Below are 51,795 nucleotides of genomic sequence, written 5' to 3'. Positions count from 1 at the left end.
CCGGTTCTGTCTCGTCCGTCACCGTCGCACCTGGCTCCATACCATTGGAGATGCCATCCGGTTCTGTCTCGTCCGTCACCGTCGCACCTGGCTCCATACCATTGGAGATGCCTTCCGATTCTGTCGTCGGAACTTCAGAAAGCTATTTCAAGTTATCCTGCCTTCAGGAAAAGGGAAGTGTCGTTTCCAATTTTTCAATCGCTCAATATGGTGATAGCAGTACTAAGTCGCTATACAGTTACATTATTGATGACAGGGGCGCTCTATATCAATTTCCACCTCCAGAACTATTCGCTTTGAGCGCCACCCCACAAGCGGACCTCGATGTAAAACGAATCCCGCAAATAGCCAGAATGGCGTTTCTCGCTGGGCAAACAGTGACTATGTGTGTCGACACCACCACCAAACCACACACAGCTAAGAAACTGTACATCGATAGCAGTAATTAAATCTAACAAATGCCAACATCGAAGCTGGCATAAACAACGAGGTCAGAGGACTTTCGGTCGAAAGTACAATGAGGGAATAAGCGATTGTGCAGGGGGCATGGAAATTTAGCCCCCTGCCGATCCTGATTTCTGCTGAAAATTGTTAGGGACAACTCAGGCGTATAATGGCGAGTTAGTAAAATTCGCCATTTTTACCATTCTTTCCTCCTGAGCTACTACCCAAATGCACTTGCTAGCCGTCGGACTCAACCACACCACCGCGCCCGTTTCACTGCGCGAACAGGTGGCCTTTCCTGCTGACCAGATTGGTCAGGCGGTAACCGCAGCCCGCACATGGTTTAGTAACAATGGCACATCCGGCCTCACGGATGAAGCTGCAATTCTGTCAACTTGCAATCGTACTGAGCTTTATGCCGCCAGCAACCTGTCTGGTACTGTCAATGCGTTGAATGGCTCAAGCGGGCCCAGCGATATTGACGCTGCGATTGATTCAAGCGCCCACTTTCTGGCACACTATCACCACCTTTCTTACGCCGATCTGCGCCCGCATTTGTATACGTTGCCGCATGGCGATGCGGTACGGCACGCGTTTCGGGTCGCCTCAGGATTGGATTCGATGGTGTTGGGTGAGGCGCAAATTCTGGGCCAGATGAAAGACGCTGTGCGTCACGCAGAGGCAGTCGGCGGACTTGGCACCTATTTACATCAATTGTTTCAGCGTACTTTTGCCGTTGCCAAAGAGGTGCGAACAACGACGCAAATCGGTGCCCATAGCGTATCAATGGCTGCTGCTGCGGTACGGATGTCAGAACGGATTTTTGATGCTGTCTCAGGTCAAAATGTGCTGTTTATCGGCGCTGGCGAAATGATCGAATTATGCGCTACGCACTTTGCCGCACAAAACCCCAAAAGTCTGACCGTTGCCAACCGTACCCTTGAGCGTGCGGAAACACTGGCGCATCGGTTCAGCGGACAAGCGCTGCGCTTAGCCGACTTGCCCACAGAACTCGGTAACTACGACATTATTATTTCGTGCACCGCATCGTCGCTACCGATTATCGGCCTGGGTATGGTCGAGCGGGCGGTCAAGGCGCGTCGCCATAAGCCGATGTTTATGCTTGATCTGGCCGTGCCGCGTGATATTGAAACCGAAGTCGGTCGCCTCGATGACGTTTTCCTCTATACCGTCGATGACCTCGGTTCAGTGGTTCAGGCCGGGATGGAATATCGCCAGGCAGCAGTTTTGCAAGCCGAAGCCATTATTGAAACCCGGGTGCAATCTTTTATGCATTGGATGGACGCACGCGCAGTCGTGCCTATCATTCAGAATCTGCATGAAAGCAGCGAAGCCATGCGCATGTTGGAGCTGGAACGGGCCCGCAAAATGCTTGCCAAAGGCGAGAATATCGATGCGGTTCTGGAGGCCCTCTCCAAAGGTCTCACCGCCAAATTTCTGCACGGTCCGCAACAAGCGCTGCACACTGCCCAAGGCGATGAACGCGCCCGTCTCGCGATCTTGTTGCCGCAACTATTCCGCAGTAAGCGTTAGCGTAGCTCTACACTGCCCTCCGCCTCCTCTGGGGCGAATTTCCTGTTTTAATTCCTGCTTCTTTACACCAATGCGCCACGATACTCGCGTCGCACGACACCAAAATATTCCATGAAACCATCCATGCTTGCCAAGCTTGACCAATTGTCGAATCGATTAGTCGAGGTCAATGATCTGCTCAATCAGGAAGAAGCGACGTCCAATATGGACAGCTATCGCAAACTATCGCGTGAACATGCCGAGCTCGGCCCCCTCGTCGCCTTGTATCTGAGCTATACCCAAGCCGATACGGATGTCCAGACCGCGCTGGAAATGCTGTCAGACCCGGACATGAAAGAGTTTGCGCAAGAAGAAATCGGCAACGCCAAAGCCCGTATGGAGCAGCTCGAAGCCGATTTGCAAAAAATGTTGTTGCCGAAAGATTTGAACGACGAACGGAATATTTTTCTGGAAATCCGCGCCGGCACCGGCGGCGACGAATCAGCCTTATTTGCCGGCGATTTGTTGCGGATGTACACCCGCTTCGCCGAGCGTAATCGCTGGCAAATCGAGATGGTGTCAGAGTCAGCCTCAGAAGTCGGCGGCTACAAGGAAGTCATCGTGCGGCTAGTGGGTTTTGGGGCCTATTCCAAACTCAAATTTGAGTCCGGCGGCCATCGCGTCCAGCGCGTGCCGACGACCGAGACGCAGGGGCGGATTCATACCTCGGCCTGTACGGTTGCGATCATGCCGGAGGCCGATGAAGTCAGCGAGGTCGCCATTAATCCCGCCGATATTCGCATCGATACGTATCGTGCATCCGGCGCGGGCGGACAGCACATTAACAAGACCGATTCGGCGGTGCGAATTACCCATATTCCGACCGGGATCGTAGTCGAATGCCAGGATGATCGCAGCCAGCATAAAAACAAGGCTTCGGCACTGAAGGTGCTGGCGGCACGGATTAAGGACGGTCAATTGCGCGAGCAGCAATCAAAAGAAGCTGCCACCCGCAAATCGCTGATCGGCTCCGGTGACCGTAGCGAACGCATCCGCACTTATAATTTTCCGCAAGGCCGCATGACGGACCACCGCATCAATCTGACGTTATACAAACTGGATCAGATTATGGATGGCGATCTGGAAGAGTTAAGCAATGCGCTGGCGGCCGAACATCAGGCGGAATTATTGGCGGCTTTGGGCGATGAGAGGTAAGCTCTCGGTACTCCCGCAACCAAACGCGGTCATCTGAATCTGATGACCACCCATTGGAAGCCTTCCCCACAATCAACACACCATTTTTCGCTCACTACATTTAACAAATGAAATCATCCAAACACATTTTGTTCGCCGTTGCCTTCATCGCCCTCGCTTTGCTGGCTGCCGCCTTGTATTTGCAGCACGTCAAGGACATGCAGCCATGCCCGTTGTGCGTGCTTCAACGTTATGCCTTTGCCATCATCGCGCTCATTTGTCTGGTTTCCGCCAGCATGCCTGACAGCATTCGTAAGCCTAGCGCGGCGATCGGCATCCTTGCCGGTCTTGGCGGAGCGGTGACGGCTGGCTGGCATATCTGGGTCATCGCGCATCCATCCACAACTTGCGGGCGCGATGCACTGGAAGCGCCCTTAAACGCGTTGCCGACGGCGACCTTATTACCCTCCGTTTTCAAAGTCGATGCATGGGCGATCTGCTCGACAGCTTACGAGCCAATACTCGGCCTGTCGATTCCACAATGGTCGCTGCTCTGGTTTGTGGTGTTAATTGTGATTCTGGCTAAAGTCCTCTTCAAACGCACTAATCACGGCGATTTTGAATGACCCGAACGGATCAACAGCTATGCGTGATTGAAGCCGGTGTCAGCGTGGCAACGATACTCAACAATGCCCCGCTGGAACCGCTAGAAAATCGCCTGCTGGTCATGCACGCTTTACAACTGACCCGCACCCAACTGATTACACAAGACCAGCGCCTCATTGACACCACGCAAGCGCAACAGTTAAGTCAGTTATTCCAACGCCGCCTGCAAGGTGAGCCGATTGCCTACATTCTTGGCCAGCGCGAGTTCTTTGGTTTGATGCTGGAAGTAACGCCCGACGTTCTGATCCCGCGTCCAGAGACCGAATTACTAGTTGAACTGGCGCTAGAACGCCTACCTGGCAATCAAACCCATCCGGCGGTATTGGATCTGGGTACCGGATCCGGTGCCATCGCCATCGCCATCGCTTATACGCGCCCCGATACCCGGGTAACGGCGGTCGATGTCAGCACAACAGCGCTCGCCGTCGCACAGCACAATGCGCAACGCCATCTGACGGTGAATTACGCCACCTTTGAGCTGCTGCAAAGCGACTGGTACACAGCGTTGGGCAATCAACGTTTCGATCTGATCGTTGCCAATCCGCCCTATATCGTCAAGGATGACCAGCATTTATCGCAAGGCGATCTGCGCTTTGAGCCGATCAGTGCGTTGACCGATCATGCCGATGGACTGAGCGCGTTACGCACCATCATCAACGGCGCGCCGCTGCACTTAAACGCAGATGGTTGGCTGCTGATGGAGCATGGTTACGATCAGGCGGCTGCGGTGCGTGCGTTGTTGCAAGCACACCCGTTTGAAGCGATACAAAGTTGGCAGGATTTGGCGGGGATAGAGCGTGTTAGCGGTGGTCGTTTAATGCAGCAGGCAGATTGACAGTATCCCGCTGTCCATTGAGGCCTATAACTGGCGTTCTCCCCGGGAGGACTTCAAAAGCCTGATGCATTGCATCGGGCTTTTATCTTTTCAACATCCGTTTCCAGCCAAAAATGTATCTTCCTGGCCTTGCTTTGATGTCTTGCAACGCTCCGACCCACTTTTTTAGCTTGTCAAGACTGGCGCAATTATCTGAACTGCGTATGATCGCTGGCTTGTCCAACGCCAGAACCTGATTCTCCAGACTCCCATGCTGCCATCGATCGAACAACGTCTCGCCCTTGAACTCGCCGCAAAACCGGCCCAGGTTGCCGCTGCGGTCGCCCTGCTTGATGAAGGCGCGACCGTGCCCTTTATTGCCCGTTATCGCAAGGAAGCCACCGGCGGCCTCGACGACATTCAGTTACGCTTGTTAGAGGAACGTCTGCGCTATCTGCGTGAACTCGAAGCGCGCCGCACGGCGATCCTGAGCTCGATTGAAGATCAGGGAAAAATGACACCGGCGTTGCTAAACGCCATTTCGCTGGCAGAAGACAAAACCCGTCTCGAAGATCTGTATTTACCGTACAAATTAAAACGCCGTACCAAAGCCCAGATCGCTGCCGAAGCGGGGCTAACCGAGTTGGCCGATACGCTGCTGGCGAACCCGGCGTTGCAGCCGGAAGAAGAAGCGGCGAAATATCTCAAGCCAGCATTCAGCACCGACAATGGCGACAATCCCGGCGTAATCGACGCCAAAGCGGCCCTCGATGGTGCGCGTCAAATCCTCATGGAACGCTTTGCCGAAGATGCGACCCTGCTGCAAGCCTTGCGCGCATATTTGATTGAGCATGGCGTGGTGGAGTCAAAAGTCGTGGAAGGCAAGCAAGATGCTGGCGAGAAATTTGCCGATTATTTTGATTACTCAGAAACGCTTGGCACCATTCCCTCGCACCGTGCGCTGGCACTCTTCCGCGGTCGTCGTGAAGAAATGCTCAACGTGGTGTTGCGGCTCGATACCGAAGAAGAAAAACCGAAATGGGACGCCCCGCATAATCCCTGCGAAGGTCGCATCGCTGCCCGCTTCGACATCAGCAACAAAGATCGCCCTGCCGATAAATGGCTGAGCGACACCGTGCGCTGGGCCTGGCGCGTGAAGGTCTTTATGCATTTGGAGACCGAGCTGATGACCAACCTGCGCGAAAAAGCGGAAGTCGAAGCGATCCATGTTTTTGCGCTCAATCTCAAGGCACTATTGTTAGCGGCACCCGCCGGACCACGGGCGACGATGGGGCTGGACCCGGGCCTGCGTACCGGCGTAAAAGTGGCGATCGTGGATGCTACCGGCAAAGTGGTGGCTACCAGCACGATTTATCCGCATCAACCACGTAATGACTGGGAAGGCTCGCTGCATACCTTGTCGCAATTAGCAGAGAAGCATCAGGTCTCACTGATTTCCATCGGTAACGGCACGGCGTCAAGGGAGACCGACAAACTCGCGCAAGACTTGATTAAGCTGCGCCCTGAACTAAAACTGACCAAAATCGTGGTCTCAGAAGCAGGCGCATCGGTCTATTCGGCCTCTGAATTTGCCTCCCGCGAATTGCCGGATATGGATGTCTCGATACGGGGCGCGGTCTCGATTGCACGGCGCTTGCAAGATCCGCTGGCCGAACTGGTCAAAATCGATCCGAAGTCGATCGGCGTGGGCCAATATCAGCATGACGTAGGCCAAACCCAATTGGCGCGCTCGCTCGATGCGGTGGTTGAGGATTGTGTGAATGCGGTCGGGGTGGATGTGAATACTGCCTCGGCCCCGTTATTGGCGCGCGTGTCTGGTCTGAACTCCAGCGTGGCGCAAAGTATCGTGACCTATCGCGATATGAAAGGGATGTTCACCTCCCGTGCAGGCCTGCGAGAAGTGCCGCGTCTGGGCGATAAAACCTTTGAGCAGGCCGCCGGTTTCTTACGCGTCATGAACGGCAGCAATCCGCTCGATACATCGGCGGTGCATCCGGAATCGTATCCGTTGGTTGAGAAAATTCTGGCCGATATCAAAAAGGACGTAAAAGGCATCATCGGCGATGAAAAACTGCTGAAGTCACTCAATCCGGCTAAATATGCGGACGAAAAATTCGGCGTGCCGACGATTACCGATATTTTGAAAGAACTGGAAAAACCGGGCCGTGACCCGCGCCCTGAGTTCACTACCGCGACCTTCAAAGACGGCGTGGAAGAGATGCGCGATCTGCGCCCGGACATGATTTTGGAAGGCGTCGTCACCAACGTCGCCGCCTTCGGCGCATTTGTTGACATCGGCGTGCATCAGGATGGCCTGGTGCACATTTCTGCGCTATCGAACACCTTTGTCAAAGACCCGCATAGCGTCGTCAAGGCTGGTCAGGTAGTGAAGGTGAAAGTGCTGGAAATCGATGAGAAACGCAAACGGATTGCGTTGACGATGCGCTTAGAAGACAGCGCCCCGATCGCTGGCAGTAAGCCAGAACAGCGCGGGGATCGTAACGATGCGAAGCGTTTGTCGCAACATCAACAGCAACGATCGGCACCGGCTGTCGTCTCGGCCAATAGCGCGATGGCGGCAGCGTTTGCCAAACTGAAGAGCTGATTCCAAACCTGTGGCAGAGCAATGAAATCGGTATGCTCTGCCCGCTCTGAAGTCTGTTGCTGTAATGCATTTGCATCTAAATTGCGCCAAAACATGGCAAATACACACAAACGCGGCTGGTATACCGGGCTAGCATCGTATAATAATCCGCACTTACGATTAACGATTTTGAACAGGTCTTATCTTGTCCGCCGCTCTTAATATCCCATCTCAGCAGTCCATCATGCATCCCATCGTGACCGATATGGAAGCGGTCAATACAGTCATCCGTGACAAATTGCATTCAGAAGTCGCTCTGGTCAACCAGATTGCCGAATACATCATCAGCGCTGGCGGCAAACGCCTGCGTCCGGTGTTGGTCTTATTGATAGCGCAGGCCTGCGGTTATCGGGGTAGCAGGCATCACGAACTGGCCGCTGTCATCGAATTTATTCACACCGCAACCTTGCTGCATGACGACGTCGTCGATGAATCCTCGCTGCGACGTGGTCGCAAAACGGCAAACGCCTTATTCGGTAACGCCGCATCGGTATTGGTTGGCGATTTCTTGTACTCACGCGCGTTTCAGATGATGGTCGATGTCAACAATCCGCGCGTGATGCAAATCGTCGCCGACGCGACCAATGTGATTGCCGAAGGTGAAGTGCTGCAACTGCTCAATATGCACAATCCCGATGTCAGCGAAGAGCACTATCTGCGCGTTATCCGCTCCAAAACCGCCAAGTTGTTCGAGGCAGCGGCCCAATGCGGCGCCTTAATAGCCGGTGTTGATGAGGCCGCCATGGAAGCCGCTGGCGAATATGGCCGTTCCATCGGAACCGCTTTCCAACTGATCGATGACGTGCTGGACTATTCCGGTAATGCGGCTGACATTGGGAAAAATGTCGGTGACGATCTGCGTGAGGGCAAACCGACGTTACCGCTGATATATCTGATGCAGCACGGCACTCCGGAGCAGCGTGAACTAGTCCGCAGCTGCATCGAAAATGGCGACGAACAACATTTCGATGCTATTTTGACCGCCATCACCAACTCAGGCGCATTGGACTACACACGCCAAGAAGCGCAAAAATCGGCAGAACGTGCCGCCGCTGCGATCGCCCGGCTACCAGATAGCGAATATAAACGCGCCTTACTAGAATTAACCGTCTTTGCAGTAGACCGTAACCATTAACCCCACCACCGCCATCATTTCCACCATCCCCTCTCTTCTACGGTGACCCGTTGGATACCGTTCCCTTATGGGTGCAATTTCTTGCACTTGCGCTACTAATCCTGCTGTCGGCTTTTTTTGCGATGTCCGAAACCGCCTTAATGGCGGCCAACAAACATCGCCTGCGACACCTGGCCAAACGCGGCAGTAAAGCCGCAACCACCACCATGTGGTTGCTCGATCGTACCGATAAGCTGCTCTCGCTGATCCTGATCATCAACACTTTAGTCAACGCGCTGGCCACGGCGTTGGTCACCGCAATTGCCATTAATACCTTTGGCAGTCATCAGAGGGTTATTACGATTGCCACTGCCGGGGTGGCATTTTTGCTCATTGTATTTGGCGAAATCACCCCGAAAGTGATCGGCGCAACCTTTCCAGAGCGCATTGCACTGACTGCCAGTTTTGTCCTCAAACCCTTAATGGCATTGATTAAACCGATCATCTGGTTTGTCAATTTATTTGTCTCGGGGATATTAAAAATACTCTGTATCAAGACCGGTAAAAGCGCGCAAGACCTGCGCGTGTCACCGGAAGAGTTGCGCTCGATTGTGCTGGAAGGCGGCAATTTTATGCCGCAAAAACACAAAAGCATTTTATTGAATTTGTTTGATCTGGAAAAAATTTCGGTCGAAGACGTGATGACGCCGCGGGCGCAAGTTGAAGCCTTGAATCTGTCGGTTTCCGTCGAAGAAATCCAGCGCCAGCTAACCACTTGTTATCACAACAAGTTGCCCGTCTATGAAGGCGAAATCAACCAAATCGTCGGCATCCTGCATGTGCGCAAAGCAATGGCGCTACTCAATCAAGAAGACGAACTGACGACAGATCATTTTCGCGCCCTGCTGACGGCGCCCTATTTCGTGCCGGAAGGTACCGATGTCTTCACCCAATTGCAATACTTTCAGGAAAACCACGAACGCCTCGGCATCGTCGTCGATGAGTACGGCGAAGTGCATGGCTTAGTCACACTCGAAGATATTATTGAAGAAATGATCGGCGAGTTCACCACTTCCAAGCCGGGTGCTGCACGTGCCGATAGCTTTAACTGGGACGAAAAAGGAGAATGTCGTCTGGAAGGCGTCACGTCCTTACGCGATATCAACAAACGTCTGGGATTGAGTTTTCCCATCGACGGTCCGAAAACGCTCAACGGTTTGCTGCTGGAGTGGTTGCAGGATATTCCCGAAAACAACGTCAGCTTAAAAATTTCTGGCTGTGTGATCGAGATCACTCAGGTACAAAATCAGGCCATCAAAATCGTTAAGTTATATCGTCCAGCCAACCATCAAGCGGCGAGCTGATAACGGCAAATAAAATCCAGTAATACGCGACAAAAAAATCTGAAACCTGTTAAAGGGTTTCAGATTTTTTTTGTCTGGTACGCACTTAAGCCAATTAGCACATACCTTTATTCCAGAATTTCCTCCGGTCGTTTACAGACTTTTCTCGATGTGTGTTCCAAATCCAAAAAATATAATTCGGTTCCCTAATACTTTTTACAACCGATTGGACTAATAGTGAAACATAACTCTTCAAATTTTAAAATGCTTACGCTGGCGGCTTTGATTGCCGCTAGTGCTTCTTCTGGTGCGTTTGCATCCCCAGGTGTTCCATCGTTGAGCGGCTGGGAAATTACTGGCAAATCGTTCGGCTTCGTTGAATTCAACAAAGACGCAACGTCCTACAAAGATGCCGTTAAGCGCAACGCAACAGTAGCAGTACCGCTCCCATTTAACATTTACTACGCCGCGAAGGCAACCAAAGCCTATGCAGTGATCGATGGTGTGCGCGACGAATCATCGTTGGTAACCATGTCACCAGGACAAGCGGCGGCGGCGCCAGTAGCACGCCCACGGACTGCTGGCAAAAAGAAAATGCAGGTCGAAGTTTGCGATGCTGCCAATATCTGTGTAAAAAGTGCTCCAGTAGACGTTGTCATTTTTGACACCATCCCAGAATTTGCAGGCGATCTGCCAAACAATGCACACAAGGCAAATAAGCCACGCGCGAATACGACGGACTCCATCGTCGGTACCTATTTCCCTACATGGGCAGTGTATGACCGTAAATTCGATGTCAGCATGATGCCTCTCGACAATCTGACACATGTTCTGTATGGCTTTGTCCCTATTTGTGGCAACAATACCAACGATGATTTGCAACCTACACAGAAAGCAAATCTAAAAAAAGCATGTGAAGGTACGCCTAACCATAGCGTAGTTATCTTCGATCTTTGGGGCGAAATTTTCAAACCAGATTTGCCGGGCGTGACGCCGCAATTAAACGGTGTTCTGGGCCAAATGATGGCTGCCAAGAAACGTAATCCTGACCTGAAAATTTTACCTTCCATCGGCGGCTGGACATTGTCCGATCCGTTCTACGAATTTGACAAGCCTGAGAATCGTAAGATATTTGTTGATTCAACGAGAGAACTCTTGCTGACCTGGAAATTCTTCGATGGTCTCGATATCGATTGGGAGTTCCCGGGCGGTAAAGGTGCGAATAAAACATTGGGCAACTCTGAAACAGACGGCGCTACTTATGTCGCGCTGATGAAAGAATTGCGCGAAATGTTGACGCAATTAAGCCAAGAAACCGGTCGCTCTTATGAATTGACCTCGGCCATTGGTGCAGGTCAGGACAAGTTGGCAATTGTTGACTACAAGGCCGCGTCTGAGTACATGGACTATATCTTCGACATGACCTATGACTTCAGCGGCGCATTCGACACGACAAATCTGTCGCATCAGGCTAACTTGTTTGCCCCATCATGGGATAAAGACCGTCTGTACTCAACAGATAACTCGATCAAAGCATTGATCGCTCAAGGTGTCGATCCGAAAAAACTCATCGTTGGTGTAGCGAAATATGGTCGCGGTTGGACAGGCATTAGCAACATGACCGATCCTAACAATCCATTTACTGGCACACCTAAAGGTACGTGGGACGCAAAACAAAGTGAGTTCCGCTGGGAACCGGGCAACGTCGATTACAGAGGTATCAAACAGTTCATGCTTGGTGCCGATGGACAAGGCATTAACGGCTTTACCGCCGGTTATGACAGCCATGCGGAAGCCGCGTACGCCTTCAATCAAAATACCGGCATGCTGGTGACTTTTGATGACGCACGTTCGACCATCGCCAAAGGGCAATATGTTATTGACCAACAACTGGGCGGCGTATTCTCATGGGAAATCTCTGGCGACAACGAAGGCGATATCATGAATGCGATGCATGAAGGTCTTGGTCATCCGTTAGCCGATGGTATGACTAAACCGGTTAAGCCAGTTACGCCAAATGATGACAAAGCAATTGCAGACAAACTAGTCGCTGATGCTAAAGCAGCTAAGGACGCAGCAGACAAAGTAGCTAAGGACGCAGCAGACAAAGTAGCTAAAGATGCAGCCGACAAAGCAGCTAAAGACGCAGCAGATAAAGCAGCTAAAGATACAGCAGACAAAGTAGCTAAAGACGCAGCAGATAAAGCAGCTAAAGATGCAGCAGACAAAGTAGCTAAAGATGCAGCCGACAAAGCAGCTAAAGATGCAGCAGACAAAGTAGCTAAAGACGCAGCAGATAAAGCAGCTAAAGATGCAGCCGACAAAGCAGCTAAAGATGCAGCAGATAAAGCAGCTAAAGATGCAGCAGATAAAGCAGCTAAAGATAAAGCAATCGCAGACGCTAAAACCCACCCGATCTACCCTGCCGGCATGCCTTACAAAGCTGGTCAGATCGTACAAAACAACGGCGCGCTGTATCAATGCAATAACGATCAGTCAGCCGGATGGTGCAACATTTCCCCAGCGCACTATGCGCCAGGTACAGGTTCGAACTGGGCAGATGCATGGAGCAAGTATGGTGACGTTGCCGTCGTTGTAGTTAAAGACGAAGACAAAACGCCTGTCGTAGTTGTTAAAGACGAAGACAAGACTCCTGTCGTCGTTGTCAAAGACGAAGCTGTGGCATACAAAGCAGGCACAACCTACAAAGGTGGCGATATTGTCAGCAACAATGGCGGTACTTTCGAGTGCAAACCGTTCCCATTCAGCGGCTGGTGTGGTATCGCTCCTGCAGCCTATGCTCCAGGTACTGGTTCGGCTTGGGAAGCTGCATGGATCAAACTTAACTAAGTTGATTGAAACCACATTAAAAGTTGTAAAAGTAGTGACTCACCTTTGATACAAAAAGGGGTACGACGGCAAGTCCTTTCTGGACTTGCCGTTTTTTTTGCTGTTTTTTTATGCGCCCTGCATGGCGACAGTTTTACAACAACCCAGCGCCAAGTAATTAAGTAATCGCCCGAAGTCAGCGTTAAAATGTTGTGTGATCCTTTACAGCTAAGTTGCCAATAGGCATCATCCATCTCCTTGGTTTCCCGATACTTTCCTCATCCGTCTCCTCTATGGCTGCAGTCTTCCCACACATTCACTTGAACAGTCCGATGTCGGGGCTGGCACGCGCATTAGTACAGGCCGGGCATCTGAGCGCAGAACAAGTTGATGGCATACATCAGATCACAAACAGCGAACAAACCGGTTTTATTGACGCCTTGCTGAGCAGCAAATATCTCGATGCTGCCAGCCTCGCTCTGTTTTGCGCAGAAACGTTTGGTTATCCATTAGTCGACATCAAAGCTTTCAATCCCGATTTATTCCCCGATAAAGCCATCGACGCCAGGTTGATGAGCAGTCAATCGGTCATCGCGTTGGCAAAGCGCGGCAATAAGATTTACGTTGCGATCTCGGACCCCACCAATACGCAGGCACTAGACCAGATCAAGTTTCATACCGAACTGATAGTCGAGCCGGTGATCGTCGAACATCCGGCATTGCTCAAGCTGATTTTGCAGCACACCAAAAGTACCGAGCAAAGTCTCACCGAGATGATCGGCGACGACTCTGAAATCAACGTCATAGACGAAGACGCGCCAGCCACCGCGGATGCGCCGACCAATGAGATTGACGACGCGCCGGTCGTACGGTTTTTGCAAAAAATCCTCACCGACGCCATCAATCAAGGCGCGTCCGACCTGCACTTTGAGCCGTTTGAAAAGTTTTACCGCATCCGCTTCCGTGTCGATGGCGTATTGCGCGACATGGCCCAACCGCCGCTATCAATCAAAGAAAAACTCGCCTCCCGTATCAAAGTCCTGTCCAGGCTCGACATTTCCGAAAAACGCGTACCCCAAGATGGCCGCATGCGATTGACCGTCTCCAAGACCCGCGCCATCGATTTTCGTGTCAGCACCTTACCGACCTTATTCGGTGAAAAAATCGTCATGCGGATTCTGGATGCCTCTCAAGCGGAGATGGGGATAGATGCGCTCGGCTATGACCCGGAGCAAAAAGCGATGTTGATAGAAGCAATTGCCCGCCCGTACGGTATGGTACTGGTCACCGGCCCGACCGGTTCCGGCAAAACCGTCTCGCTCTATACCTGCCTCAACATCCTCAATCAACCTGGCATCAATATCTCGACCGCTGAAGACCCGGTCGAAATCAATTTACCCGGCGTCAATCAGGTCAACATCAATGACCGCACCGGGCTGACATTTCCGGTCGCGCTCAAAGCCTTCCTGCGACAAGATCCCGACATTATTATGGTCGGTGAAATTCGTGATCTGGAGACGGCCGATATCGCCATCAAGGCGGCACAAACCGGACACATGGTTTTTTCGACGCTGCACACCAACGATGCACCATCGACTCTGACGCGCCTGATGAACATGGGTGTCGCCCCCTTCAATATCGCCTCATCCATTATTCTGATCACGGCGCAACGCCTGGCGCGCCGTCTATGCAGTTGCAAGCAAGCGGTTTCCATCCCGGATGAAACACTGCTTGAGGCCGGCTTCACCGACGATGATCTCGATGGCGTCTGGACCACATACAAACCCCTCGGCTGCGAACGCTGCAATGGCACCGGCTACAAAGGGCGCGTGGGCATCTATCAAATCATGCCCATGACAGAATCCATTGAGCGCATCATTCTGGCACATGGAACCGCGCTGGAAATCGAAGCGCAGGCAAAACGCGAGGGCGTGCGGACTCTGCGCGAATCGGGATTAATTAAGGTTAAACAAGGGCTGACCAGCCTGGAAGAGATACTCGGCTGTACTAATACATAAAATAAAAAGGGAAAAGGACCATGGCAACTGCCACACCAAATACACGCAACACAATCAGCGCACGCCAGGTCAAAGAATTTATCTACGCCTGGGAAGGCAAAGACAAAAAAGGACGGCTGGTCAGGGGAGAAATGCGCGCCAGCGGTGAATCACTGGTCAACGTCACCCTGCGCCGACAAGGCATTTTGGTGATCAAGCTCAAGAAAAAGAGCTTTCGCAGCGGCAAAAAAATCTCTGAAAAAGATGTTGCGCTATTTACGCGCCAACTGGCCACCATGATGAAGGCAGGCGTTCCGTTGCTGCAATCATTCGACATCGTCGCCAAAGGTCATGCCAATCCATCGGTGTCAAAATTGATTAACGACATCCGCGCCGACGTTGAAACCGGAACCAGTCTGAGTCAGGCTTTTCGCAAATTTCCGCTATATTTCGATCCTTTATTTTGCAATCTGGTCGGCGCTGGCGAGCAGGCCGGGATTCTTGAAGAATTGCTGGACCGGCTGGCAACCTACAAGGAAAAAACACTTGCCATCAAAACCAGGGTCAAGTCCGCCATGTTTTATCCGGTCTCAATTTTAGCCGTCGCCTTTATTGTCACGGCGATCATCATGATTTGGGTAGTCCCCGCCTTTAAAACCGTCTTCTCCAGCTTTGGCGCCGACCTGCCAGCGCCGACACTGGTGGTGATGGCGATCTCCGACTTCTTTGTGGCCAATTGGTACATCATCTTTGGCGGCCTGTTCGGCGGCTTGTATTTATTTTTCCAATCCTGGCGACGTTCGCTCAAAATCCAGCGCTTTATGGATACAGCCTTGCTGAAAGCCCCCATCTTCGGCCCCGTCATACGCAAGGCTACGATTGCGCGCTGGACCCGTACGCTGTCAACCATGTTTTCTGCCGGTGTACCATTGGTAGAATCGCTCGACTCCGTCGGCGGCGCATCAGGCAACGCGGTCTATCTCGACGCCACAAAAAAAATTCAAAGTGAAGTCAGCACAGGAACCAGTTTGACGGTCGCCATGCAAAACGCCGAGGTTTTCCCCAATATGGTCACGCAAATGGTATCGATCGGTGAAGAGTCAGGTTCGTTAGATCAGATGCTGGGTAAAGTCGCTGACTTCTACGAAGCAGAGGTCGATGAAGCGGTCGCCGCGCTGTCGAGTTTGATGGAACCTTTGATCATGGTCATTCTGGGCGTCATCATCGGCGGTCTTGTCGTTGCGATGTATTTGCCGATCTTTAAACTGGGTTCCGTGGTGTGAAATGATCGTTGTATGAAATGGTTGTGGTTGCAGGGACTCATTCTACTTTTCAGTAAATCACCCACCTTATATCGTTGAATACTCAAAAATCCTCTGCCTTTAGCAGGGGATTTTTTATTGTCAATCGCGCGAAAAAATCAACTCGACTACGACGCAAATAGCACTTTCAAAATTCCCCTCCTAGCTAGAAATATCAAGGATTACTCAAATTAATTATCGGTATCTGACAGTTCATCTTGAGTCCGAACTGTTCTGGCATGATGCGCGCAATTTTCAACTAATCAGACCCTTAGTCAGATGGTCAGATGGTCAGATGGTCAGAATAATTCCGGGCAGCGTTTATAAACAGATTAGGACTTAGGAAAAAATAAATATGGGCGTAGTCAGACATCACTCTAATATGAATACTAGCCATCCAGTCCCAGCGCAGCGGCACAGTATTGCTAGTAATAATGTCAATTTCGTACGCAGCAGTAATACGCCTGACAATCTGAGTAAGCAACTACGCAACTCAATTAAGATGACCGAAAAATTCGTTACTTCTTTCGTACTGGCACAGGTGGTCAGAGGTGGAAAGGAATCGACGACGAATACCACGTCCAACAGTACGGTTCCTACACCCAAAAAGAATCATCATGCCAGGGCGGCTCATCAATATCCAAGACCCAGTCCGGCAAAGAAACAATCTCATCATGGCCGCGAACTTGTTGATAAGGGAGTGCGCCATCACCAGAAATCATCACGCAAATTCGATACCCCGGCTCTATCGTATAACGCGACAAATGGTAAACAGTCACCCAAGCCCGTATTCAATGCCGCGCAGACAACGACTAACCCCGTAACTACCGCTATCTGCAAACAAGACAATCAATATAGTCGCAAGCGGCAATCGCATCCTCTTTCCCGTTCCCGAGCCGATGGGTCAACCAAGCATCCCTCACCAGGCGTTCCGGGCAAAAGCAATGGTCGATCATCGCAACCGAAAAAAACGGTACGCCGCAATACTGCGCAATACCTGAAATATGAATTTTCTGCCACCTGGGAAAAGTCAGTTCACCCGCCGTGTGCGCGCATGTTTCCACTTAGGACCTCTCGTCGACAAGACAAGCATATCGTGCCGCCGGCTCCGACTCCGGGCAGTGTTGATGTTGCGCGCTTCAAACGTTCAACAGACGATCATGATTGGGATGCGCTGGATGCAGACGAAAAGAATAGCCTGACGCTCGCCCATGTTTTGGCACAGAACCAGGACATCACGCTCGATGCTGCGGCGGCTCAATACGAAAAGGTAGCAAAAGTCTTTAATCAACCCTCTGATCCGGAGAAAAGCTGGCACGCATTAAACGATATCTCGCAGCGCTTGTTTTCCGCCGAAATGAGCCTTAAAGATGCCGGTGGCGATCTCACACGTAGCGCTGCATTCGCGCTCGCTAATGCGCGTTTTCAGGAGACCTCTGTTTTGAACTTTAACCGTGTGTACGCTGATGCGCTAAAGAGTGATCTCATCAACGATCCTATGTTTAAGCAAAACCTGCGCACCAATCCAGCGGCCGCGTTGACCGCCGCATTACGGTTTGAGAATTTTCCGAGTGGATCCATTTACTTTGATGGTTACAAAGATCATTTTTTTACTCATAGCGTGTCAGATCGGCCCTTAGCTTTCGATCGTTTAGCGCTAGCCCGCGCATACCCTTTTAGTCAACAACCAGAAGAGGACTGGCTACGCGATGGCGAAACTTCCCTCGCCACGTTACGAGAAACACTTAAACGGGACATTGGACTTCAGCGGGCCTGTGAATACGAGTTGCTAACCATATTGAAGGCACTTCAATACGATGGCGTGCAATTTCTGAATACGAATCAAACGGATATTGCAGCATTGCTCGCACACCCAGCACTCCTCCGGATACCATTTTTCTCTGCGCTTAACAAAGCGCAAAAAATGATTGTGATGGACAACATCCGGATGCAGACCGGCGAATCTATACTGCGGTTTGACTCGCTGGCGCATGCAGTTCAGACACTACTGACCCGTTTCCCTAATGGAAAATATGTAGACCTCGCAGAGCATCCGCAAAATATTGATGCGTTCTTCAATCTGATGGTCGGAGCTCACTTCGCAGCATCGAGTAAACAACGATATATCGATGCCCCATGGGCCGAAGCTTTTTGGACAGAGCTGTACGCACAGCGCAAGAAAAACTCGGCCCTCAATGCGTGGCTCGATACAAATATTGCAAGCTTACAAGGCAATTCCATCAGTCTTCAATTCGTTACCCGTATCGTTAACGAATTGCGTGTTATTGCCTACGCCGGGCCAGAGGATATACAGGATGCTCAGCCGGAAGATATACCGGACGCACAGCCGGAAACAAAGAAAGAAACTTTCGCCACCATCGCACAAACAATACTCAATAAATACAACTGCAAAAACAGTGTATTTAGCGGCGAAGACCCGGAGGAGATTGCCGCCTCGCTGATGGCAAATGTAAAGTCAGAATTGGGTCGCGATATACCAACATCAATCTCTGCGTGGCAGGACTGGTTGCAGACTCAGCCGGGGGTAGATCCCGACGACCCGATCTTGCGCGTAACCCCGCATGAAAAATACAGTAGAGATAGTCTTGTCTACATGAGCAAAATTATCCCGTGGGAAAACTGCACAGATACGTTGGCTAAGTTGCCGCCAATCGTAGATGAAAACTTATCCTGGTCATCGCGTCCGCTACATCTGCACAATATTCCCGATCAATTTTCTTCCTTGGTTCTGATGGCTGAGAGCGGGCACGAAAATCTTGAAGTGGACCAAGGCGGCCAAAAATTTCAGATAACAATGATTGATAACAGTCGGTGCAGTACCGCTTGGAAATCACCAAATGGGTATTGGTGGGACACGCAGTTTAGTGACGAAAAAAATGCACATTTTGGCCCATTGCTAGCAAAAAAAACCGACAAAAACAGTTTTTATTCACTCTTCCCGAGTGACGGCAGTCTGACCATACATAACACCGAGGTCGGACAGCGTCTGTTGAAAAATATTGATGGAGTAGGGCAACTATCGGACATCTTGCGTCAAATCAAAAACTTTTCCAAGATCAATGCCAGGGCAGAATTTGACAACACTTTTGTGGTCAAAAATCACTACCTTGATGGCCCGACTTTCGATGTGTCTTCGGGTTTTATCTCATTAACTAATTCTTGGTTTTTTCTAGGCACATTTAATTTAATTAAGCCATTTTTAGGTTCGTGGGAGATTAACTTTGGTCCGGCAGCCGAGACAGATATCACCAACAGAATCATCACCATGATTCAAAATAATGCGTATGCCAATAGTCCACTCAGTTACGATCTGACAGATGCAGAAGTTAAATTTCATCTCATCCGCATTTTTGGGCATGAACTAATGCATGCATTCTTTAATCATGTTGCTGATCCCGGCCATGAAAATAAGATGGATCAAGGTTTGATTGTTTGGTTGACGGCTCTCATCCTCCAACAATCTGGTGCAAGAAGTGGGCAAACGAATGCGTGGATACCTGAGCGGCTTGCTTATTACTCACCAGAAGATGCACCGTTACTGATTGAACCGAAGATGGAACAATTTGCTACCGGACAGTTTCTGAACCGATATATGGAGGCGCAAATTGAGGCGATTGCTCCCCCTGATACTGAGGGAGCAATCTTTTCTCACGGTGCCGGTGAGAGTCCGATGGTCAGGCAAGTGAACGATTATCTGGCATCACTCAATCAGACAAAATCGGTGGATCCTTACCCTCGTCTTCTACGCAATATGCTTAAGAATGTGCGTATTGACGGCGGCGATTACAGCGACGCTAACAACGAAGCTAACAACCTCGACAGACTGTCGCATCTAAAGGCAATTTTGCGTGCGCATGCTGTTCCCGGAAGGCTCTTCGCTCAGATGCTGGCAGTCAATAAGGACAAACTCATCAAGGGTGGACCGTGGCGTATTGTTTATCTTCACGACAGACTTCCAGCCAATAGCGCGAGTCACTACGTTAATCATCAGCAGAGAAAGATACTGGCGCGTGATCCTGACAAGGATGCATTGCGCTTTCTGGGCGAGGCTGGCCTGATGCGGCTAACCCATGAACGTCAAGTACTGCTCATGTTGACCGAGGTATTGATTGCCACGGAAGATATGTCTGAAGAAGATGCGCACAGTAATCGAGAATTAGCGTTCAATTTGGTGAATTTATGCTTCGGTGAAGCCACGCATATCTCCCCGGATCAGCTTACGGCCGACGTCATTAACGCGTCTGATGAAAAGGAATCTTTAAGGCTACTCAATTCGCAGACGTCTACGCGACGAGACTACAAGGATCAAACATGGTTTCATAAGAAAGCACTGGAGAAAGCGCAGAAAACCTGGGGATAAGTTTTATCGGTCTTGGTGTCTGCGCACAAACCGCAACACGAAGACCCGCTACCGCCTCCATTAGCCAGCGAATAGATATCCCTTCGACAACGCCGCTGGGGCGGTTTTGCGTAAGCCCAACAGGCCTGACTACGTCTGAACGGCGGCTAACTACCGATGCACGGCCGTGAGTTGCCAGTGAGTCTGGAGAGGACGCTGAGGATGGAACTAATACCTTACACCCGTCCCCTCTGAGCCGTTAGTCCAACAAGGCTTCGTTCCAGGTATGCACCGTTTGCTGTTGCTCACCCAGCTTCTCGATACCCAGTTTGATGACATCGCCGTTTTTCAGGAACACCGGCGGTTTCTGTCCCATGCCAACGCCCGGTGGCGTGCCGGTTGAAATAATGTCGCCGGGATACAGGGTGGTGAACTGGCTGATGTAGTGCACCAGAAAAGCGACGTTAAACACCATCGTGCTGGTGCTACCGTTTTGATAGCGTTTGCCGTTGACGTCTAGCCACATGGACAGTTTTTGCGGGTCGCCCACTTCGTCGGCTGTGACTAACCAAGGACCGACCGGACCAAAGGTGTCGCAGCCTTTGCCCTTATCCCAGGTACCGCTGCGCTCAATTTGGTATTCGCGCTCGGAGACGTCGTTGATGACGGCATAACCGGCAACGTGACTCAATGCGTCTTCCACTGTGACGTAACGCGCTTTGCTGCCGATGATCACGCCCAGTTCAACTTCCCAGTCGGTCTTGACCGAATTTTTCGGCATGACGATCGGATCGTTGGGGCCACCAAAACAGCTAGACCATTTATTGAACAGCACCGGCTCAGGCGGTACTGGCAAACCGGATTCGGCCGCATGATCGCTGTAATTGAGTCCTACGCAGATGAACTTACCGAGGCCCGTGAAGGGCGCACCGAAGCGCTCCGGTGTTGGCACTTCTGGCAAAGTCGACAGATCGATGGCCTGCAATTTTTTCAGGCCAGCCGGGGATAAGACTTCCGGGCTGATATCGCTAATGATGGCTGACAAATCGCGGATTTTTCCGCTGGCGTCAATCGCTGCTGGCTTTTCCTGACCTTTGGGGCCGTGACGTAATAATTTCAAAATTTGCTCCGGTTATTGCTGCGGTTATTGCTACGTTTATTGCTGCGTTTATAGAAATTAGTTGGACCAGCCGCCGTCAATAATTTGACTGGTTCCAGTGGTGAACGACGATTCATCCGACGCCAGATACAAGGCCAGCGCGGCAATTTCTTCTGCTTTGCCGAGTCGGCCCATAGGCTGGCGGGCGACAAAACCTTGCCGCACCTGCTCATCGCTCTGACCGCTGTTGTGCGACTGCTCGGCGATGCGTCCACGCAGAGATGGGGATTCAATCGTGCCCGGGCAGATGGCGTTGCACCGGATGCCTTGCCCGACAAAATCGGCAGCCACCGACTTGGTCAGGCCGATCACGGCGGCCTTGGTCGCGCCGTAAGCAAAGCGTACCGGCACGCCCTTGATGCTGGAGGCGGCCGACGACATGTTGACAATCGAGCCGCCGCCATTGGCTAACATCGCTGGCAAAAAGGCGCGAATCATGCGGTACATGGAGCCCACGTTGAGGTCGTAAGAGAAGTTCCAGCTTTTCTCATCGCACTCCAGAATCGTGCCGTGATGAACGTATCCGGCGCAATTGAACAACACGTCAATGGCACCGAATTCAGCGGCAATCGCGATGATTTCTGCATTGTTGGTGACATCGAGTTTGCGCACGATGCAATTGGGCAAACCAGCCAGTTCGGCTAGCAGAGTTTCGTTAATGTCGGTGGCGATCACACGCGCACCTTCACGCAGGAAAGCTTCGGCGGTGGCGCGTCCGATACCTTGGGCGGCGGCGGTAATGAGAGCGGTTTTACCCGCCAGACGATTGGTCATGCATGACTCCTTTAGAACAAAATGAAAGAATGAGGCGGATCAAATTTCAGGAACGGCAACGATGTCCGTAGCGTCGTGATACCCCTTGCGCACGCGTAACAAATGATTGCGCATCGCTTCGGCGGCGCGTTCAGGGTCGTGCGCCTCTAGTGCCGCCAGAATGTTGCGATGATCTTCCATGCTGCGTTCAAGCACAGCAGGAATGCGCGCCGTAATAGCCCGACTCTTTTTACCCAGCACGTACAAGCTGCCAGCGATACTTTGCAGGAAAGGATTGTCGCAAGCGTCAATAATGGTTTCGTGGAAGGTGACGTCGGCGGCGGCAAAAGCTGCCGCATCGTGCATCGACGCGCTGGCGTATTCGACCGTGGTGGCCAGAAATATGAGCTGTTCATCACTGATGTGCGTAGCCGCCAGGGCTGCGACACCACTCTCCACAATGATGCGTGAATCGAATAAAGCGTCAAGCGTACCGGCGTTGAGATCGATGATCATTTCGAGCGGCTCAAGCAGTTCTCGCGGATGCAGCGAGCCGACAAAAGTGCCCTCGCCCTGACGAATGCGCAGCAGGCCGAGCAGGGACAAACCCCGAATCGCCTCGCGCACCGCAGGGCGGCCAACGCCCAGCATGGTCGCCAGTTCGCGCTCGGGTGGTAATTGCTGGGTTGGTTTGAGTTGGCCGGTACGGATCATTTGTAGCAAGCGCTGGGCGACTTGCTCTGAAACGCTGGTCTGAATAATGGGAGCGAAGGACATAGATAATCAATGGAAAGTTCTGCTTACCAGTTCAATGGTAAGACCAATGAATAGAGACTATGCCGAAGGTCAGGCCACGTCAACAACAACACATTAATCCATCAATAACATGATGCAGATTGGTGAATTTCATAATTGTGGAACGTCCCGACAGCGAGCAACATAGCCGCAGATTTAACGATTTGTCATGAAAAATGTGACCGCTAACAATGCTGCATTGCACCAGATAAAATCAAAAAAACTGGCCCTGTCGCGCAACCATTTTTAAGAACCCTATGCCATCTGATGTTACCGCTTCAAATCAACCTCTGGAGCGAGCACCCGCCCGGAAAAATCCAATGGTCTATGCAACCTACCCGAGCCTTGCGCACAAACGGGTAGTCATCACCGGCGGCGGCACCGGAATCGGCGCGGCCTTGGTCGAGGCGTTCGCCAGACAAGGCGCTGAGGTGTTTTTTCTCGACATAGCTGAGGCCGCCTCCATTGCGCTCGAAAAATCTCTGTCCGATGCCCCGCACCCACCAACATTCTTTCATTGCAACTTACTCGACCTGCAAGCCCTGACGGCAACGTTTGCCGACATCGAAAAAATTTCCGGCCCGGTCGAAATACTGCTCAACAATGCGGCCAACGATGACCGGCACGAAGTCAGTGCTGTCACTGCTGCGTATTGGGACGACCGGATGGGCGTTAATCTGCGCCATCAATTTTTTTGTGCGCAAGCTGTCGCGCCCGGCATGGCGTCGCTGGGCGGCGGGGTGATTTTGAACTTCGGATCGATCTCCTGGCATCTGGCGTTGAAAAGTCTGACGCTGTACATGACGGCCAAAGCGGGCATCGAAGGATTGACGCGCGGTTTGGCACGGGATCTCGGTGAGCATGGGATACGCGTCAATTGCATTATTCCCGGCGCGGTGCGCACGCCCAGACAAATCGAACTGTGGCAGACGCCTGAAGGCGAGGCGGAGATTCTGGCTGCGCAATGCCTGCATCAACGGGTTGAGCCTGAGGATGTGGCAGCGCTGGCGTTGTTTCTGGCGTCGGACAATGCGGCGCGATGTTCGGGGCGCGATTATTTTGTCGATGCCGGGTTTTACGGCGCATGATTGCTCCACGTTTATTTTCAACAGGAATCTCCATGCCACAAAACGACTATCCCGCCCGCCGCTTTCGTTCGCAAGATTGGTTTGCAAACCCTGACCATATCGATATGACGGCGCTGTATCTGGAGCGCTTCATGAATTACGGCATCACGGCGCAAGAATTGCGCAGCGGTCGCCCGATCATCGGTATTGCACAAAGCGGCAGCGATATTAGTCCCTGCAATCGGATTCATCTTGAGTTGGCGCAACGGGTGCGCGACGGCATTCGGGACGCGGGCGGGATTCCGATGGAGTTTCCTTTGCATCCGGTGTTTGAAAATTGCCGTCGCCCGACAGCAGCCTTGGACCGCAATCTGGCGTATCTCGGGCTGGTGGAAATTTTGCATGGCTATCCGATCGATGCGGTCGTGCTCACCACTGGCTGCGACAAAACGACCCCGGCGCAAATCATGGCGGCTTCGACGGTCGATATTCCGGCCATCGTTTTATCGGGCGGCCCGATGCTCGACGGCTGGCTGGACGGCGAGTTGGTCGGCTCGGGGGCAGCGATCTGGAAAGGACGGCGGCAACTGTCGGCGGGCCAAATCGATGAGGAAAAATTCCTGCAAATTGCTGCCGCCTCGGCTCCGTCTGCCGGTCACTGCAATACGATGGGAACGGCCTCGACCATGAATGCCTTAGCCGAAGCGCTGGGCATGTCGCTCACCGGTTGCGCGGCTATTCCTGCGCCCTACCGCGAGCGCGGCCAGATTGCTTACGCAACCGGTGTGCGCATCGTTGAGATGGCCTGGCAAGATCAGCGCCCTTCCAGCATTCTTACGCGCGACGCATTTCTGGACGCTATCGTCGTCAATGCGGCGCTGGGCGGCTCGACCAATGCGCAGCCGCACATCATGGCGATGGCGCGTCATGCCGGGGTTGAACTCCATCCTGAGGACTGGATGACCTATGGCTATGACGTGCCGTTGCTGTTGAACATGCAACCGGCGGGGAAATTCCTGGGCGAGCGTTTTCATCGCGCCGGTGGCGTGCCTGCATTGATGTGGGAATTACTGAAGGCTGGCAAACTACGCGCCGCACGCCCGACCGTCACGGGACAGACCATGACAGAGAATTTGGCAGAACGGGAAAGCGCGGATCGGGAAATGATTTATCGCTTTGACGCCCCGCTCAAAGAACGCGCAGGCTTTCTGGTCTTGAAAGGTAATTTATTCGATTTTGCGATTATGAAAACCAGCGTCATTTCACCCGATTTTGCCCAGCGCTATCTGAGCGCTCCCGGACAAGAAGGGATTTTTGAATGCCGGGCGGTGGTCTTCGATGGCTCGACCGATTACCACGCCCGGATCAATGACCCGGCGCTGGGGATTGATGAAAATACGATTTTGGTGATACGCGGCGCGGGGCCGGTCGGCTGGCCCGGTTCGGCAGAGGTGGTGAATATGCAGCCGCCGGACGCCCTGCTCAAACGTGGCATCACGAATCTGCCGACGCTGGGCGATGGTCGCCAGTCCGGTACCTCGGACAGCCCATCGATTCTGAACGCCTCGCCGGAAAGCGCGGTCGGCGGCGGTCTGGCCTATTTGCGCACGGGCGACATGATCCACGTTGATCTCAATACCGGTCGTTGCGATATGTTGGTGAGCGACGAGGAATTGGCACGGCGCAAGACCGAGGGCTTGCCAGAAATTCCTCCCAGCCAGACGCCCTGGCAGGAAATTTACCGGGCAACCGTGGGCCAACTGGCGTCGGGGGCTTGTATGGAATTGGCAGTGCAGTATCGCGGCGTGGGCAATGTTTTGCCACGGCACAATCATTAACTTTTCAGGGCTTACGCACTACCGCAACAGAAGTTCAATCCAAGAGGAGACAAAAAAATGCATACCACTATAAAAACTACCGTCGTCAGCGTGCTATTGGGACTCGCAGCACTTTCTAGCAGTGCTGCGTATGCTGACGCACAACATCCAAAGATCGGTTTTTCGATCGACGATTTGCGCGTTGAGCGTTGGACCCGTGACCGGGATTTCTTTACTGCTGCGGCTGAAAAACTGGGCGCAAAGGTGTATGTCCAGTCGGCTGACGCCAGCGAAGCACGCCAGATTTCTCAGATTGAAAACTTGATTTCACGCGGCGTCGATGTGCTTGTGATTGTGCCTTTCAATGCAACGGTGCTCAGCAACACGATCAAGGAAGCCAAAAAAGCCGGTATCAAAGTGCTCTCTTATGACCGTCTGATTCTGAACGCGGATATCGACGCCTATATCTCGTTCGACAACGAGAAAGTCGGCGAAATGCAGGCCGAAGGCGTGGTCAAGGCGCAGCCTAAAGGTAACTATTATTTGCTGGGCGGGTCACCAACCGACAACAACGCCAAGATGTTGCGCGAAGGTCAGATGAAAATACTTCAGCCGCTGATTGATAAAGGCGATATCAAAATCGTCGGTACCCAATGGGTCAAGGATTGGAGCGCTTCTGAAGCATTGTCTATCGTTGAAAATGCATTGACGGCTAACAATAACAAGATCGACGCCATCGTCGCCTCCAATGACGGTACTGCTGGCGGTGCGATTCAGGCACTGGCGGCGCAAAAGTTGAGCGGCAAAGTACCGGTGTCGGGTCAGGATGCCGATCTGGCGGCAGTCAAACGCGTCATCGCTGGCACGCAGACCATGACGGTCTATAAGCCACTCAAAACCATCGCTGCGGAAGCCGCCAAACTGGCGGTGCAACTGGTGCGCAATGAGAAACCGGCTTACAACTCACAGTATGAAAACGGCCTCAAAAAAGTCGAAACGATACTCTTGAAGCCTACCCCTCTGACGAAGGCGAATGTCAACGTGTTAGTGGATGACGGCTTCTATACCAAAGCGCAAATCAACGGCAGTTAATTCGGCTGCACGCCGGGCGTGTCATTGTTCTGGGCCAAACGCTACGTTTGGCCCTCGTCCATCCTGTGAGCGAGAGTCCGCATGTCTGATTATTTAATCGAAATGAAGGGCATCGTCAAAGAATTCGGCGGTGTGCGCGCACTCAACGGCATCGACATTCAGGTTAAGGCTGGCGAATGCATCGGTTTGTGCGGTGAAAACGGTGCCGGAAAATCGACGCTGATGAAGGTCCTCTCGGGGGTCTATCCGCACGGTACCTGGGACGGAGAAATCCTGTGGGAAGGCAAGCCGCTCAAGGCGCAATCAATCCGCGAGACGGAGGCGCTCGGGATCATCATCATCCATCAGGAGTTGATGCTAGTGCCGGAGTTGTCGGTTGCTGAAAACATCTTCATGGGCCACGAGCTGACCCTGCCGGGTGGCCGTATGAATTATCCGGCGATGTATCAACGCTCGGAAGAATTGCTGCGCGAATTGAATATTCCGGGGATCAATGTGGCGCTGCCGGTGATGCATTACGGCGGTGGCTATCAACAATTGGTGGAGATTGCCAAGGCGCTTAACAAGCAAGCCCGGCTGTTGATTCTGGATGAACCGTCGTCCTCATTGACGGCCTCCGAAATTGCCGTGCTGCTCGACATCATCCGTGAACTCAAGGCCAAGGGTGTCGCCTGCATTTATATTTCCCACAAGCTCGATGAGGTGGCCGCCATTTGCGACACCATCGTGGTCATTCGCGACGGGCAGCATATTGCCACCATGCCGATGCGGGAATTGCAGGTCGATCGCATCATTGCGCAGATGGTGGGCCGCGAAATGCAGAATTTATATCCCCGGGAAGATCACCCGATCGGCGAGGTGATCTTCGAGGCGCGCCATGTCACCTGTTACGACGTAGACAATCCGCGCCGAAAACGCGTTGACGATGTCTCTTTTACCTTGCGCAAAGGGGAGATTCTCGGTATCGCAGGCTTGGTTGGCGCAGGGCGCACCGAACTGGTGTCGGCCTTGTTTGGTGCGTATCGGGGCCGCAATGAGGCCGAGGTCTGGCTCAATGGCAAGCAAGTCGATGTCAGTACGCCCTTGAAGTCGATTGGTATTGGTCTGGCGATGGTGCCGGAGGATCGCAAACAGCACGGCATCGTGCCGGACCTTGATGTCGGTCAGAACATCACACTGGCAGTGCTACAGCAATTCTCGCGCAAGACCAGGATAGACCGTGAGGCGGAGGCGATCACCGTGCGGGATGAAATTGACCGGCTCGGATTGAAGACCGCCAGCCCTTACCTGCCGATCACCAGTCTGTCGGGGGGCAATCAGCAAAAGGCGGTGTTGTCGAAAATGTTGCTCACCGCGCCGCAGGTGTTGATTCTCGATGAGCCGACCCGGGGCGTGGACGTGGGGGCCAAGTACGAAATATACAAACTGATGTTCAAGCTGGCCCGGCAAGGCGTGTCCATCATCATGGTGTCTTCTGAACTGGCCGAAGTATTGGGCGTATCCGACCGCGTGCTGGTGATGGGCGAAGGCAAATTACGCGGCAATTTTGTGAACCATGATTTGACGCAGGAAATGTTGCTGGCCGCAGCTCTGGATGCTACCGAAGCGGCGTGAGTATGCGTGTGACCCTGACCCCGTCGTCCCCCCTATCTTCAGGATGTTTGTATGAAAAATAACAGTATCAAACAATTATTTTCCCAGCATAAGATGCTGGCGCTGTTGATCGCCGTGGTCATTATCTGGTCGTTCTTTAGCTGGCAAACCGATGGCGGCTTCCTCACACCGCGCAATTTATCGAACCTGCTGCGGCAAATGTCGATCACCGGCATTCTTGCCTGCGGCATGGTGTTGGTGATTATTAGCGGCGAGATTGATTTGTCGATCGGCTCGCTACTCGGCCTGTTGGGCGGGATTGCGGCGGTGCTCAATGTCACGCACCATCTGCCGTTGGCGTTGAATCTGGCAGTGGTGCTGGGATGCGGCTTGTTGATCGGTTTGTTCAATGGTTACTTAAACGCTTACATGCGGATTCCCTCTTTTATTGTCGGTCTCGGCGGGATGCTGGCGTATCGCGGGGTGCTGCTGGGTGTCACTGGCGGCTCGACGATTGCACCGGTATCCAACGATTTGGTGTATCTGGGGCAGGGTTATTTGTCCCCACAGTTAGGCAACATGTTTGCCCTTGTGCTGTTTTTGGTGGCCGTATTTTTGATCTGGCGGCAACGCAGCAATCGCGCAAAACACGGGCTGGCGATTGCCCTGCTCTGGCAGGATGCGGTGCGAGTGCTGTTGATCGGCACGGTGCTGCTCGCTTTTGTACGCACGCTCAACAGTTATGAGGGCATTCCGCTGCCGGTGTTGCTGTTGCTGGCGCTGCTGGGGATATTTACCTACATCACCACACAAACCGTATTTGGCCGTCGCATTTACGCCGTCGGCAGCAATATGGAGGCGACCCGCTTATCGGGCGTCAACGTGCAGTCGGTCAAGTTATGGATATTCGGCATCATGGGGGTCATGTGTGCGCTGGCCGGTCTGATTAATACCGCCCGCTTAGCCGCCGGGTCGCCGTCGGCGGGGACGTTTAGCGAACTGGATGCGATTGCGGCCTGCTTTATTGGCGGCACTTCTATGCGCGGTGGTTCTGGCACTGTCTACGGTGCGCTGATCGGCGCGCTCGTCATGGCGAGTCTCGATAACGGGATGTCGATGCTGGATGTAGATACTTACTGGCAGATGATCGTCAAGGGCAGTATTTTGACGTTGGCAGTCTGGGTCGATGTGACGACGCGTGCGGGGCGACGCTAATGGTGTTTGCGGAGTATAAGTAATCTCCAGAATCACACCACGAAGATGACAAGATGCTCAAGAGTCCCAAGGTGCACCGGATTGCGCTGCTGTTTAACGGCAACAAGATCTATGACCGTGAAATCATTACCGGCATTGCGGGCTATCTGAGTAGCACCCGCGTGTCGTGGAATCTGTTTCTGGAAGAGGATTTTTTGTGCCGCTTGCCGGGGATTGAGCGCTGGCAGGGTGACGGGATTATCGCCAATTTTGACGACCCCGCGATCTGCGAGGCTTTATCGCGCAGCCGCGTGCCGGTGGTGGCGGTCGGTGGTTCTTATGAGGACGAGAACTGCTATCCGCCAGAGATTCCGTATGTCGCGTCCGACAATTTCAAGATTATGAAGCTGGCTTACGATCACCTGATCGAAGCCGGGCTGGTGCGTTTCGCTTGTTTCAGTTTGCCGGAAGCACCGGCGAACCGCTGGGCGCAAGAGCGTGAAAAAGCGTTTTGCCAATTCATGCAGCGCGACAAACTGGTGCCAGAAATTTATCGCGGTCAGAGCAACGATGCCGCGTCCTGGGATGAGGCCGTTGAGCAGCAGATTAAATGGTTGCACAGCCTGCCCAAGCCGGTCGGGATTATTGCCGTCAACGATGCACGCGCCCGACAATTACTGCAGGCCTGCACCATCGCCGGTATTGCGGTGCCGGAGCAGGTTGCGCTGATCGGGATCGACAATGATCCGCTGGGCCGGATGTTGACGCGGATCTCCTTAAGTTCGGTGATTCAGGGGTCGGCTGAGATGGGGCGTACCGCTGCGCATTTGCTGCATCAAATGCTTAATGGTGTGCGTGGTGTAGGCCTCTCAGCCACCCGCGTTCTGGTGCCGCCGACCGGGATCAATGTGCTGGCATCGAGTCAGCATGAGGGGCTGCACAATCCGCATGTGATGCAGGCCCGGCATTTCATCCGACAGTACGCCTGTCAGGGGATCAAGACCGAACAGGTGGCTGACTATGTCGGCATCTCGCGCTCATCGCTGGAATCGCATTTTCGACAAGAGTTCGGGCGCAGCGTGCATGATGAAATCCTGCGCTGCAAACTGGATGCCGCCAAGACGATACTGGTGCACGAGCCGGGCAATATCGCTGAGATCGCGGTCCGTTGCGGGTTTACCTCGGTTCAGTATCTGCATGCGGTGTTCAAGCGCGAGCTGGACTGTACGCCGCGTGAGTATAAAGAGCGCACCTTGCAAGCCGACTCTTTTATGCGATCCCCAGCAACTTGATCAAAATAAAGCTGATTCCCGCCAGTACCAGCAAGGACAGCACCACTACCAGCGCCACCTTTTTGCCCGCCAACAGTACCGAGCGAGCATCCACGCCCAGTCCTAGCGCGGCCATCGACATGATGGTCAACGCATTGGCAACGTGATGCACCGGGGCAATCAGCCCTTGCGGGATGACCCCGCACGAACGCAATGTCATCATCAGTAAAAAACCAACGATAAACCAGGGCGCCATATGCGCGAGCGAAAACCGGCGCTCGCCGCTGCGTGGCCCGATCAGGGACAATCCCAGCACCACCGGGCCTAACATCACAACCCGCACTAGCTTGACCAAGGTGCCGATCTGCACGCTACTGAGCGCCACCGAAGCCGTCGCGGCGATGACCTGTGGCACGGCATACACCGTCAATCCGGCAAAGACGCCGTACTGCATGGCTGAGAACGAGAGCAGTGGCACCATCAATGGCAACAAGAGGACGACGATGACGCCCAGTACTGCCGTGAAGGCGATAGATGCGGCGACATCATCCCCATCGGCGGCAATCACCGGGGCGACGGCGGCAATGGCTGAGTTGCCGCATATCGAATTACCGCAGGCAATCAGAATCGCCATTTTTTGCGGCAGTCCGGCGGCGCGGCCTATGCAATAGCTCAACAGGATCGCCAGTATCACCACGGCTGCGATGCCGCCAATGAGGGCCGGGCCTTGTTCGAGGATGGTGCTTGCGCTGACCGAGACGCCTAACAATACGACGGCGATTTCAAGCAATATTTTTGCGCCGAAATGAATCCCGGCTTCAAAGCGCACGTCGCGCTGACGAAAGGTCCGGATTCCGGTCCCAAGCAATATCGCCAGCACCAGACTTTCCAGCCATGCGCGGCCGAACAGCACGGTTTCGATGCTTTCTAAGCCGTACGCCACGGCCGTCACTAATGCGCATAACGCCAGCCCTGGAATGATTTTGCGTACCTGATGCATTTTTTGCCCCTGATGCCATGGATTCAATAGAGCGATTATCGGGGCGACAAATAATCAAGTCCATCTTACAATTATGGATATATCGTTAAACAAAATCGAACAATAGAATTGATCATAGAATCGCGCAACAGAATCGAAAAATACAATGACCCTCGAACAATTACGCATTTTTATCGCCGTCGCCGAACGGCAACACCTGACGCAGGCAGCGGCGGTATTGGCGCTGACGCCGTCGGCGGTGAGCGCGTCGATTAAAGTGCTGGAAGAAAGATACGGCGTCCCCCTGTTCAACCGGGTCGGACGCGGGATCGAAACCAGCGAGGCGGGCCAGATTTTTTTGGTGGAGGCGCGCCGGACGCTGGCCAGTGCGCGTGCCGCAGAATTGGCCTTGGCTGAGCTGGGCGGATTGAAGCGCGGCACGCTGACGATACAGGCGAGCCAGACGATTGCCAGTTATTGGCTGCCGCCCTTGCTCGTCAAGTTTCATCAATCCCACCCCCTGATCGCGCTGAGTTTGACGGTCGATAACAGCCACAATGTCGGGCAGGCTGTGGTGCAGGGGATTGCCGATCTGGGCTTCGTTGAGGGTGCCATTGAGGAACCGGCTATCGTGGCAACAACGGTGGCGCAGGATAGTATGGTGGCCGTTGTCGCCCCGACGCATCCATGGGCAAAGGGGAATCGTTTACAAGCCACAGACCTGCTGGGTGCGCAGTGGATTTTGCGCGAATCAGGTTCCGGTACGCGCTCGGCCTTCGAGTCCGTATTGCAGGCCAACGCGATTGATCTCCAGGCAGTCCATATCGCGCTGACCCTGCCGTCCAATGAAGCGATCCGCTCGGCGGTGATGGCGGGGCCATTTGCGACGGTCATGTCGGAGCTGGTCGTCGCGTCGTACTTGCAAGCGGGGCTGCTGGTCAAAGCGAATATCGCCTTGCCAACCCGCGCCTTTTATCTGTTGCGGCACAAAGAGCGTTACAAGACTAAGGCCTCAGTAGCGCTCGAACAAATGCTGGTTACGCCTATGGTCGGGGGCGCATCCAGTATATGATTGGCAATATAAAAATTACCGCAAATGAATGAGTTCCCTAATGAGTGAAACGTTGAATACAGTATTAAGTGCGACATCCGGCGGCGTGTTCTTTGCGCCCGCAGGGAGTCTTATTCCGACGCTATTTGCTGCGATTTTTGGATTGCTGATTGGTAGCTTTCTCAACGTCGTCATCCATCGCCTGCCAAAGATGATGCAGCGCGAATCGGATAATTATGTGGCCCAGGAAAATGGTCAGGACTTGCCGCATACCGACCGCTATAACCTGACTCTGCCACGCTCGGCTTGTCCGCAATGCCATCATCAGATCGGCGCGTTGGAGAATATTCCCGTTATTAGCTATCTCGTGCTGCGCGGAAAATGCGCTGCTTGCAAAACGCCGATTTCTGCCCGTTACCCTATCGTTGAGCTAGTAACAGCAGCACTCTCGGGCATGCTGATCTGGCAGTTTGGCAGTGGCGTAATGGGCATGGCGACATTGGTGTTCGTCTACTTATTGCTCGCTATGACGTTTATTGATGCTGATACGCAACTGCTGCCGGACGATTTGACCTTGGGCTTATTGTGGTGCGGACTGCTGATCAACGTGAGCGGTACTTTTGTGCCATTGAGCGAGGCGGTGATCGGTGCTGCGGCCGGGTATTTCGTACTCTGGGCGATATTTTGGTTGTTCAAGCTGGCAACCGGCAAAGAAGGCATGGGTTATGGCGACTTTAAGTTACTCGCAGCGCTGGGCGCATGGCTGGGTTGGAAAATGCTGCCGCTCATCATTCTGTTTTCATCGCTGGTGGGTGCGCTGGTGGGAATAGCCTTGATTGTTTTCAGTCGTCGCGGACGCGACAAGCCGATGCCGTTTGGTCCCTATCTGGCCGCTGCCGGATTACTGGCATTGCTGTACGGCCATTCCATTTTGGCAATGTATCTCGGCTTTGCCGTATAACGCCAACATGCCCCCATCACCAGAACCGATCATGCCCAAGCGCTTTACCATCGGCCTGACCGGCGGTATCGGCAGCGGCAAAACCACTGTTGCCAACCTGTTTGCCGAGCGCGGCGTCGCCATCATCGATACCGATCTGATCGCCCATCAGTTAACCGCGCCAGATGGCAACGCTATCGCAGCAATCCGTCGCACATTTGGCGATGACTTTATCGCCGCCAACGGGGCTATGGACCGCAAAAAAATGCGGGAATATGTGTTTGCCGACCCCACCGCCAGGCAACGCCTTGAGGCCATCTTGCATCCTCTGATCCGGGCTGACACCATGCGGGCGATAGAGCAAGCAGAAGGTGTGTATCTGATGTTGGCGATCCCGTTGTTGGTGGAGTCCGGCAGTTGGCAGCAGCGCGTAACCCGCGTACTGGTGATTGATTGCGAAGAGCAAACGCAGATCCGGCGCGTGATGCAACGCAACGTCATGACCGAATCCCAAGTCTGCGCCATCATGGCAACGCAAGCTACGCGTAAGCAGCGTTTGCTGGCAGCCGATGATGTGATTGAGAACGATACCGACATTGCGGCTTTGGTGCCGCAGGTGGAACGGATACACGCCCTATACCTATCATTAATAGCGCCTTTTTAAAGAAAAATGGTTGAGCGTTTGTAATTTATCCTTGCATCGTTCAGAATCAGGTCTTATCCGGCCAACCACACTAAGGGATGTTATTTTGATCGTCTACGAATATCCTTTCAATGAGCGCATTCGTACGTTGCTACGGCTGGAAGATCTACACGAAAAATTTGTTTTCTTCGTCCGCCAGGAAAGTCCCCTCCAGCATCACATTGCGTTATCGACCATTTTTGAGATGTTGGAAGTGGCCGGACGTGCCGATTTAAAACTAGACCTCCTGCAAGAACTGGAGCGTCAACGCCAAACCCTTTTAGGTTTCAGATCAAATCCCAATGTCCAGTCACAGATGCTGGACGCCATCTTGCTCGAGCTCGACCAAACCAGCACCGCATTGATGGGCATGCAAGGCAAGACCGGCCAGCATATCCGTGAAAACGAATGGCTAATGAGTATCCGTGGCCGCACGATCATTCCCGGTGGCGCGTGCGAATTCGATCTTCCCTCTTACTATGCCTGGCAACAGCATTCGGCCGAAAAACGCTACGCCGACATTTTGGGCTGGTTCGCCCCGCTGGCACCCTTATTTGACGCCATCGGCATCGTTTTGCGACTACTGCGCGAAACCGGCAATCCGATCAAGATCAGCGCCGATAACGGAAGTTACCAGCAAATGCTGCAAGGAAAGTCGTATCAGATGTTGCGCATCGTGCTCGATGAGGAGCTTGGAGCGATCCCTGAAATCTCCGCCAACAAATACATGCTCTGGATACGTTATACGTCTCAGGGCGGCGACCTCAAACCCAAGGCTTTCGAAGGCGAAGTATCGTTCGAACTGACTCTTTGCAACTTTTAATCTCTGCAATTTTTGATTTAAGATTTTTGAATATTATGGCTATTGTTGATTGCCCTACCTGCGGCATAAAAGTTGAATGGACCGAGGCTAACAAATTCCGGCCTTTTTGCTCTGAACGTTGCAAGCAAATTGATCTGGGCGCATGGGCCGAAGAGAAATACACGATTCCGGCGGTCAATCCACCGGACGATATTGATGATGACAGCAAATTACAGCACTAAATAAGGCTGCCCCGTAATTGATCGAGCCATTCAATGAGCGGGATCGTCGCCTCCAATAACGGCTCTACCGCGACGCTACCCTGCCAGGCGAAGGCCTGTCCTTCCAGACTTTGCGGCTCGCCGCGCCATTCTCTGCTGATGTAAAAATGCAGGCGCACGTTGGCATGCGGATATTGATGCTGGACGCCGCACCATGGCTCGGCGGTGATGATCTCAACACCTAACTCTTCCATGAATTCCCGCTGTAAGGCGGCGAAAATGGCTTCGCCGCGCTCAACTTTGCCGCCGGGGAACTCCCAATAACCGGCGTAAGGCTTGCCTTCTGGCCGTTGACCCAGCAAGACGTCGCCATTGGGGCGCAACAAAATGCCGACCGCAACATCGATCGGCAATGGCGATACATTCATCGTAACTGTCATGCTTGAATGGGTGACGTCATCCGCCCGGCATGATCCCTGGCAAACTGCCACGCTACCCGGCCTGAGCGCGAACCGCGCTGCAACGCCCAGCGCAGCGCGTCGCCATGGGCGTCGGCAATCTGCTCAGCGTTGCAACCGAAATGACCAAGCCAGTGCGCAACAATCTCCAGATAATCATCCTGCTTGAAGGGATAAAACGAGACCCATAAGCCGAAGCGCTCGGAGAGTGAAATACGCTCTTCGACCGTTTCGCCCGGATGCAAATCGCCATCTTCCGTGGTTTTGTAGGATGCGTTATCGGACATTTTTTCCGGCAACAAATGACGCCGATTCGACGTCGCATAGATCAGCACATTATCGGATTGGGCGGCGATACTGCCGTCGAGCGCCACCTTGAGCGCCTTGTATCCGCTCTCGCCTTCTTCAAACGACAAATCGTCACAAAAAATGATAAAGCGCTCAGCACGGCCAGCGACCAGATCAACGATATCGGGTAAATCGGCCAGATGATCTTTATCCACCTCAATCAATCGCAGGCCCTCACTGGCGTATTGGTTCAGGCAAGCCTTGATGAGCGACGATTTACCGGTGCCACGCGCGCCGGTTAGCAACACATTGTTGGCAGGCTTACCATCAACGAACTGGCGCGTATTTTGGTCAATCTGCATCTTTTGTCGGGCAATATTATGCAGATCGGACAAACCGATATTCGCCATATGACGCACGGCTTGCAGATATCCGCCACCTTGATTGCTATTGCGTTGACGCCAGCGAAAAGCGGTTGCCGCCTGCCAGTCAGGGGCGGGATGTGCGTCAGGCAAAATTGCCTCTAAGCGTGCCAGCACGGCTTCTGCACGTATCAAAAATTGGTCTAGTTGGGTCATGTTAGTCAATTCATCCCGTTGTTCATCAAGAGCGGTAATCGGCATTGATCGTCACGTACTCATGCGAAAGATCGCAGGTCCAGATCGTGGCCGCAGCGTCACCGCGCGCCAGATTCACGCGTACCGTGATCTCGCTTTGTTGCATGACGCGTTGACCGTCAGCTTCCTTGTAATCGGCATTGCGCCCACCATTTTTGGCAACCCAGACATCATCCAGATACAGATTGAGTTTGCTGACATCGAGATCGTCCACGCCAGCGTAGCCTATCGCCGCCAAAATCCGTCCGAGATTAGGATCTGACGCAAAAAATGCTGTTTTCACCAGCGGCGAATGGCCGATGGAATAGGCTATTTTGCGGCACTCTTCCACATTCAGACCATCCTCTACCGTGATGGTCATGAATTTAGTGGCGCCCTCGCCGTCGCGCACAATCGATTGCGCCAGGAATTGGGAGAGCTCTGTTACCGCCGCTGCCAGCGCGACATATTCGGGAGAGTCAACGCTATCGACTTCTAACGAACCGACGCCAGTGGCGATCAGCATAAACGCGTCATTGGTCGAGGTATCGCCATCGATGGTGATGCAATTAAAAGACTGATCGGCAGCCTGCTTGACCAGGCACTCCAGCACCGGCTGCGCGACTGTGGCATCCATCGCCAGAAAACCGAGCATGGTCGCCATATTCGGCTTGATCATCCCGGCCCCCTTACTGATGCCGGTCATCGTTACCGGCTTGCCAGCGATGATGACGGTGCGCGATGCGGCTTTCGGCTGCGTATCGGTGGTCATGATGGTTTCTGCTGCATTGAACCAATTGTCGGCCTGCAAGTTCTGTAGTGCACCCGGCAGACCGGCTTGAATGCGCTCAACTGGCAATGGCTCCAGAATCACGCCGGTTGAAAACGGCAGAATCTGCGCAGCAGTACAACCGATCAACTCGGCTAACGAGGCGCAAGTCGCATTAGCGGCAGCCAGGCCTGCGTCGCCAGTCCCGGCGTTCGCATTACCGGTATTGATGACCAACGCACAAATCGGCTCGCCAGTAGTCAACGCCGCCGCCAGATGCGCCTTGCTGACCTGAACCGGGGCCGCGCAGAAACGATTCAACGTAAATACGCCAGCGACAGTAGCCGTTGGAGCGAGCTTCATGATCAACAAATCCTTGCGATTCGCTTTGCGCACACCGGCCTCGGTGAATCCGAGTTCGATACCGGCAACGGGTTTCAGATCAGAAGCAACGGGGGTGGGGGAATTGACGGCCATGAGAGTCCTAATGAGGGAAAGAGAAAAATAAAACGGCATCTGCAACGATGCAATGGCGATCGATGAAGGTCGCTATTTTAAATCGGATAAACCGGCCTCGGTAACTTGCGTGAATTCAGTGATCCTGGAAATCGCAGTTGGACCGGCAGAGTGTGCATTTTTACGACTTTCTATGACTTGGGAAGTAGAGCAAAGGCAATGCCTGACCTGCCGCGAGGCATTTCAAGCTTGAAGTCTGTATATAACTGATCAGCTAACCGGCGCAGCAACAGGGTGATATTACGAAAAAAAACGGAGCCAGTTTCCAGGCTCCGTTTTTATTTATGACTATTTCGATATTAAGACAACTGACCGTGACATTGCTTGTACTTTTTCCCGCTTCCGCAAGGGCAAGGATCGTTCCGACCAACTTTGGCCACAGTATCGAGCAACGATGGCGGTCGGACAAACTCTGGATGCGCAGTCGGTGCCAGTAAATCTTCAGGAGCGGCATTCGGATTAAATTCGGCATGCTGATAATGCACGTTTTCCAGATGTGATTGCGACAACTCGTCCTCAGCCGCAGCAATCTCTTCGCGGTTTTCGATGCGGACCGTCATCACTACGCGCACCACTTCATTTTTGATAAAGTCGAGCATTTGGCCGAATAATTCAAACGCTTCGCGCTTGTATTCCTGTTTTGGATTTTTTTGTGCGTAACCGCGCAAATGGATACCTTGACGCAAATGATCGAGTGCGGCCAGATGCTCGCGCCAATGGCTATCAACGCTTTGCAACATGACACTGCGTTCAAAACCGGCAAACGACTCTTTACCGACGACGTCCAACTTGGCAGCGTATTGCGTATCTGCAGTCGTCAACACGCGGGTGAGCAATTCCTCGTCGGTCAGATTGGGCTCTGCCTCCAACACAGTCGCCAGGGGCACTTCGAGACGCAAGTCATTGTTGAGGGCCGCTTCCAGCGATGGAATATCCCATTGCTCTTCGAGAGACTCAGCCGGCACGTAGGTGCGGAAAGTGTCTTGCAATACGCCGTGACGCAATGAAGTGATCATCTCTGAAACATCGGTTGATTCCAGCAACTCGTTACGTTGTTGATAAATCACTTTGCGCTGATCGTTGGCGACGTCATCGTACTCGAGCAACTGCTTGCGAATATCAAAGTTACGGGCCTCTACCTTGCGTTGCGCCGACTCAATCGAACGAGAGACGATGCCCGCCTCAATCGGCTCGCCTTCAGGCATCTTGAGGCGATCCATAATCGCACGCACGCGGTCACCAGCAAAAATCCGCAGCAGCGCATCGTCCAATGACAGATAGAAACGCGATGATCCCGGATCGCCCTGACGCGCAGCCCGTCCGCGTAACTGATTATCGACCCGGCGCGATTCGTGCCGCTCTGTACCAATGATGTGCAAACCGCCTGCATTGGTTACGTGATCGTGCAGCGATTGCCACTCATTGACCAACTTGTCCGATTGCACTTTCTTATCAGCATCGCTGAGTTGATCGTTCGCTTCAATAAACTGGATTTGTTTTTCTACGTTGCCGCCCAGCACGATATCGGTTCCGCGACCCGCCATGTTGGTGGCGATGGTGATTGCCTTCGGGCTACCCGCTTGCGCAATGATTTCTGCTTCACGCGCATGTTGTTTGGCGTTCAACACGTTATGCGGCAATTTGGCTTTCGCCAAAATCCCCGATAGCAATTCTGAATTTTCGATAGAAGTTGTACCCACCAGCACTGGCTGTCCGCGCTCGTAGCAATCCTGAATATCGATCAGCATGGCGTTGTACTTTTCCATCGAGGTCTTGTAGACCTGATCTTGCTTGTCTTTACGCTGATTCGGGCGATTTTGCGGGATCACAACGGTTTCCAGACCGTAAATTTCCTGGAATTCGTAAGCCTCAGTGTCAGCAGTACCGGTCATACCGGCCAATTTGCCGTACATCCGGAAATAGTTCTGGAAAGTAATCGATGCCAGCGTTTGATTCTCGTTCTGAACCTTCACACCCTCTTTGGCTTCAACCGCCTGATGCAAACCGTCCGACCAGCGCCGTCCGTTCATCATCCGTCCGGTAAACTCATCAACGATGACGACTTCGTTGTTTTGGACGACATAATGCTGGTCTTTGTGATACAGCGAATGCGCACGTAAGGCTGCGTACAAATGGTGAATGAGGCTGATATTGGCAGCGTCATACAAGGATGCGCCTTCGGCCAGCAATCCCATGCTGGTGAGGATTTGCTCCGCTTTTTCGTGCCCGGCTTCGGTCAGCAGAACCTGATGGGCTTTCTCATCCTTGGTGTAGTCGCCAGGAACCTCAACTTTGCCTTTACCATCCGGCGTTTCTTCACCGATTTGCATGGTCAGCAACGGCGGCACGGAGTTGATTTTCAAATAGAGATCGGTATGATTTTCGGCCTGACCGGAAATAATCAGCGGCGTACGCGCTTCATCGATCAAAATCGAGTCCACTTCATCGACGATAGCGAAGTTCAGAGCGCGCTGGACCCGGTCCCGCGCTTCGAAGACCATGTTATCGCGCAAATAATCAAAGCCGAATTCGTTATTGGTCCCGTAAGTAATATCGGCGGCATACGCAATTTGCTTGTCGTCGTGCTCGACTGCCGACAAATTCACGCCGGTAGTCAGACCAAGCCAGCCATACAACCGCCCCATCCATTCGGCATCGCGCTGCGCCAGATAGTCATTGACGGTCACGACATGCACACCCTTGCCAGCCAGGGCATTCAGATACGCTGGTAACGTCGCCATCAACGTCTTACCTTCGCCTGTGCCCATTTCGGCAATCTTGCCGTAATGCAGCACCATGCCGCCGATGAGCTGCACATCGAAGTGCCGCATCTTCAGAACCCGCCTGGCAGCCTCACGACACACCGCAAATACTTCCGGCAGCATCGCGTCGAGCTTTTCGCCATTGGCGATGCGGCTTTTGAATTCCGGAGTTTTAGCTTGTAACTGATCGTCGGTCAATTTTTCCATTGCCGGCTCAAGGCCGTTGATTTGGCTTACAGTTTTTTGGTATTGCTTGAGCAGTCGCTGGTTGCGGCTACCGAAAATCTGAGTCAGTAATGACATGCTTGGGATTCTAAAAAAGGTATCGGAGGTATTTCGCGGTTCCACACGAACAATATTTTCATATTAAGCATCAACATAAAAACAAAACGTGGGCCTTAGAAAATAAGGAAAGCGAAACAAACAAAAAAGTTCATCCATCTGGAAAGGCAAGCCTACAGCCAGACTAAGACTAATTAATCGGCAGATTTTATCATGCGAGACTCGACAGATTGGGCTTATGCATCAGGAAACAATGCTCGCTTATTCAATTTGTTGAGGCGAATCGGTTTATGGTAGGAGCAAATTCATAAAAAATATTCATTTGACACTTAATTTTGTCACTTTCCTGCGCCAACAGGTTTCTTAGCCCGTCACCGACAGGTGTGATAAGGTTTCGTCATCATGCGTAAACTCTCCTTCTCCTCTTCTTTTGTGCAAGCCACGGCAGGCACAAAGTCCTCCCGAGCAATATCACGCGATGCCTCCGATTTTTTGCGCGGCAACGACAAAATGGCCGCTTTGTTGCCTACCCTCACCCGGATGGCTGCACTCCAAAAACAATGCGCTGCCGGACTGCCAGATATGTTTGAGGCCTGCGAAGTATTGCATTTTGAGGCGGGACAACTAGTATTGTCTGCCCCTAATGCAGCTTTGGCGACCAAACTGAAACAGCAATTACCGAAGCTTCAGAATTATTTGATGGCAGAAAACTGGCAGATCAATGGCATTCGGATCAAGGTTCAGGTCAGCCAAAAACTCCAAAAGTTGACGCCAGTAAAACAATTCAGCCTTACGCCGCATGCGGTTTCTGCCTTTGCGGATCTGGCCAGATCATTGGAGGCATCGCCACGCAACGAGGCACTGAAAGCTGCCCTTGCGACGATGATGAGGCGGTATAAGGAAGAGTCGGAACGAAATTGAGATAAGAAAAATCAGAATACCGGATTTTGACATCAGCTCAACTGTCACAAAAATCAGGACTTTTGCAAAACCACCCCAGCAAGTCGTTCCTACACAGACAGTCCATCGCTGAAACGACCAATCGCTTCACACATCTCTTTTCTGAACACCCATGCCCGCGCTATGTTGAGGGGCTAATACTATACATCGCGGACTCGTTATCTGCGGCTTGCTATAAGTAATCAAATACCTTCTTCCAAACACCAGCCACAGCCCAACGACTAAAGGACGTATGAACCGCTTTCCACAAACCAAAGCGCTCCGGCAAATCGCGCCACGATATCTCTGAAAGATAGCGATACAGCCCCGCCTCAGCAAATAAAAGATTGTCTTTCGCTGTCGCACCGACATCTCCTGTCGTCTGGACCAAGAGCCCTTTTATTTCCTCCCACTGTTCATCGCTTAAGCCGCCAGAAGGAAGCGCCGAATATCTCGTTAGGTAGCGATCACTTTCTTCTATTGCGTAGTTGCGCATTTGCTACAATATATTTATACAACATTAACGATTGCACCTCCTACATGGCCTCTCTCCAAGAAACCCAACTTCGCGCGTTGCTCGCTGCTCGAAAGCTGGAACCATTCATTGGTCACATCAGATTCCCACAATACAAGAATCTTGCTGCCAATACTGTAGTGGAGTTCACTTATCCGATCACTGCGTTGGTCGGGGCGAATGGAACAAATAAAACCTCGATTTTGCGAGCCTTATATGGAGCACCAGGTTTCAACAACTTAGGAAATTTCTGGTTCTCGACGTCGATTGATCCTATAGAGGAAACAGGAGAGCGCGCCAATTGTTTTATATATGGCTACTGGAACGCAACTGAGAAGAAAATAGTAGAAGTCATCAAAGCTAGAATTAAAAAAGACAAGGACCCAGATTATTGGGAACCATCACGACCTCTTATTAGCTATGGAATGGAGCCGCTCAAAAAAATCGCCGTGGGCCAGTCCGTCCCTGAAGGGCGATCTAAAACACGATGGAACGCAATAAAGAAAAATGTCGTATATCTTGATTTTCGAGCTGCATTGAGCGCTTATGATAAATTTTTTTATCATGGTGAGCTTAGCTCAAAGCCAAATACAGAAAAAAACAAAAAAGATTTCGTGCGGGTGCGAGCACCTCATCTGAAACGTGTTTTGGATGATTGCCTAACGGCTTTTATGTATCGAAAAAGCGATCGAATAATCGAAGAGGACAATCGTTCATTGTCCGCAGAGGAAATTAAAGAAATTTCACGTATCCTCGACAGAAAATATGACGAAATAAAACTCGTGAGGCATACATTTTTCAATTGCGATGCCTATACTTGCCAGATGCGTGTTTCTGGTTTGCGATACACGGAAGCGTTCGCTGGCAGCGGCGAATTCGCCGTGGTACGGATAGTAACTAGCGTGTTGCAAGCTCAAGATCAATCGTTGATCCTTTTAGATGAACCGGAAGTGTCTTTGCATCCTGGTGCGCAAGATCGCTTGATCGATTTTTTATCGTCTTGTGTGAAAAAGCACCATCATCAGGTTGTGATTTCCACCCACTCACCAGCAGTAGTTAGGAAATTACCTGCCGACGCCATCAAAGTTCTTTCGATGAACAGCACCTCAGGAAAGGTAGTGCTTTCAAGCCAATCGGCACTTCCAGAGGAGGCTTTTTTTCACTTGGGAGAGCCCGTTTCCGACAAAATCACCGTTCTTGTTGAGGATATATTGGCTGCGGAGATTGTTCGCAGGTCGCTAATACCGGCTGGAGAAGCTGCGGCTAACATTTTCGATATCCGATACTATCCCGGCGGCTCACAAACCCTGTGGTCACATTACTTGCCGATATACGCAGGTGAAAATCGAAAAAGACTATTTGTATTGTTCGATGGCGATAAACGTCCAACACAAGAAATGCCCGACCCAGCCACGATTTCTTCGGCAGAAGTGACTATGTTGAAGACTGAAATAAAACGAGTTTCTGATGCTGATATCGAATTTCATAGCGATGGCGGTAGCGGTGGTGGCAACGTTGAACAGCAAAACGATATGCGCCGAAATTTTATGTCTTGGGTTCGGAGCCATGTCAGCTACCTTCCCGGATGTCAAATCCCTGAAGAATTCGTTTGGGCCAACATGGAAGCAGATGCAACTACGAACGCTATCGTTGCAGGCGATGCGAAAGCAAAATTCGAGGCATTAGCTCGACAAGAGTTGGGGCTCGCGAGTTACCAAAGAATTGATTCGAATGGGATATTAGGAACGCAACGTAGACGATTAGCTACCATTGATGCAAACCATCAAGATTTGGCGCTGCTAAAGAAGCAATTGTTGGACTTTGCCACTACGGCAGGCATATCTTTGACATAAAATACACAGATGATAAAAGTTTTCGATTTTTTCTCCGGGTGTGGCGGCACGAGTTGTGGTTTTCAACAGGCCGGGCTCGATATCATCCTTGGCTTGGATGCCGATCACGACGCAGCTCAGACATATCGGAACAACTTTCCGAGTGCGGCGTTTATCGAGGACGACATTCGGATGCTGGATACCAGCGCACTCGATCCATGGATGGCCAATCGCAATAGCCCTGTGCTTTTCTGCGGATGCGCGCCATGTCAGCCATTTTCAAAGCAAAATCGTCAACGTGCCAAGATTGATCCGCGCAAAAGCTTACTGTCGGAATTTGGCCGTTTTGTCGAGCATTGGCTTCCAGAATATGTTTTTATTGAGAACGTTCCTGGGATGCAAAAATTGAAGGGGAACAAAGGTCCTTTACCAGCATTCAAGTCGCTGCTGAAAAAACTTGGCTATAAATTCGACGTAAGAGTGTTACCTGCCCTGTGGTTCGGGGTACCGCAGACTAGAGAACGATTAGTTTTGCTAGCTTGCCGAGGCGCTGATATTAGCCTACCAGAGCCAACACATGGTCCGGACAAGGAGGAGCCCTATGCTACGGTCCGAGACTGGATAGGTGGTCTCGCGCCACTAGTTGCTGGTCAAACTGACGCCAAGGATCCTAGCCATCGTGCGGCGGCGCTGTCGAAGATGAATCTTGCTCGGATTGCGTCCACTCCAGAGGGCGGAGGACGTGAAAGTTGGCCTAAAGACCTGTTACTCGACTGCCACAAGAACCATGTTGGCCATACTGACGTATATGGGCGTCTGGCGTGGAACAAACAGGCTGCGGGACTCACAACACGCTGCATTAGCTATTCCAATGGAAGATTTGGACATCCCGATCAAGACCGGGCAATAAGCGTTCGTGAAGCAGCATGCTTGCAAACATTCCCGAAGAACTTTGTTTTTTACGGCAGTCTGAATTCCAGAGCGAAACAGATAGGGAACGCCGTTCCTCCACTAATGGCTCAAAGCGTTGGACAGGCAATCTGGAATCATTCATCCGGGTTGTTGTAGGTGATACTGCAAAATTAAAGCTTTTCGCATGTGAACTCGACGTTTACAGCTTTTTAAAACACCGCTTAAGCTTGACACAACCATGAAACGTGGTAGCACTGAGTCCCTGTTGTGTACCATGTTTCTTCGACAGACCACTTAATTACCATGCCTTCACATGTCGATCACAGGTTTCTCGACGTCCTATTGACGACTTCTTTGTATGCCATCTCCCTCTGATGTAAAAATTAGAAGTATGTACTGAGAAGTACATAAACAGGTGGAGACGTCTGATGTTTACCGTGAAGGAAAGCACAACGCCGCTGGGGCGATTTTGCGGAAGTCCGGATTAGTTGAGGGCCCATTCCTGGCCTACTTGCCGCTGATAAGTATCAGGTGCCAACGCCAAATCATCAAAGCTGACAATTTCATAGGCATCCGGCTGCGCCAACAGCGCTCGCAACAACTGATTGTTCATCGCATGCCCGGATTTATGCGCGGTGTAGCTTGCCAGCAACGGATGTCCGATCAGATATAAGTCGCCGATGGCGTCCAATATCTTGTGACGCACAAATTCATTCTCATAACGGAGGCCATCGCTATTCAAAATCCGATACTCGTCCATCACGATCGCATTTTCCAGCGAACCGCCACGCGCCAAACCCATCCCGCGCAAGGTTTCTACGTCTTGCATAAAGCCAAATGTCCGCGCACGGGCGATTTCTTTGACGTAGGACTCAATGCTGAAATCGACCTCGGCAGTCTGACCCGTGCCGTCAATGGCAGGATGATTGAATTCAATAAAAAACTTTAATTTAAAGCCGTCGCACGGCTCAAGCCGCGCCCATTTTTCTTTGTCGCCCAGCCCTTCGCGCACTTCCACGGTCTTTTTGACGCGAATGAATTTTTTCGCCGCGCCCTGCTCTTCCAGACCTGCTTGCTGTATCAAAAAGACAAACGATGAGGCTGAGCCGTCCATGATCGGAATCTCTTCCGCTGTCACGTCCACATATAAATTATCAATCCCAAGTCCGGCGCAAGCCGACAGCAAATGTTCCACCGTTGACACCCGCTCACCATCTTTGGCCAGAACCGAGGCCATGCGCGTGTCGCCGACGCCGGTTGCCGTAGCAGGAAAATCGATGACCGGATCAAGGTCGATACGTCGGAAAACAATCCCGGTATCGACCGCAGCAGGGCGCAAGGTCAGCTCAACCTTGGTGCCGGAGTGCATGCCGATCCCAATGGTTTTGACGATTTTTTTGATGGTGCGTTGTTTTAACATGTTGTCATTATAAGTGAGGCCGAAAAAGCGACTGTAACGATGTGTTGCGACTGTGGGGTAAAGAAGACGGATCAGAGGGTATTAACGCGTAAATTATTACACCCTTGCTGCTGCAATGAGAAAACGGCGCATACAGCGCCGTTTTCTCATTGCACATTAACAACGCAACCAAAAGGTTACGGTGCAATATTACATTTGCGCCAACAGTACTTCTGCTTTCGACACTTCAAATGTGCCACCTTGTTCGACGTTCAATTGTGTAATCACGCCATTATCGATCAATGCTGAAAAACGTTGCGAGCGCGTACCCATGCCGAACTTGGCAAAGTCTGCGTCCAAACCCAATGATTTCACAAAGGCAGCGTTACCGTCCGCCAACAACCGCACGATACCGGTCGCTTTTTGGTCGCGGCCCCAAGCGCCCATGACAAATGCATCATTGACTGAGACGGCCCAAATTTCATCTACGCCTTTAGCTTTGAATTGATCCGCGAGCGCGATATAGCCCGGCAAATGCTTGGCTGAGCAAGTTGGCGTAAATGCGCCTGGTACGGCGAACAAGGCAATTTTCTTGCCTTTGACTAAGTCGCTGACATTAAACGTATTCGGCCCAAGCGAACAACCTTCTGTTTCGTTTTCGATGAACTCTGCTAATTGGCCTTCTGGTACGGTGTCGCCGATCTTGATTGTCATGATGCGTCCTTTTTATCTGATGGATTTTGTGGAGTTAACGTGACCTCACTGAATGTTGACCTCTCAGGAAATCACTGTTGACGTAATTTTATATAAAAAAACGCCGCGCCAAATTGACGCGGCGTAGAAGCCGAAGTATGCCCTGTTACAACGATTTCTGCTGAGCCTGAACCTTCGCGATCGATTGCCTTAGTTGGCTTGCTTAGTCCGCCTGCTTAGTCAGCTTGCTTACGCAGAAAAGCCGGAATGTCATAAGTTTCCATCCCATTCTTCTCCAGCGCCCGCACAGTATCAGAAGCCGATTCACGACGCCATACCGCCGGAGCCTTCATTCCGCCAAATCCGGCAGAGCTAGCATGCCCGACTGAATTCATAGAATTGATGCTGGTGTGACCGTGCTGCATCACCGGTTCGTTATGGGTTCCGGTACGCTGCATTTGCGGCTGCACCAGTTGTACCGATTTGCGCGCACGGCCAAGGCCGGTTGCGACAACGGTCACGCGGATATCATCGCCCATCGTTTCGTCGTACGCGATACCCTGCGCAATCGATGCGTCCGGTGCGGCAAACGCGCGCACGGTGGACATGACTTCTTTGATTTCCTTACCCTTCAAACTCCGGCTTGCTGTGACATTGACCAGAACGCCGCGTGCGCCGGACAGATCGATGCCATCGAGCAATGGTGATGCAACAGCTTGCTCGGCTGCCAGGCGCGCGCGGTCTACACCGTGCGCAGTGGCAGTTCCCATCATCGCCTTACCCTGCTCACCCATGATGGTCTTCACATCATTGAAATCGACATTGATATGGCCTGGCACGTTAATGATTTCTGCAATGCCGGCAACCGCATTATTGAGGACGTCATCGGCGTGCTCGAGCCACTCCACCATGCTGTCGTCTTCATAAATCTCTTCAAGTTTTTCGTTAAGAATAATGATCAGCGAATCCACATTTTGCGACAGCAATTCCAGTCCTTCTTCGGCGAGGTCCATGCATTTCTGACCTTCGTACGAAAATGGCTTGGACACCACCGCCACTGTCAGCGCGCCCAGCTCTCGGGCAATCTGCGCGATCACTGGCGCTGCGCCAGTGCCAGTACCACCGCCCATACCGGCGGCGATGAAGACCATGTGCGCACCGCGTAGTGCATCTTCAATACGCGTGCGGGACTCTTCTGCCAGTTGACGACCGATTGCCGGTTTCATCCCCGCGCCCAAACCAGTTTCGCCGATCTGGATCACGTTATGCGCCTTGGAGTTCTTGAGCGCCTGGGCATCCGTATTGGCAACGATAAACTCGACGCCTGAGACACCTTTATTGATCATATGCTGAACCGCATTGCCGCCAGCGCCACCCACGCCAACGACTTTAATCACGGTACCCAGCGTTGCATTGTCAAGCATATCGATTTCCATGATGTTTCCTCAAAAAGTTGCAGTTTCCAGTCAAAAGGCATCGCGCGGTGCGAGGCCTGGCAACTGACAACTGCGCGTTACATAAATAACAAAAAATAACCCTGACTACATTTACCGAATTTAAATACTGTGCTAATCCATCTGCTACTTACCCTGTTACTAACACCCACTTAAAAATTCCCTAAAAACCATTCCTTCATCCGCTGCCAAACCGCCTTCGCCGAACCTTCCTGACGGGTCACGATATACCCGCGCAGATACTGCTTTTTCGCCTCTAGCAACAATCCCAGCACGGTTGAGTAGCGCGGACTACGCACCACGTCAGCCAATTGACCGCTGTAGTGCGGCGTCCCCAGGCGTGCCGGTTTCAAGAAAATATCTTCGGCCAACTCAATCATGCCCGGCATCAACGCCGAGCCACCGGTCAGTACAATCCCGCTCGAGAGCACCTCTTCATACCCAGACTCACGCACGACTTGATGCACCAATGCAAACAACTCTTCGACCCGCGGTTCGATCACGGCTGCCAGCGCCTGGCGCGACAAAGAGCGCGAAGCACGGTCACCCAAACCGGGTACTTCCAGGGTCTCGCCCGGATCGGCCAGAATCTGTTTAGCGACGCCATAGCGCAACTTGATTTCTTCCGCTTCGGCGGTCGGTGTGCGCAACGCCATCGCAATGTCATTGGTAATCTGATCGCCAGCAATCGGGATCACTGCCGTGTGACGAATCGCCCCTTCGGTGAACACCGCCACATCGGTTGTCCCGCCACCAATATCGACCAGGACCACGCCCAATTCTTTTTCATCCGGCGTCAACACCGCATCAGCGGAGGCCATCGGCTGCAAAATCAAATCCGACACTTCGAGTCCGCATCGACGCACGCACTTGACGATATTCTGTACCGCCGACACCGCGCCGGTGACGATATGCACTTTGACTTCAAGGCGGATACCGCTCATGCCGATCGGTTCGCGTACATCTTCCTGGCTGTCGACAATAAATTCTTGCGGCACGGTATGCAGCAATTGCTGATCGGTCGGAATGTTGACAGCTTTCGCCGTTTCAATCACCCGCGAGACGTCCGCCGCCGTCACTTCTTTGTCCTTAATCGCCACCATGCCGCTGGAATTAAAGCTGCGAATATGGCTGCCAGCAATGCCCGTGTAGACATTGCGAATCTTGCAGTCGGCCATCAGCTCAGCCTCTTCCAGCGCACGCTGAATCGACTCCACCGTCGCTTCAATATTCACCACGACCCCCTTCTTTAGCCCCTTCGATTCATGCTGACCGAGACCGATCACTTCATGTCGTCCGTCAGGAAGAATTTCAGCCACTACCGCCACCACTTTGGAGGTACCGATGTCGAGGCCGACGATCAAATTTTTTGCGTCTTTAGTCATATTGTTCCGCTTATTTTTTTTTATTTCCCAATCCGACATTAAGGCCACTCGCCTTTAACGCCAGACCATTCGGATAACGCATATCCACACTTTCAATTCGATCCTGCAAACGCGCTTGCAACTGTGGATAAATCTCTGTCAGACGCTCAACCCGCTCATGCAGAATGGTCTTGCTTCGTTCTCTTCCTAATTCCACAGTCATACCGTTATCGAGCTTCACACTCCATGCATAGCGCGCTGATAATTCCACATCAACGGGCTTTAACTTCAACGGGGCAAACCATTGCTGAAAATCCGCAAAACGTGCCAGAACATCTTTTTCACTGCCAATGGGGCCGCCAAATTTCAGCAAATCGCCATCCTCTTCAGCCTCGTCCAGATTGGCGATAAACAAATCGCCTTTGGCCGACAACAAACGCCCATCGGCATCCCACGTGCCAAGCGGCTGATGTTCCTCAACCGTGACGACTAATTGATTCGGCCATTGACGCTGCACCGAGGCTTTACGTACCCACGGAACAGACTCAAACGCCACCCGCACTGAATCCAGATTCGTGGTGAAAAAATTACCCTTAATCCGCGGCAATGCACCGGCCCGGATAGTCAAAGGATTAACCCGACGCAGTTCACTTTGCTCTATACCTTCAACCCGAATCACCTTCAGCGTAAACATCGGGCGCTGCGCCAGCCACCACAGGCCGGATGCAAACAAGACGAGCGCAACCAGCCCAAACAAGGCATTTGATGTTGCGTTCAATATTTTGATGTCTTGCCACATAGTTGCTATCTTTATTACTAGTACTTGCACCATGCTTACTGCGCATGAATAAATTGTTCGGCGGCGTTATTTCGGACGACTCAGTTGGGTGTCCAATCTCCGGACGGCTTCAATTCCAGCGCTGCCAACGTCAATATCTCGACACACAACTTCTCATAACTTGATCCAGCCTGCTTTGCCGACATCGGCACGAGCGAATGACTCGTCATGCCGGGGGAGGTATTAATTTCCAGCAAAAATGGGGCGTTATCGCTGGCACGCAACATGAAATCAACTCGCGCCCAGCCTTTACAACCAATCGCATTGAATGCCTGCACCGCCAACGCCTGTATCCGCTTGGTCAATGCGTCATCGAGTGGTGCCGGACATAAATATTTAGTGTCGTCAGTAAAATATTTATGCTGATAATCGTAGTTGCCATCCGGTGCGCGGATCTCAATGATTGGTAGCGCGCGTGCATTCCGGCCTGCGCCCAGCACCGGCACAGTCAATATCGATTCGTGCTCGATGAACCGGGCGCTTAGAGAAGCTATCACCGACTG

General features: G+C 52.2%; 39 protein-coding genes and 1 pseudogene. 25 read left to right on the top strand and 15 right to left on the bottom strand.

The features are described from left to right. Window positions 1-672: 672 nt before the first annotated feature. The 11 genes from hemA to ACVBEF_RS07780 all read left to right on the top strand — a co-directional run bounded on the left by hemA (window position 673) and on the right by ACVBEF_RS07780 (window position 20,281). Window positions 673-1,998, top strand: coding sequence for a glutamyl-tRNA reductase (gene hemA, locus ACVBEF_RS07830; RefSeq protein ID WP_447123379.1), 1,326 nt, complete (start codon window positions 673-675; stop codon window positions 1,996-1,998). A gap of 111 nt (window positions 1,999-2,109) precedes the next feature. After that, window positions 2,110-3,192 (top strand): peptide chain release factor 1, encoded by a 1,083-nt coding sequence (prfA, locus tag ACVBEF_RS07825; RefSeq protein WP_447123378.1) that lies wholly within the window; start codon window positions 2,110-2,112, stop codon window positions 3,190-3,192. Between the two features lie 107 nt (window positions 3,193-3,299). Next, window positions 3,300-3,797 carry a disulfide bond formation protein B gene (locus ACVBEF_RS07820; RefSeq protein WP_447123377.1) on the top strand — a complete coding sequence of 166 codons (498 nt, stop codon included), beginning with the start codon at window positions 3,300-3,302 and terminating at the stop codon, window positions 3,795-3,797. Then, the gene (gene prmC / locus ACVBEF_RS07815; RefSeq protein ID WP_447123376.1) at window positions 3,794-4,672 is read left to right on the top strand and encodes a peptide chain release factor N(5)-glutamine methyltransferase; all 879 of its coding nucleotides are present in this window, start codon (window positions 3,794-3,796) and stop codon (window positions 4,670-4,672) included. Before ACVBEF_RS07820 ends, prmC begins: the two co-directional genes overlap by 4 nt. Window positions 4,673-4,922: 250 nt before the next feature. After that, entirely contained in the window at window positions 4,923-7,277 is a 2,355-nt protein-coding gene (locus ACVBEF_RS07810; protein WP_447123375.1) for a Tex family protein, read from the top strand. Between the two features lie 223 nt (window positions 7,278-7,500). Continuing rightward, window positions 7,501-8,451, top strand: coding sequence for an octaprenyl diphosphate synthase (gene ispB / locus ACVBEF_RS07805; RefSeq protein WP_447123374.1), 951 nt, complete (start codon window positions 7,501-7,503; stop codon window positions 8,449-8,451). A gap of 50 nt (window positions 8,452-8,501) precedes the next feature. Then, window positions 8,502-9,794, top strand: coding sequence for an HlyC/CorC family transporter (locus ACVBEF_RS07800; RefSeq protein ID WP_447123373.1), 1,293 nt, complete (start codon window positions 8,502-8,504; stop codon window positions 9,792-9,794). 243 nt (window positions 9,795-10,037) lie between these two features. Continuing rightward, entirely contained in the window at window positions 10,038-12,623 is a 2,586-nt protein-coding gene (locus ACVBEF_RS07795) for a glycosyl hydrolase family 18 protein (protein WP_447123372.1), read from the top strand. A 272-nt stretch (window positions 12,624-12,895) separates the two neighbouring features. After that, window positions 12,896-14,620: a type IV-A pilus assembly ATPase PilB gene (gene pilB, locus ACVBEF_RS07790; RefSeq protein ID WP_447123371.1), complete on the top strand. Its 1,725-nt coding sequence runs from the start codon at window positions 12,896-12,898 to the stop codon at window positions 14,618-14,620. Window positions 14,621-14,640: 20 nt separating this feature from the next. Next, window positions 14,641-15,882, top strand: coding sequence for a type II secretion system F family protein (locus tag ACVBEF_RS07785; RefSeq protein WP_447123370.1), 1,242 nt, complete (start codon window positions 14,641-14,643; stop codon window positions 15,880-15,882). Window positions 15,883-16,402: 520 nt separating this feature from the next. After that, window positions 16,403-20,281 carry a hypothetical protein gene (locus ACVBEF_RS07780; protein WP_447123369.1) on the top strand — a complete coding sequence of 1,293 codons (3,879 nt, stop codon included), beginning with the start codon at window positions 16,403-16,405 and terminating at the stop codon, window positions 20,279-20,281. Window positions 20,282-20,519: 238 nt separating this feature from the next. Here ACVBEF_RS07780 and ACVBEF_RS07775 read toward each other — a convergent pair whose 3' ends face one another. Genes ACVBEF_RS07775 through ACVBEF_RS07765 form a run of 3 tightly spaced genes read right to left on the bottom strand, consistent with a single transcriptional unit; the run spans window position 20,520 to window position 22,949 of the window. Then, complete coding sequence (locus ACVBEF_RS07775) at window positions 20,520-21,380, bottom strand: fumarylacetoacetate hydrolase family protein (protein WP_447123368.1); 861 nt, start codon at window positions 21,378-21,380, stop codon at window positions 20,520-20,522. A gap of 57 nt (window positions 21,381-21,437) precedes the next feature. Next, on the bottom strand, window positions 21,438-22,193 hold the full coding sequence (locus tag ACVBEF_RS07770) for an SDR family oxidoreductase (protein ID WP_447123367.1): 756 nt from the start codon (window positions 22,191-22,193) through the stop codon (window positions 21,438-21,440). 39 nt (window positions 22,194-22,232) lie between these two features. Then, entirely contained in the window at window positions 22,233-22,949 is a 717-nt protein-coding gene (locus tag ACVBEF_RS07765; RefSeq protein WP_447123366.1) for a FadR/GntR family transcriptional regulator, read from the bottom strand. Window positions 22,950-23,287: 338 nt separating this feature from the next. Here ACVBEF_RS07765 and ACVBEF_RS07760 point away from each other — a divergent pair, with 338 nt between their 5' ends. The 6 genes from ACVBEF_RS07760 to ACVBEF_RS07735 all read left to right on the top strand — a co-directional run bounded on the left by ACVBEF_RS07760 (window position 23,288) and on the right by ACVBEF_RS07735 (window position 31,022). Beyond that, on the top strand, window positions 23,288-24,055 hold the full coding sequence (locus ACVBEF_RS07760) for an SDR family NAD(P)-dependent oxidoreductase (RefSeq protein WP_447123382.1): 768 nt from the start codon (window positions 23,288-23,290) through the stop codon (window positions 24,053-24,055). A gap of 32 nt (window positions 24,056-24,087) precedes the next feature. Further along, window positions 24,088-25,872, top strand: coding sequence for an IlvD/Edd family dehydratase (locus ACVBEF_RS07755; protein ID WP_447123365.1), 1,785 nt, complete (start codon window positions 24,088-24,090; stop codon window positions 25,870-25,872). 57 nt (window positions 25,873-25,929) lie between these two features. Beyond that, complete coding sequence (gene xylF, locus ACVBEF_RS07750; RefSeq protein WP_447123364.1) at window positions 25,930-26,943, top strand: D-xylose ABC transporter substrate-binding protein; 1,014 nt, start codon at window positions 25,930-25,932, stop codon at window positions 26,941-26,943. 81 nt (window positions 26,944-27,024) lie between these two features. Next, entirely contained in the window at window positions 27,025-28,557 is a 1,533-nt protein-coding gene (xylG, locus tag ACVBEF_RS07745) for a D-xylose ABC transporter ATP-binding protein (protein ID WP_447123363.1), read from the top strand. Between the two features lie 51 nt (window positions 28,558-28,608). Next, complete coding sequence (locus tag ACVBEF_RS07740; RefSeq protein WP_447123362.1) at window positions 28,609-29,751, top strand: sugar ABC transporter permease; 1,143 nt, start codon at window positions 28,609-28,611, stop codon at window positions 29,749-29,751. A gap of 53 nt (window positions 29,752-29,804) precedes the next feature. After that, complete coding sequence (locus tag ACVBEF_RS07735) at window positions 29,805-31,022, top strand: XylR family transcriptional regulator (RefSeq protein ID WP_447123361.1); 1,218 nt, start codon at window positions 29,805-29,807, stop codon at window positions 31,020-31,022. On the opposite strand, the gene ACVBEF_RS07730 is transcribed toward ACVBEF_RS07735, so the two are convergent. After that, on the bottom strand, window positions 31,000-32,001 hold the full coding sequence (locus ACVBEF_RS07730; protein WP_447123360.1) for a YeiH family protein: 1,002 nt from the start codon (window positions 31,999-32,001) through the stop codon (window positions 31,000-31,002). The genes ACVBEF_RS07735 and ACVBEF_RS07730 overlap by 23 nt on opposite strands. A gap of 145 nt (window positions 32,002-32,146) precedes the next feature. Here ACVBEF_RS07730 and ACVBEF_RS07725 point away from each other — a divergent pair, with 145 nt between their 5' ends. From ACVBEF_RS07725 to yacG, 5 genes are all read left to right on the top strand, one after another. Then, window positions 32,147-33,052, top strand: a complete 906-nt coding sequence (locus ACVBEF_RS07725) for a LysR family transcriptional regulator (RefSeq protein ID WP_447123359.1) — start codon at window positions 32,147-32,149, stop codon at window positions 33,050-33,052. 40 nt (window positions 33,053-33,092) lie between these two features. After that, window positions 33,093-33,992 (top strand): prepilin peptidase, encoded by a 900-nt coding sequence (locus ACVBEF_RS07720; protein ID WP_447123358.1) that lies wholly within the window; start codon window positions 33,093-33,095, stop codon window positions 33,990-33,992. A gap of 31 nt (window positions 33,993-34,023) precedes the next feature. Next, window positions 34,024-34,635 (top strand): dephospho-CoA kinase, encoded by a 612-nt coding sequence (coaE, locus tag ACVBEF_RS07715; RefSeq protein WP_447123357.1) that lies wholly within the window; start codon window positions 34,024-34,026, stop codon window positions 34,633-34,635. 85 nt (window positions 34,636-34,720) lie between these two features. Beyond that, window positions 34,721-35,476 carry a cell division protein ZapD gene (zapD, locus tag ACVBEF_RS07710; protein WP_447123356.1) on the top strand — a complete coding sequence of 252 codons (756 nt, stop codon included), beginning with the start codon at window positions 34,721-34,723 and terminating at the stop codon, window positions 35,474-35,476. A 32-nt stretch (window positions 35,477-35,508) separates the two neighbouring features. Further along, window positions 35,509-35,697: a DNA gyrase inhibitor YacG gene (gene yacG, locus ACVBEF_RS07705; RefSeq protein ID WP_447123381.1), complete on the top strand. Its 189-nt coding sequence runs from the start codon at window positions 35,509-35,511 to the stop codon at window positions 35,695-35,697. Here yacG and ACVBEF_RS07700 read toward each other — a convergent pair. The 4 genes from ACVBEF_RS07700 to secA form a co-directional block, all read right to left on the bottom strand. Next, window positions 35,694-36,116 carry an NUDIX domain-containing protein gene (locus tag ACVBEF_RS07700; RefSeq protein WP_447123355.1) on the bottom strand — a complete coding sequence of 141 codons (423 nt, stop codon included), beginning with the start codon at window positions 36,114-36,116 and terminating at the stop codon, window positions 35,694-35,696. The genes yacG and ACVBEF_RS07700 overlap by 4 nt on opposite strands. Next, window positions 36,113-37,000, bottom strand: a complete 888-nt coding sequence (locus ACVBEF_RS07695) for an ATP-binding protein (protein ID WP_447123380.1) — start codon at window positions 36,998-37,000, stop codon at window positions 36,113-36,115. Before ACVBEF_RS07695 ends, ACVBEF_RS07700 begins: the two co-directional genes overlap by 4 nt. 25 nt (window positions 37,001-37,025) lie before the next feature. Further along, window positions 37,026-38,264 (bottom strand): bifunctional glutamate N-acetyltransferase/amino-acid acetyltransferase ArgJ, encoded by a 1,239-nt coding sequence (gene argJ, locus ACVBEF_RS07690; RefSeq protein WP_447123354.1) that lies wholly within the window; start codon window positions 38,262-38,264, stop codon window positions 37,026-37,028. A gap of 338 nt (window positions 38,265-38,602) precedes the next feature. Continuing rightward, a complete protein-coding gene (gene secA, locus ACVBEF_RS07685) occupies window positions 38,603-41,368 on the bottom strand; it encodes a preprotein translocase subunit SecA (protein ID WP_447123353.1) in 2,766 nt (921 codons plus the stop codon). Window positions 41,369-41,749: 381 nt separating this feature from the next. Here secA and ACVBEF_RS07680 point away from each other — a divergent pair, with 381 nt between their 5' ends. Next, window positions 41,750-42,268 (top strand): hypothetical protein, encoded by a 519-nt coding sequence (locus ACVBEF_RS07680; RefSeq protein WP_447123352.1) that lies wholly within the window; start codon window positions 41,750-41,752, stop codon window positions 42,266-42,268. Window positions 42,269-42,479: 211 nt separating this feature from the next. Here the strand turns inward: ACVBEF_RS07680 and ACVBEF_RS07675 are convergent, their stop codons facing one another. Then, window positions 42,480-42,782 (bottom strand): transposase, encoded by a 303-nt coding sequence (locus tag ACVBEF_RS07675; RefSeq protein WP_447123351.1) that lies wholly within the window; start codon window positions 42,780-42,782, stop codon window positions 42,480-42,482. A gap of 44 nt (window positions 42,783-42,826) precedes the next feature. On the opposite strand from ACVBEF_RS07675, the gene ACVBEF_RS07670 reads away from it, so the two are divergent. Continuing rightward, window positions 42,827-44,653, top strand: coding sequence for an AAA family ATPase (locus tag ACVBEF_RS07670; RefSeq protein WP_447123350.1), 1,827 nt, complete (start codon window positions 42,827-42,829; stop codon window positions 44,651-44,653). 9 nt (window positions 44,654-44,662) lie between these two features. Continuing rightward, window positions 44,663-45,700 (top strand): DNA cytosine methyltransferase, encoded by a 1,038-nt coding sequence (locus ACVBEF_RS07665; protein WP_447123349.1) that lies wholly within the window; start codon window positions 44,663-44,665, stop codon window positions 45,698-45,700. Between the two features lie 328 nt (window positions 45,701-46,028). Here ACVBEF_RS07665 and lpxC read toward each other — a convergent pair whose 3' ends face one another. The 6 genes and pseudogenes from lpxC to ACVBEF_RS07635 all read right to left on the bottom strand — a co-directional run. Then, window positions 46,029-46,964 (bottom strand): UDP-3-O-acyl-N-acetylglucosamine deacetylase, encoded by a 936-nt coding sequence (gene lpxC / locus ACVBEF_RS07660; protein WP_447123348.1) that lies wholly within the window; start codon window positions 46,962-46,964, stop codon window positions 46,029-46,031. A 189-nt stretch (window positions 46,965-47,153) separates the two neighbouring features. Beyond that, window positions 47,154-47,657, bottom strand: coding sequence for a redoxin family protein (locus ACVBEF_RS07655; RefSeq protein ID WP_447123347.1), 504 nt, complete (start codon window positions 47,655-47,657; stop codon window positions 47,154-47,156). 215 nt (window positions 47,658-47,872) lie between these two features. Further along, entirely contained in the window at window positions 47,873-49,072 is a 1,200-nt protein-coding gene (ftsZ, locus tag ACVBEF_RS07650) for a cell division protein FtsZ (protein WP_447123346.1), read from the bottom strand. A gap of 170 nt (window positions 49,073-49,242) precedes the next feature. Then, the gene (gene ftsA, locus ACVBEF_RS07645) at window positions 49,243-50,475 is read right to left on the bottom strand and encodes a cell division protein FtsA (protein WP_447123345.1); all 1,233 of its coding nucleotides are present in this window, start codon (window positions 50,473-50,475) and stop codon (window positions 49,243-49,245) included. Window positions 50,476-50,485: 10 nt separating this feature from the next. Continuing rightward, window positions 50,486-51,253: a cell division protein FtsQ/DivIB gene (locus ACVBEF_RS07640; protein WP_447123344.1), complete on the bottom strand. Its 768-nt coding sequence runs from the start codon at window positions 51,251-51,253 to the stop codon at window positions 50,486-50,488. Between the two features lie 80 nt (window positions 51,254-51,333). Continuing rightward, window positions 51,334-51,795: pseudogene (locus ACVBEF_RS07635) on the bottom strand (hypothetical protein); the annotation flags it as partial.

This window comes from Glaciimonas sp. GG7 (assembly GCF_052976905.1).
This window is presented reverse-complemented; position numbering and strand designations above follow the sequence as displayed.

Bases quoted from the DNA above. Each gene is read 5' to 3' on its own strand.
- hemA (WP_447123379.1), top strand. From the start codon at position 673: ATGCACTTGCTAGCCGTCGGACTCAACCACACCACCGCGCCCGTTTCA.
- prfA (WP_447123378.1), top strand. From the start codon at position 2,110: ATGAAACCATCCATGCTTGCCAAGCTTGACCAATTGTCGAATCGATTA.
- ACVBEF_RS07820 (WP_447123377.1), top strand. From the start codon at position 3,300: ATGAAATCATCCAAACACATTTTGTTCGCCGTTGCCTTCATCGCCCTC.
- prmC (WP_447123376.1), top strand. From the start codon at position 3,794: ATGACCCGAACGGATCAACAGCTATGCGTGATTGAAGCCGGTGTCAGC.
- ACVBEF_RS07810 (WP_447123375.1), top strand. From the start codon at position 4,923: ATGCTGCCATCGATCGAACAACGTCTCGCCCTTGAACTCGCCGCAAAA.
- ispB (WP_447123374.1), top strand. From the start codon at position 7,501: ATGCATCCCATCGTGACCGATATGGAAGCGGTCAATACAGTCATCCGT.
- ACVBEF_RS07795 (WP_447123372.1), top strand. From the start codon at position 10,038: ATGCTTACGCTGGCGGCTTTGATTGCCGCTAGTGCTTCTTCTGGTGCG.
- pilB (WP_447123371.1), top strand. From the start codon at position 12,896: ATGGCTGCAGTCTTCCCACACATTCACTTGAACAGTCCGATGTCGGGG.
- ACVBEF_RS07785 (WP_447123370.1), top strand. From the start codon at position 14,641: ATGGCAACTGCCACACCAAATACACGCAACACAATCAGCGCACGCCAG.
- ACVBEF_RS07780 (WP_447123369.1), top strand. From the start codon at position 16,403: ATGACCGAAAAATTCGTTACTTCTTTCGTACTGGCACAGGTGGTCAGA.
- ACVBEF_RS07770 (WP_447123367.1), bottom strand. From the start codon at position 22,193: ATGACCAATCGTCTGGCGGGTAAAACCGCTCTCATTACCGCCGCCGCC.
- ACVBEF_RS07765 (WP_447123366.1), bottom strand. From the start codon at position 22,949: ATGTCCTTCGCTCCCATTATTCAGACCAGCGTTTCAGAGCAAGTCGCC.
- ACVBEF_RS07760 (WP_447123382.1), top strand. From the start codon at position 23,288: ATGGTCTATGCAACCTACCCGAGCCTTGCGCACAAACGGGTAGTCATC.
- ACVBEF_RS07755 (WP_447123365.1), top strand. From the start codon at position 24,088: ATGCCACAAAACGACTATCCCGCCCGCCGCTTTCGTTCGCAAGATTGG.
- xylF (WP_447123364.1), top strand. From the start codon at position 25,930: ATGCATACCACTATAAAAACTACCGTCGTCAGCGTGCTATTGGGACTC.
- xylG (WP_447123363.1), top strand. From the start codon at position 27,025: ATGTCTGATTATTTAATCGAAATGAAGGGCATCGTCAAAGAATTCGGC.
- ACVBEF_RS07740 (WP_447123362.1), top strand. From the start codon at position 28,609: ATGAAAAATAACAGTATCAAACAATTATTTTCCCAGCATAAGATGCTG.
- ACVBEF_RS07735 (WP_447123361.1), top strand. From the start codon at position 29,805: ATGCTCAAGAGTCCCAAGGTGCACCGGATTGCGCTGCTGTTTAACGGC.
- ACVBEF_RS07730 (WP_447123360.1), bottom strand. From the start codon at position 32,001: ATGCATCAGGTACGCAAAATCATTCCAGGGCTGGCGTTATGCGCATTA.
- ACVBEF_RS07725 (WP_447123359.1), top strand. From the start codon at position 32,147: ATGACCCTCGAACAATTACGCATTTTTATCGCCGTCGCCGAACGGCAA.
- ACVBEF_RS07720 (WP_447123358.1), top strand. From the start codon at position 33,093: ATGAGTGAAACGTTGAATACAGTATTAAGTGCGACATCCGGCGGCGTG.
- coaE (WP_447123357.1), top strand. From the start codon at position 34,024: ATGCCCAAGCGCTTTACCATCGGCCTGACCGGCGGTATCGGCAGCGGC.
- ACVBEF_RS07700 (WP_447123355.1), bottom strand. From the start codon at position 36,116: ATGACAGTTACGATGAATGTATCGCCATTGCCGATCGATGTTGCGGTC.
- ACVBEF_RS07695 (WP_447123380.1), bottom strand. From the start codon at position 37,000: ATGACCCAACTAGACCAATTTTTGATACGTGCAGAAGCCGTGCTGGCA.
- argJ (WP_447123354.1), bottom strand. From the start codon at position 38,264: ATGGCCGTCAATTCCCCCACCCCCGTTGCTTCTGATCTGAAACCCGTT.
- secA (WP_447123353.1), bottom strand. From the start codon at position 41,368: ATGTCATTACTGACTCAGATTTTCGGTAGCCGCAACCAGCGACTGCTC.
- ACVBEF_RS07680 (WP_447123352.1), top strand. From the start codon at position 41,750: ATGCGTAAACTCTCCTTCTCCTCTTCTTTTGTGCAAGCCACGGCAGGC.
- ACVBEF_RS07675 (WP_447123351.1), bottom strand. From the start codon at position 42,782: ATGCGCAACTACGCAATAGAAGAAAGTGATCGCTACCTAACGAGATAT.
- ACVBEF_RS07670 (WP_447123350.1), top strand. From the start codon at position 42,827: ATGGCCTCTCTCCAAGAAACCCAACTTCGCGCGTTGCTCGCTGCTCGA.
- ACVBEF_RS07665 (WP_447123349.1), top strand. From the start codon at position 44,663: ATGATAAAAGTTTTCGATTTTTTCTCCGGGTGTGGCGGCACGAGTTGT.
- lpxC (WP_447123348.1), bottom strand. From the start codon at position 46,964: ATGTTAAAACAACGCACCATCAAAAAAATCGTCAAAACCATTGGGATC.
- ACVBEF_RS07655 (WP_447123347.1), bottom strand. From the start codon at position 47,657: ATGACAATCAAGATCGGCGACACCGTACCAGAAGGCCAATTAGCAGAG.
- ftsZ (WP_447123346.1), bottom strand. From the start codon at position 49,072: ATGGAAATCGATATGCTTGACAATGCAACGCTGGGTACCGTGATTAAA.
- ftsA (WP_447123345.1), bottom strand. From the start codon at position 50,475: ATGACTAAAGACGCAAAAAATTTGATCGTCGGCCTCGACATCGGTACC.
- ACVBEF_RS07640 (WP_447123344.1), bottom strand. From the start codon at position 51,253: ATGTGGCAAGACATCAAAATATTGAACGCAACATCAAATGCCTTGTTT.